Annotated in this window: 41 protein-coding genes; 3 read left to right on the forward strand and 38 right to left on the reverse strand. The window is 50.2% G+C overall.

Annotated elements, in window-relative coordinates:
• Positions 1–634: 634 nt before the first annotated feature.
• The 7 genes from IEY34_RS30900 to IEY34_RS30930 all read right to left on the reverse strand — a co-directional run bounded on the left by IEY34_RS30900 (position 635) and on the right by IEY34_RS30930 (position 7070).
• On the reverse strand, positions 635–949 hold the full coding sequence (locus IEY34_RS30900; RefSeq protein WP_189019315.1) for a MepB family protein: 315 nt from the start codon (positions 947–949) through the stop codon (positions 635–637).
• A gap of 17 nt (positions 950–966) precedes the next feature.
• Entirely contained in the window at positions 967–1254 is a 288-nt protein-coding gene (locus IEY34_RS30905; RefSeq protein WP_189019316.1) for a stage VI sporulation protein F, read from the reverse strand.
• Between the two features lie 320 nt (positions 1255–1574).
• Positions 1575–1841: a DUF1294 domain-containing protein gene (locus tag IEY34_RS30910; RefSeq protein ID WP_229757918.1), complete on the reverse strand. Its 267-nt coding sequence runs from the start codon at positions 1839–1841 to the stop codon at positions 1575–1577.
• Between the two features lie 143 nt (positions 1842–1984).
• The gene (recG, locus tag IEY34_RS30915) at positions 1985–4030 is read right to left on the reverse strand and encodes an ATP-dependent DNA helicase RecG (protein ID WP_189019318.1); all 2046 of its coding nucleotides are present in this window, start codon (positions 4028–4030) and stop codon (positions 1985–1987) included.
• Positions 4031–4034: 4 nt separating this feature from the next.
• Positions 4035–4892 (reverse strand): DegV family protein, encoded by an 858-nt coding sequence (fakB, locus tag IEY34_RS30920; RefSeq protein ID WP_189019320.1) that lies wholly within the window; start codon positions 4890–4892, stop codon positions 4035–4037.
• Positions 4893–4939: 47 nt separating this feature from the next.
• On the reverse strand, positions 4940–6682 hold the full coding sequence (gene fakA, locus IEY34_RS30925) for a DAK2 domain-containing protein (RefSeq protein WP_189019322.1): 1743 nt from the start codon (positions 6680–6682) through the stop codon (positions 4940–4942).
• Positions 6683–6710: 28 nt separating this feature from the next.
• Positions 6711–7070, reverse strand: coding sequence for an Asp23/Gls24 family envelope stress response protein (locus IEY34_RS30930; RefSeq protein WP_189019378.1), 360 nt, complete (start codon positions 7068–7070; stop codon positions 6711–6713).
• Positions 7071–7397: 327 nt separating this feature from the next.
• Between IEY34_RS30930 and rpmB the strand changes: the two genes are divergently transcribed.
• A complete protein-coding gene (rpmB, locus tag IEY34_RS30935; RefSeq protein WP_090816405.1) occupies positions 7398–7586 on the forward strand; it encodes a 50S ribosomal protein L28 in 189 nt (62 codons plus the stop codon).
• Positions 7587–7682: 96 nt separating this feature from the next.
• On the opposite strand, the gene spoVM is transcribed toward rpmB, so the two are convergent.
• The 19 genes from spoVM to IEY34_RS31030 form a co-directional block, all read right to left on the reverse strand.
• On the reverse strand, positions 7683–7763 hold the full coding sequence (spoVM, locus tag IEY34_RS30940) for a stage V sporulation protein SpoVM (protein ID WP_036634233.1): 81 nt from the start codon (positions 7761–7763) through the stop codon (positions 7683–7685).
• A gap of 282 nt (positions 7764–8045) precedes the next feature.
• Positions 8046–8291: a hypothetical protein gene (locus IEY34_RS30945; protein ID WP_189019324.1), complete on the reverse strand. Its 246-nt coding sequence runs from the start codon at positions 8289–8291 to the stop codon at positions 8046–8048.
• A gap of 15 nt (positions 8292–8306) precedes the next feature.
• The gene (rpe, locus tag IEY34_RS30950; protein WP_189019325.1) at positions 8307–8957 is read right to left on the reverse strand and encodes a ribulose-phosphate 3-epimerase; all 651 of its coding nucleotides are present in this window, start codon (positions 8955–8957) and stop codon (positions 8307–8309) included.
• A 5-nt stretch (positions 8958–8962) separates the two neighbouring features.
• Positions 8963–9892: a ribosome small subunit-dependent GTPase A gene (gene rsgA / locus IEY34_RS30955; RefSeq protein ID WP_189019327.1), complete on the reverse strand. Its 930-nt coding sequence runs from the start codon at positions 9890–9892 to the stop codon at positions 8963–8965.
• Complete coding sequence (pknB, locus tag IEY34_RS30960) at positions 9892–12015, reverse strand: Stk1 family PASTA domain-containing Ser/Thr kinase (protein WP_189019329.1); 2124 nt, start codon at positions 12013–12015, stop codon at positions 9892–9894. Before pknB ends, rsgA begins: the two co-directional genes overlap by 1 nt.
• Positions 12012–12776, reverse strand: coding sequence for a Stp1/IreP family PP2C-type Ser/Thr phosphatase (locus tag IEY34_RS30965; protein WP_189019331.1), 765 nt, complete (start codon positions 12774–12776; stop codon positions 12012–12014). Before IEY34_RS30965 ends, pknB begins: the two co-directional genes overlap by 4 nt.
• Before the next feature lie 15 nt (positions 12777–12791).
• Positions 12792–13859, reverse strand: coding sequence for a dual-specificity RNA methyltransferase RlmN (gene rlmN / locus IEY34_RS30970; protein ID WP_189019333.1), 1068 nt, complete (start codon positions 13857–13859; stop codon positions 12792–12794).
• A 162-nt stretch (positions 13860–14021) separates the two neighbouring features.
• Complete coding sequence (gene rsmB / locus IEY34_RS30975; protein WP_189019335.1) at positions 14022–15479, reverse strand: 16S rRNA (cytosine(967)-C(5))-methyltransferase RsmB; 1458 nt, start codon at positions 15477–15479, stop codon at positions 14022–14024.
• A gap of 50 nt (positions 15480–15529) precedes the next feature.
• On the reverse strand, positions 15530–16507 hold the full coding sequence (gene fmt / locus IEY34_RS30980; protein ID WP_229757919.1) for a methionyl-tRNA formyltransferase: 978 nt from the start codon (positions 16505–16507) through the stop codon (positions 15530–15532).
• Positions 16504–16986: a peptide deformylase gene (gene def, locus IEY34_RS30985; protein ID WP_189019337.1), complete on the reverse strand. Its 483-nt coding sequence runs from the start codon at positions 16984–16986 to the stop codon at positions 16504–16506. Before def ends, fmt begins: the two co-directional genes overlap by 4 nt.
• Positions 16987–17028: 42 nt before the next feature.
• Positions 17029–19542 (reverse strand): primosomal protein N', encoded by a 2514-nt coding sequence (gene priA / locus IEY34_RS30990; protein WP_189019339.1) that lies wholly within the window; start codon positions 19540–19542, stop codon positions 17029–17031.
• A complete protein-coding gene (coaBC, locus tag IEY34_RS30995) occupies positions 19532–20761 on the reverse strand; it encodes a bifunctional phosphopantothenoylcysteine decarboxylase/phosphopantothenate--cysteine ligase CoaBC (protein ID WP_189019341.1) in 1230 nt (409 codons plus the stop codon). The genes priA and coaBC overlap by 11 nt, the downstream gene beginning before the upstream one ends.
• A gap of 67 nt (positions 20762–20828) precedes the next feature.
• Positions 20829–21056, reverse strand: coding sequence for a DNA-directed RNA polymerase subunit omega (gene rpoZ, locus IEY34_RS31000; protein WP_189019343.1), 228 nt, complete (start codon positions 21054–21056; stop codon positions 20829–20831).
• Entirely contained in the window at positions 21057–21695 is a 639-nt protein-coding gene (gene gmk / locus IEY34_RS31005; protein ID WP_189019345.1) for a guanylate kinase, read from the reverse strand.
• Entirely contained in the window at positions 21685–21945 is a 261-nt protein-coding gene (remA, locus tag IEY34_RS31010; protein WP_009672664.1) for an extracellular matrix/biofilm regulator RemA, read from the reverse strand. The genes gmk and remA overlap by 11 nt, the downstream gene beginning before the upstream one ends.
• Before the next feature lie 34 nt (positions 21946–21979).
• Complete coding sequence (locus IEY34_RS31015; protein ID WP_189019347.1) at positions 21980–22864, reverse strand: YicC/YloC family endoribonuclease; 885 nt, start codon at positions 22862–22864, stop codon at positions 21980–21982.
• 29 nt (positions 22865–22893) lie between these two features.
• Positions 22894–24768, reverse strand: coding sequence for a bifunctional homocysteine S-methyltransferase/methylenetetrahydrofolate reductase (locus IEY34_RS31020; RefSeq protein WP_189019349.1), 1875 nt, complete (start codon positions 24766–24768; stop codon positions 22894–22896).
• 118 nt (positions 24769–24886) lie between these two features.
• Positions 24887–25723: a diaminopimelate epimerase gene (dapF, locus tag IEY34_RS31025; protein ID WP_189019350.1), complete on the reverse strand. Its 837-nt coding sequence runs from the start codon at positions 25721–25723 to the stop codon at positions 24887–24889.
• Between the two features lie 708 nt (positions 25724–26431).
• Positions 26432–29218, reverse strand: coding sequence for a calcium-translocating P-type ATPase, SERCA-type (locus tag IEY34_RS31030; RefSeq protein ID WP_189019352.1), 2787 nt, complete (start codon positions 29216–29218; stop codon positions 26432–26434).
• A gap of 227 nt (positions 29219–29445) precedes the next feature.
• Between IEY34_RS31030 and IEY34_RS31035 the strand changes: the two genes are divergently transcribed.
• Positions 29446–31212 (forward strand): Rqc2 family fibronectin-binding protein, encoded by a 1767-nt coding sequence (locus IEY34_RS31035; RefSeq protein WP_189019354.1) that lies wholly within the window; start codon positions 29446–29448, stop codon positions 31210–31212.
• A gap of 320 nt (positions 31213–31532) precedes the next feature.
• Here the strand turns inward: IEY34_RS31035 and IEY34_RS31040 are convergent, their stop codons facing one another.
• From IEY34_RS31040 to IEY34_RS31065, 6 genes are all read right to left on the reverse strand, one after another.
• Complete coding sequence (locus IEY34_RS31040) at positions 31533–32864, reverse strand: UDP-glucose dehydrogenase family protein (protein ID WP_189019356.1); 1332 nt, start codon at positions 32862–32864, stop codon at positions 31533–31535.
• Positions 32865–32893: 29 nt separating this feature from the next.
• Complete coding sequence (gene galU, locus IEY34_RS31045) at positions 32894–33775, reverse strand: UTP--glucose-1-phosphate uridylyltransferase GalU (RefSeq protein ID WP_189019358.1); 882 nt, start codon at positions 33773–33775, stop codon at positions 32894–32896.
• Positions 33772–34629 carry a PHP domain-containing protein gene (locus tag IEY34_RS31050; RefSeq protein WP_189019360.1) on the reverse strand — a complete coding sequence of 286 codons (858 nt, stop codon included), beginning with the start codon at positions 34627–34629 and terminating at the stop codon, positions 33772–33774. The genes galU and IEY34_RS31050 overlap by 4 nt, the downstream gene beginning before the upstream one ends.
• A gap of 74 nt (positions 34630–34703) precedes the next feature.
• Positions 34704–35615: a selenium metabolism-associated LysR family transcriptional regulator gene (locus tag IEY34_RS31055; protein WP_189019361.1), complete on the reverse strand. Its 912-nt coding sequence runs from the start codon at positions 35613–35615 to the stop codon at positions 34704–34706.
• Between the two features lie 110 nt (positions 35616–35725).
• Positions 35726–36163: a hypothetical protein gene (locus IEY34_RS31060; RefSeq protein ID WP_189019363.1), complete on the reverse strand. Its 438-nt coding sequence runs from the start codon at positions 36161–36163 to the stop codon at positions 35726–35728.
• Between the two features lie 212 nt (positions 36164–36375).
• Positions 36376–36639: a YlbG family protein gene (locus IEY34_RS31065; protein ID WP_029195610.1), complete on the reverse strand. Its 264-nt coding sequence runs from the start codon at positions 36637–36639 to the stop codon at positions 36376–36378.
• Between the two features lie 47 nt (positions 36640–36686).
• On the opposite strand from IEY34_RS31065, the gene IEY34_RS31070 reads away from it, so the two are divergent.
• Complete coding sequence (locus IEY34_RS31070; protein WP_189019365.1) at positions 36687–37691, forward strand: asparaginase; 1005 nt, start codon at positions 36687–36689, stop codon at positions 37689–37691.
• A gap of 3 nt (positions 37692–37694) precedes the next feature.
• Here the strand turns inward: IEY34_RS31070 and IEY34_RS31075 are convergent, their stop codons facing one another.
• The 6 genes from IEY34_RS31075 to IEY34_RS31100 all read right to left on the reverse strand — a co-directional run bounded on the left by IEY34_RS31075 (position 37695) and on the right by IEY34_RS31100 (position 45013).
• Positions 37695–38153 (reverse strand): YlbF/YmcA family competence regulator, encoded by a 459-nt coding sequence (locus tag IEY34_RS31075; protein ID WP_229757920.1) that lies wholly within the window; start codon positions 38151–38153, stop codon positions 37695–37697.
• A gap of 119 nt (positions 38154–38272) precedes the next feature.
• Positions 38273–40297 (reverse strand): helicase-associated domain-containing protein, encoded by a 2025-nt coding sequence (locus IEY34_RS31080; RefSeq protein ID WP_189019367.1) that lies wholly within the window; start codon positions 40295–40297, stop codon positions 38273–38275.
• Positions 40287–42002: a DNA repair helicase XPB gene (locus tag IEY34_RS31085; protein WP_189019369.1), complete on the reverse strand. Its 1716-nt coding sequence runs from the start codon at positions 42000–42002 to the stop codon at positions 40287–40289. Before IEY34_RS31085 ends, IEY34_RS31080 begins: the two co-directional genes overlap by 11 nt.
• Positions 42003–42224: 222 nt before the next feature.
• Positions 42225–43298 carry a Gfo/Idh/MocA family protein gene (locus tag IEY34_RS31090; RefSeq protein ID WP_189019370.1) on the reverse strand — a complete coding sequence of 358 codons (1074 nt, stop codon included), beginning with the start codon at positions 43296–43298 and terminating at the stop codon, positions 42225–42227.
• Between the two features lie 16 nt (positions 43299–43314).
• On the reverse strand, positions 43315–44463 hold the full coding sequence (locus IEY34_RS31095) for a Gfo/Idh/MocA family protein (protein WP_189019372.1): 1149 nt from the start codon (positions 44461–44463) through the stop codon (positions 43315–43317).
• A 172-nt stretch (positions 44464–44635) separates the two neighbouring features.
• Entirely contained in the window at positions 44636–45013 is a 378-nt protein-coding gene (locus IEY34_RS31100) for an ATP-binding protein (RefSeq protein ID WP_189019374.1), read from the reverse strand.
• Positions 45014–45216: the final 203 nt, after the last annotated feature.

The raw sequence follows: 45216 nt of genomic DNA on the forward strand, positions 1-45216 counted from the left end.
TTTAACCGCATTCACTCACTCGTACCTCCTTAACTTGCTTGAACAAAGTAGGGTATTGCCTTTCGGCGCCCTTCCCTCCATGAGGTTTTGTTGTCCTCACTTCATCGGTACTACGACCCCCGCAGGACTTCCTTCCCGCAGCTTGCCACTTCGCCTTTCGGGCTTATAGGTTTGCTCCTTACGAAAAAAAAAACTCGTGCGAGAGAGGATCTCCCTAGTTCCAGACACAACTTTCCCAGCATGCCGATCCCCTTACGCCGGAGAGTTCTTCTGCGCTGCACTTCCAAGGGCTTCACGCATTCCATGGTCTTCGCCTAAACACACGAGGCTCGACACTCTCTTGTCCTTTTCAGGTCTTTTTTGACGACGCGGCAGGATTCACTTCATGTTACGGCCTGCTATTTTGCTCGCTCCCCTTGCAGGGATACTTTGTCACAGGGCTTCAGCCTTAGGATCTCTCCACCAGTTGCCTGTCAGCTACGAGGCGACTTGGCTCTTACCTCGATTGAACTTTCATCAATTAGTTGTGCCTAGCTTGGCTAGGCGCGCTATATCAAAAAAAACCAGAAACCTCAACGGTTTGCTGGTTTGTTCATAACATTACATTCACGTTGAACCTTTCTAACTGCCACTTCTAAGTTTTTTGAGCCTGGAGGCTTGTAGCCTTGTCCCAAGATGGGTAGACACGCATGCCACGTTTCCCACCTTCACCTTTATTGGATACGATAGTGCGATGTAATAGAACATTTTTGGGAAACACAAATTGACCAAATTTATTGCCATCCCGTGTGCTAATAACGAACAATTCTACTGGTTCTGATACATAATAAAAAACACCATGCACCAGAGCGACTCGGCTCGGATACATGGTGCATAGTACATAGTGCATAGTGCATGGGGCATGTGCATAGTTCATGGTGCATGAGCATGGGGCATAGTTCATGTACATCGTGCCTGCTGCTTCGCTTAACGAAACATCGCCCACAGTCGGATTAAGTGAAAGGTGTTGGAAGGATCAATCTTTTGCGCAATAATAAACTCCAAGACTTGCGTCGTCTGGTTGCCGTTCAGCTTCTCGCCTAAGATATTGGCAGCAAGCCCGATTAAACGTGTAACTTTCGCATGATTTTGCAAATCAGCCTTGGTGACGCCCTGCAGCAGCATTTTGATGCGTTCCTTGATCTCTGGGTTCTTCATTTTGAACTTCACACGCTCCACGAGCGCGGGATCGATGCCATACTGTTGATAGCTCATGTTCCCACCTCCGATCAGCTGTCCTGCTACTAGCATATGAATGCAGCGAGGCGAACTTGACTCGAATCAGAAACCTTCGAAAGAATGAATTTTATCCAATCAAAATCAACTTTAGCGCGGTTAAATGGTGAAATCCATTGGATAAATCCCCATGTAGGAAGCGAACATCTGCAAGATAGCTACAGATAGCCTTCCTAGGCCAGCATTGATACAGGGTAAGCAGCTGATCTTGCTGGATGCAGCAGCAGACAGGGAATCTCTATCCAAAAAAACAAAAGGCTGCTCGCCGGTTTTCACCTTTGGAGACAACCCCTCACATTTTACATATAAATGGAAATAAGAATAACACAGATACAATTGAGCACAACGAGCAGCGGAATACCAATCACAAACGAGGTATGTTTGGTTTTATGACGCCATACGCGCATCCCCAGCCAACCGCCGATTCCGCCACCGAGCGCAGCCAAGGTAAACAGCCGTTTCTCCGGCACGCGGCGACCGCCTTTTTTGGCCTGTCCTTTGTCATGTCCCATTTCTATAAACGTAATGATATTCATCAGCAATAAATAAACAAGAAAATAAGTCAAATGCGGGACACCTTCATTTCAAAAAATAGTAGATTCTACTATCTATCTTAAAAGCGAACGCGCATGCGGTCAATATCTACGGCTAACATGCAAAAATTAGGGCCAGCGTTGCCTGCCGGCCAAGCGCTGCCAAACGCTCGCTGCTAATCCAGCACTTCGCTATCAAAAATATGCGAACGCTCCAAATAGGCTCTCAGCGCCAGGAAAGACGCTCCTGTCCAGAAGGACGAGTCGCCCACCAGCTCCGCCGCATCATCGCGCGCCTCTTCCATAACTTCGAAATCCGCCATCATGTCGGCGATGCGGAACTCCGGCAGCCCGCTTTGCTTCGTGCCGAAGAAGTCCCCCGGCCCGCGCAGCTCCAGATCGCGGCGGGCGATCTCGAAGCCGTCCGTCGTCTCCGTCATCGCCTTCATGCGCTCCTTGCCGACCTCCGTCTTCGGGTCGGCAATGAGCACGCAGAAGGACTGGTGCTCGCCGCGGCCAACCCGCCCGCGCAGCTGATGCAGCTGCGACAGGCCGAAGCGGTCGGCGTCGTAGATGACCATCAGCGTGGCGTTCGGCACGTCCACGCCAACCTCGATGACCGTGGTGGAGACGAGCGCCTCCACGGTCCCTTCCTTGAACGCGCGCATGATCGCTTCCTTCTCCTGCGCGCTCATCCGGCCGTGCAGCAGGCCGATCCGCATCTGCGGGAAGTGCTGCTGCAGCTGAATGTGGACGTCGATCGCATTCTGCACGTCGAGCTTGTCCGACTCTTCGATGAGCGGACAAATCACATACGCCTGCCGGCCTGCGGCCACCTCGCGCTGGATAAAGCCCAGTACGCGTTCCAGCATCGCATGCTGCACCGCGTACGTCTTGATCGGCTTGCGCCCCTTCGGCAGCTCGCGCAGCGTCGACACATCCATGTCGCCGAAGGCGGTAATCGCCAGCGTGCGCGGAATCGGCGTCGCCGTCATCGTCAGCACATCGGGCTGCATCCCCTTGCGCCGCAGAATGCTGCGCTGGTTCACCCCGAAGCGATGCTGTTCATCCGTCACGACCAGACCCAGCTGGCGGAAGAGGACATCCTCTTGGATGAGCGCGTGCGTGCCGATGAGCACGTCGATCAGGCCCATCTGCAAGGAAGCGAGCAGATCCCGCCGCTGGCGATCGGTCGAGCTGCCGGTCAGCAGCGCCACCTGAAGCCCGTAGGGCTCGAACAAGCTGGTCAGCGAGCGCTTGTGCTGCTCAGCCAGGATCTCCGTCGGCACCATCAGCGCGCCTTGGTAGCCGGCCTTCACCGTCGCGTAGAGGCCTATGGCCGCGACGATCGTCTTGCCTGCGCCGACATCGCCCTGCAGCAGTCGGTTCATGCTGTAAGGCTCCTGCATGTCATGCAGGAGCTCAGCGACGACCTTCTTCTGCGACTCCGTTAGCTGGAAGGGCAGCGCGCGCACGAAGGCGCGGACAGCAGGCAAGTCCACCTGCTGCTTAAGCCCGTCCGCCCGGTTGCGCGTCACGGCGCGGTAAGCCTGCAGCTTGAGCTGGAACAGGAACAGCTCCTCATAGACCATGCGCCTGCGCGCCTGCTTGCCTTCCTCCACGCCGCTCGGCGTGTGGATGACCGCCAGCGCCTTGCTGCGCGGCATAAAGCCGTACCTGCCGGTCAGGCTCTCCGGCAGCACTTCACTGATCATGGCGCTGTACTGTGTCAGCGCCTGCGCAATGATCTTGCGCATCCACTTCTGCGTAATCGAGCCCGCAACCGAATAAACCGGCTGGATCGTGCCGGTATTCGAATCCCCTTGTCCGGGAAACTCTGAATCGGACACGCTCATTTGCCTGCGCCTCGCGTCCCACTTGCCAGTGAGGATAATCTCCTGCTGCGGCCGCAAGCGGTCCTTCAAGAAGTGGCGGTTGAACCACACCGCCGTCAGCAGGAACTCATCGACCATCACCTTGCAGGATAATCGGGACTTGCCGCTGTAACGCTGCAGCACCGGCTCGCCGATGATATACCCCTTCACGGTGACGCGATCGCCGTCCTTCACGCTCGCCAAATCACGGACCGTGTAATCCTCATACCGGAACGGCACATATTCCAGTAAATCCATAACCGTAAAAACGCCCATGGCGTTTAGCTCAAGTGCCTTCTGAGCGCCAACACCATGGACTTCGCGTACTGCAATTTGATTTAAATCCATATGCTTACACCGTACTGACGAAGGCTGCAATAGTGCCAGGACCTGCATGTGCGCCAATCACCGGACCTAAAGTAATGTAGTCCACATGCTCCACAGCGAATTGCTGCATGATCGCTTCTCGCAGCAGCTCCGCGCCTTCCCTATTGTTGGCATGAGCAATGTGCATGCTGCGAATGCTGCGGCTCGGAATATCCGCAGCCAGCAGCTCCAGAATGCGTGCAATTGCTTTTTTGTGACCGCGCACCTTATCAATGGCCGCTACTTCACCCTCGCGATCCAAGGAAAGGATCGGCTTAATATTTAATAATGAACCGAACAGTGCGGAGGCTTTGCCGATTCGGCCGCCTTTTTGCAGAAATTCCAGCGTATCCACAAGAAAATAAATGTAAAAGTTCTCTCTCATCGTTTGGACAAGCGCCAAAATTTCCGCTGCACTTTTCCCTTCTCTAGCCGCCCTTGCAGCAGCTACGACCAGCGCGCCGATTCCATAGGAAGCAGAGCGGGAATCCACCACATGCACCTTGCCAGGTGTATCCTCCAGCATCGTGGAGGCCAGCAAAGCGGATTGGTACGTTCCGCTCAGCACAGAAGCCAGATGGATCGAGATAATCTCCGTATCCGGCTCCTCCAGCAAGCTTTGATAAACAGTCAGAAACTCGGCCGGGGAGGGCTGTGACGTTCGAGGAAAATGAGGCGACGAAACCAGCTTAGGATAAAATTCCTCGGACTGCAGCGTCACCGTATCCAAATATTGCTCATCGCCAAAATGAATCTTCAGAGGCACCATCGCAATCTGAAGCTCCTGCCTCAGTGCCAAAGGAATGTCTGCTGTACTGTCCGTTACGATACGAATGTTAGTCAACCGGGCTCACTCCATTTCTCGCATTTGGTCCACTGCCTATGCAATCGTTACTCAACGGAGAACAGGTACGCGTACAAAGGCTGTCCACCTGGATGAAGCTCAACTTCCATATCCGGGTACATCGTCTGAATGAAGGCCTCCAGCTCCTCCGTCTCTTCCTCCTGGGCATCTTCTCCCGTGAGAATCGTGACGATTTCGCTGCCTTCCTCAATCATTTCTTCCAGCAGCTTCTTGCAAGCGTCCATAAGACTCGGCTGGGACGACACAATCCGGCCGTCTTGAATGCCGATAAAATGCCCCTCTTTGATCTCTATGCCATCCATGTTCGTATCCCGCACGGCATACGTAACTTGACCCGATTTGACACGTTTCAGTGAATCATTCATCGCTTCCGTATTCGTATGGGCGTCCGCCTTCTCTTGGAAAGCCAAGATCGCGGCCAAGCCTTGCGGAATCGATTTGGACGGGATCACAACCAATGTCTTGTTGTCCACCAACTCCACAGCCTGCTGCGCCGCCAATATAATATTGGAATTGTTCGGCAGCACATAGATGGTTTCTGCATCAATGCTGTTCACGGCATTCACAATATCCTCTGTACTCGGATTCATGGTTTGTCCGCCGGACAACACAACATCAACACCAACGCTGGACAGAATATCCGTAATCCCGTCCCCCAGAGCTACCGCAACGAAGCCATACGTTTTGCTTGGCGCAGCTGGTCCTCTGGTTTCAGCAGTCACCGAAGGCGGCGCCTCGTACCCGTCTGCTAAATCTTCTAATATATGTGAATGCTGATCGCGCATATTTTCAATTTTGATACGGCTCAGGGCGCCGTAATTCATCGCTTGGTTCATGACTTCACCTGGATATTCCGCGTGAATATGCACCTTCACCAACTCATCATCGGCAACAACGAGCAGCGAATCTCCCAACTTGCTCAGTTGATCGCGGAAAGTTCCTTCATGGAAGGTCATCCCTTTGACCTTGCCTGGCGTAATCGTCAGCATGAATTCCGTACAATAGCCGAATTCGATATCTTCCGTAGCCAAATGAGCTTGCGCAGGAAGATGCGCATGCACTTCCTTGGCCAAATTCATGCCTGGAACGAGGGAACCGGCACCCAATCTCGTATCCATCGTCGCATAGTCATCCTCTACCTGAATCAGACCGCCGCTCAGCGACGTCACGAAGCCTTCGTAGACGCATACAAGTCCCTGACCGCCTGCATCTACCACACCCACTTGTTTGAGCACAGCAAGCTGCTCAGGCGTTCTGGCGAGCGCTTCCTTCGCTTTGCTCAGAACCTCTTGCATGAGATCCAGAATATCGCCTCCACGGCGATACAGCACAGCGTGCTTGGCTGCTTCTTTGGATACGGTCAAAATCGTGCCTTCTACAGGCTTCACAACCGCTTTGTAGGCTGTTTCTACACCTTGCTGCAGCGCGGCTGCAAATTGCTGTACATTTACATGCTCAAGATCATGCACGTGCTTCGCGAATCCGCGAAACAACTGTGACAGAATAACCCCCGAGTTGCCTCTGGCGCCCATCAGTAACCCTTTGGACAATGCATCAGCTGCTTTCCCAATATGAGAGGATGGCTTCTTCTTCAGTTCCTCACAACCTGCCGTGAGGGTTAAATTCATGTTGGTGCCGGTATCTCCATCGGGTACAGGGAAAACGTTCAGTCCATTAACCTTGTCTACATTTCTGCGCAGGTTATCTGCACCCGCCAAGACCATGGCAGTGAAGTCATTTCCATTTATTGAAATAAAGCGCTTACTCAAAGTGATTCCCCTTCCTGGTTACGGGCTTTTATTTAGCTACTCGAACGCCTTGAACAAAAATATTCACATCGTCCACATGAAGCCCTACGACTTCATTCAAAATATATTTAACTTTTGTTTGGACGTTACCTGCAACTACGGATATTTTGGTTCCATAGCTGACAATAATATAAAGATCAATCTCGAGTCGCCCGTTCTCACGACGAACTTCGACACCGCGGCTTAAATTGTCCCGGCCCAGCAGCTCGGCTATCCCGTCTTTCAATTGCTTTCTAGTTGCCATGCCAACAAGTCCATAACAGTCTAGCGCAGCGGAACCCGCCAGGGTTGAAATCACTTCATTGGTAATGTACACTTTTCCATACTCGGTTGTGAGTTCAATTGGCATCATCTAAACAACTCCTTCAAATTTCCCATTAAGCAAGATTAACTTTTGTAATTCCCATTCCCGCCTTGCATGTACAAATCTGCCCAACTATGTATAAGGAATGTGGACTAATCTTCATTGTACTATAACATACTTAATAAATAAACGGCAAAAAAGCAGGTAATTCGTTGACTAGCCTCCTTTTGCTATGCTATTATATCTAAGTGTGTTTTTGCTGGTTATAACATGAATTACAAGAAGCAAAGTCTAAATTTGAGGAAAGCTGTCATGTCAAGCTTAGGCTTGCCACCCAGGCTGCTTTGTATACTGCCGAAGGAGGTGTCAAACATGTCCCGCAAATGTTTCATTACAGGTAAAAGTCCAGGTTCAGGTAATCACGTGTCCCACGCTAACAATAAAAACAAGCGTACTTGGGGAGTTAACGTTCAAAAGGTTCGCATCCTCGTTGATGGTAAACCAAAACGAGTTTACGTAAGTACTCGTGCGTTGAAATCCGGTAAAGTCGCTCGCGTTTAATTGCAAGCTTCTGATACTTACACTTTCGACAAAAACAAAAAGCACCTTATCGGTGCTTTTTTTGCTTTTCTGGGGGAATAGCCTAAGTATGGGCTGCTAATTTTTGCTGAACGTATTAAGTACGGCCTTCACGAATCCACCCAAAAATCTTGGTAGCTTGATTGTGTAGAACTTCATTCTCTACCCCTCCTTAGAGTTTTCGTCAGAAAACTGACATGGTGAGCATTGGCTAAGCGTTTTCGTCAGAAAACTGACTTCGTGAGCATGGATCTAGCGCTTTTCTGAAAAATCTTGCCTTGTAAGCTACACTGTTTGCATGACTGCTCCTTAGCATCGTTACAACAGTATATGCCAGGGTCGTAAAAAAGTACCCTCTAATTTACTTTCTCCCGTAAATTCGCTGCCAGAAAGCAAAAAAAGCTACAAGAGTGCTTCACTCTTGTAACTATATGTATGCATCTAAGATGGCGTTATGCCCAGCTGTGTGTAAAGCGCAACACAAATACTGAAAATAAAATATAAAAGTATCGTCAGAACGATAAACCAGATCCGAAATCCAATTTGTTCAAACTGGCGAAAAAAGCGTATCCCGACATACAAGGTACCGAGCGAGAAGATATACTTCGTGACCGAGTGGATATTCGAAAAACAAGTCAACAGAATAGCGCAAAGTACGCTGTACATGACTAACCAGAGAAATCTCATCGTCCCCGCTCCCCTCTACCCGCGAATTCGCCGGATAGCATCGGCACGATCAGTTTGCCCGAACACCGCATTGCCAGCGACCAGCACATCCGCTCCAGCCTCCGTCACCTGACGGGCTGTTGCTTCATTAATCCCGCCGTCCACTTCGATATGAAGCTTGTGCAGCCCCTTAGCATTCGCTTGCTCTCGCAACGCACGAATTTTATTCAGCATCCCCGGGATGAACGCTTGTCCCCCGAAACCTGGATTCACCGTCATAATCAGAACCAGATCCAACTCTTCATCAAGCACGTGTTCAATCAGCGAAATCGGCGTAGCCGGATTCAATACAACTCCAGCCTTCACGCCGCTTTGCTTGATGAGATGAAGGGTCCGATGCAGATGCGTGCAAGCTTCCACATGAACCGAGATCAAATCGGCACCCGCTTTAACGAAATCCGGAATATAGCGATCCGGCTGCTCGATCATCAAATGCACGTCAAGCGGCAGCTTCGTAATCGGACGTATCGCATCGACAACCAATGGACCAATCGTAATATTCGGCACAAAATGGCCATCCATGACATCGACATGAATCCAATCAGCTCCGCCCCGCTCCGCATCTTGAATCTCGTCCCCGAGCTTAGCGAAATTAGCTGACAAAATAGAAGGTGCTACATAAACCATTCGTCCTAATACCTCCTCTTCCGATCCTTGATTTCTGTTAAAAATAATAAGTAATGATCATAACGAGAAGCAGCAATCGTTCCTTCAGCCACGGCATCACGAACCTTGCAATCCGGCTCATGCAGATGCATGCAGCCTCTAAATCTGCAGCCTTCGGCGATTGCGGCGAATTCTCTGAAGCAATCGCCCAGGCCATCCGCTTCCACTTCCATGAAATCCAGTTGGCTGAATCCCGGCGTATCCGCGACAAGGCCTCCATTGTTTAAAGGGAGCAGTTCCACATGCCTGGTTGTATGCTTGCCTCGGCCCAATCGCTGAGAAATCGCATTCGTCTCCAAATTCAGACCGCTGATCATCTCATTTAACAACGAAGACTTGCCAACACCCGACTGACCGGCAAACACGCTGACCGCGCCATCGAGATGCTGCAGAATCGATTCCACGCCCTCTTGCAGCTTCGAACTCGTCTTTTGTACCGTGTAGCCAATTCCCTCATACAGCTTGGTAATCCGGTCTAATTCCGCAACCGTCATTTCCTTGGCGCCGGAAGCGTCGGGATCTGCTGTCAATAGATCGCTTTTGGTAAAACACAACAACACGTCAATCCCCGTATTCTCAATGTGAACGAGAAACTTGTCCAGCAATTGCAAATTCAGAACGGGCTCTGTCACCGAAAAAACGAGCACAACCAGATTCACATTGGCGATCGGAGGACGAATCAATTCCGAAGTACGGGGATGGATCTCCGTAACGGTGCCTTCCCCATTCTCTGTCTCTTCATACGACACGCGATCTCCTACAAGCGGAGTGATGTTTCTGTTCTTGAAAACGCCTCGGCCCCGGCAAGTAATCGTATTGGCTGCTACCAGTTCCGCCCCTTCGGGCAGAACATAGTAGTAACCGCTCAAAGCTTTGATAATCGTTCCTTGCGGCATTAATTTGTGCCTCCAGTAGGTGGTTTAGAGGCAGTACCGCCTGCTTGACCTTGCCCATTTCCATTGTTGCCAACCGGGATTGCCGGCCCGCTATTATTTTGTTTGGGCGAGGCGGAAGGCGATACCGTAGGGCTCGGCGATGCCGTTTTCCCACTCTTTTGATCCAAATAATCTTGATATGTGCGCGTGATAGAGTTCACCAGACTATCGCCTTCTTTGATCAAAATAACGGCTTTCTTATCTGGAGAAACAATGACTTTCACGTCCAGATTTTGCGCTTTGGACACTTTTTCTGTTTTGTATTCGAAATTCTCATACTGAGCGTCACTGACGACAATTTTGAACTCGGAATCCTTGCCTTCTGTCGTCGGCTTCACAGGAATGCTAACTGTTAATTGACCGGCATCTTCCGGCAAACCATCGCTGATCACCAGAGAAATTTCGGCACCGACAGAGACATCCTGATTTTTGGTAAAAGGAAACTGTTGAATGACCTTGCCTTTGGCGACTTTATAGCTTTTCTCGCGCGTAATGCCATTCACAGGGAGCTTCAGATTCAGCTTCGCAATCTGCGCCTTCGCTTCCGCTTCCGTCATGCCGATAAGATCAGGCATCTTGAACGTTTCCTTGGCTTTGCTGACGACAAATGCAATGGCTGCTTTCTCCAGTTCAAATTCTTCCCCAACAAGCGGCGTTTGTTTCAAAATTGTACCTGGAGCATCCTCGGTCGTCTCTTGGGTGATCGTAATCTGATCATCATTGATCCCCAGAGCCTTCAGCTTCAACTTAGCATCCTTGAGCGGCTGCCCAGCGTAGTTCTCCATCTTGATTTTGGGAACGCCTTTGCTGACGTACAGGGTTACCTTGGTGCCTACGTTCATTTTCATGCCGCTAGGCTCTTGACGAATAACAATATCTTTGGCAAGTTTGCTGTCAGTGTCATACTCAACAGTGGAACCAAGCCTGACCGCCGTTAGTTCCGCCTGCGCCTGAATCAGCGGTTTGTTAATCACATTCGGCACTTCGACGGTTTCCACCGCGAACATTCCTTTGACATACCCCACCATGTACCACATCGCGCCAAGCACCATGAGCAGGACGACGATCCAGATTAACGGCTTAACCCAGCCTTTGCCTTTGGCAGGAACTGGCTCTTCACGCCAGGATGACTTCTCCGGCTTCTCCGGTTCATCATCATCGAACGACTGGACCAACTGATCGGCGCGAATAGCCGGCATCACCAGCGTGCGCTCTTCGTCCATCCCATAGGCATCCCAGAAAGCGATCTTCGCCTCATTGCGGCGATCCGGATTCAAACAGGTATCCAGGTCCTCCATCATGAGTTTCGCGGATCGGTAGCGTTCTTCGGGCTTTTTGCGCATCGCCTTGAGAATAATGTTCTCGACGCTTTGCGGGATGAGCGGGTTCACCTTGCGCGGCTCTTCCACATCTTCTTGCAAATGCTTGAGCGCTACGGAAATCGGACTTTCCCCGAGAAAAGGCAGCTTGGCCGTCAACATTTGATACATCACAATCCCGAGCGAATACAAGTCGGATTTCTCCCCCGTATTCGTCCCTTTAGCATGTTCCGGTGAGAAATAATGCACAGAACCGACAACCGATCCGGTTTGTGTAATGGTGGAAGATGTAGCAGCGCGGGCGATACCGAAGTCAGTCACCTTAATGCGGCCGTTTTTGCCGATCAGAATATTGTGCGGCTTAATATCTCGGTGAATGATTTCATTATGGTGGGCGTGGTCAAGCGCGTCTGCGATTTGACTCGCGAAATGAACAGCGTCTTCCACCTGAAGCGGAGCTTTTTCCTTAATTAAATCATTTAAAGTCTTGCCTTCTATGTATTCCATCACAATGTAATGCACGTCTTCTTCTTGTCCCACATCATAAATACTGACGACATTAGGATGAGAAAGGGAAGCGGCTGCTTGAGCTTCTCTGCGAAAACGACGAATAAACTCTTCGTCATGCACATACTGCTGGCGCAGCACCTTCACAGCCACTTTGCGATTTAATAGCAAATCATGCCCTTTGTAGACCAAAGCCATGCCGCCTCCGCCGATGCGCTCCAAGATCTCATAGCGGCCTCCAAGCTTTCTACCGATCAATTCTCATCACCCCTTTTTTCGTCCGAATCTTGATCATGCGCAAGTAAAACAACCGTTACATTGTCGTCTCCGCCTTCATCCAGTGCACTTTGAATCAAATGTTCTGCCGCCTCTTCTAAGTTGGCATGCGATTTGACGATTCGCTGAATCTCATTGGCATCGACCAAACCGCTCAGACCATCGCTGCAAATCAGAATGGTTTCTCCTGGCCGCCAGGCGTATTCATAGAGATCTACCTCCACACCGGGTTCTGTACCCAGTGCTCGGGTAATCCAATTCCGCCTAGGATGATGGTCCGCCTCTTCCATCGTAATCTGCCCGTTCTTCACAAGCTCATACACCAAAGAATGATCTTCCGTCAGCTGCGTGATCGCGTCATCCGTTATTTTGTAAGCGCGGCTATCGCCGATGTGCCCGATAATAATAAGCTCCTGCGAAGCAATAACAGCAACGACTGTCGTTCCCATCCCGTGATAATTTTCTTGCCCCGAGGCAAATTCGTAAATCTTCTCATTTGCATGCTCGATGGCTTCCTTAAGCACCTGCTTGCAAGCTTCAACGGGCATTCCCCAATGGATCGACTGCAGCTGCGCTTGAATCATATCGATGGCCATTTGGCTAGCGATATCGCCAGCTTGATGTCCCCCCATACCATCGGCAACAATAGCCAAAGAAAGGCCACCGAGCTCATGTTGTATCGTAGCGCGATCCTCATTCACTAAACGGACTTTACCGATATCCGTACGGCTTACCATCTTCATCCGGATTTCACCTCATTACTTGCTCTCCATATGCTTCGCGCGCAATTGTCCGCAAGCAGCTGCAATATCACTGCCTTGTTCGCGGCGTATGGTGGCATTAATTTTGCCCTTCTCAAGAATACGCTGAAAGGTGAAAATATCATCCCTAGGCGTACGTTTGAAATCCCGTTCAGCTACGAAATTCACCGGAATCAGGTTTACGTGGCTAAGCGGCATATCCTTCAATACCAGCGCAAGCTCCTCAGCATGTTCAGGTTGGTCATTCACTTCCCCCATGAGGGCATATTCAAACGTAATCCGTCTGCCGGTTTTGGCAATGTAATACTTACAAGCCTCGATCAAATCGACGAACGGGAATCTACGGTTGACTGGCATCAGCTTGGAACGAAGCTTATCGTTCGGCGCATGAATCGAAATCGCCAAATTCACTTGCAAGTTTTCATCAGCGAATTTGTAAATATTCGGCACAATCCCGCTTGTCGATACCGTAATATGACGTTGTCCAATGTTCAATCCCTTAGGGTGAATCATGACGCGCAAGAAATTCATCGTAGCTTCATAATTCTCAAAAGGCTCGCCAATCCCCATAATAACGATGGAAGAAATCCGCTCCTGCGTCTCGTCCAGCAGCTTCTGCGCTTTGACAACTTGAGCCACGATCTCACCAGGCCTCAAATCCCTTTTGAGACCGCCCAGCGTGGAGGCGCAAAATGTACAACCTACACGACAACCCACCTGCGTAGTGACGCAGATACTGTTGCCGTAGTTGTGCTTCATGACAACCGTTTCAATCGCATTCTTGTCTTCCAACTCAAATAAAAACTTGACCGTACCATCCTGGGATTCATATTTGGCAATCTCGGTCAGCGTAACGAATTCAAACTGATCCTTAAGCTTGTCGCGCAGCGTTTTCGGCAAATTGGACATCTCATCAAAGCTGAATACCCGTTTGATATACAGCCAATCAAAAATTTGACCCGCCCGAAACGCGGATTCCCCATTCTCCTTCACCCAAACCTGCCACTCATCCCAATTCAAATCATACACAAACGGTTTCGCATTCTCACTTGCTTTACTAATCATATTTATCACAACCTGTTGTTATTTGGTCTATTTTTTTACTAATCTCATGTATTTTATCACAAAGCGGGCACGAACACACATCCTCATCTGCCGGAGATGCCTTTGGCAGCCTAATTCGTCTGGCCCGCCAGTCTGTGGTTCCGCTGGAAATGAACTCCCCGGCTAAGCCCGCTTACGCAGCCGCGCGATGAAAAAACCATCCGAGTGGAACTGCTGGGGCAAAATTTGCACCATGCCGGTTGCGGCAGCCACCGGATCTATGCTCGCGAAACGATCCGCAGGAAGCGGATCGAGTTCGAATTCGCTGTGCTCGGCGAGGAATCGCTCGACCATGCCCGCGTTTTCGGCGTGCTCGATGGTACACGTGCTGTAGACCAGCACGCCGCCCGGCTTCAGCAGCCGGTGCACGCGACTTAAGATACCGTGCTGTAGCTCGCTAATCGCATCGATCTCCGCTTCCTGCTTCGCCCACTTGAGATCCGGCTTGCGGCGAATGACCCCGAGTCCTGAACAGGGTGCATCCAGCAGGATGCGGTCGAACGACTCCGCCGCAAAGTGCTCGTCCAGCTTCGCCGCATCCATCACCAGCGTCTGAATGGACGACAGTCCCAGACGCTCTGCTTGATCGGCGATCAGCTTCTGCTTGTGCTCATGCAGATCACAAGCCCAAATCTTGCCCACATCGTCCATCTTCTCGGCGATGTGCGCGGTCTTGCCGCCAGGGGCGGCGCAGCAGTCCAGCACCATCATGCCTGGACGCGGATCCAGAGCCTCGGCGACGAGCATCGAGCTCTCGTCTTGAATCGAGAAGTCCCCCTGCTGGAAGCCAGGGGACAGAGCCATGTTCCCGGCCCCCTGCACAAGGATGCCGGCCGGGGCCAGCTCTGACGCTTCCGCGCTGAGGCCGCTGCCCTGGAGCAGCTCCAGCAGCTCCAGGCGGCTGCGGCGCCTCGCGTTCGCGCGGATACTCACGTGCGGCGGCTCATTGTTCGCCGCACAAATCTGTTCCGTCAGCTCAGCCCCGAGCTGACGAATCCAGCGGCGCACGAGCCACTCCGGATGGGAGTGGCCCAGCGCGATGCGCTTCACATCGCCGAGCGCAGCCGGCAATGTGAGTTCAGCTTTGCTGCGAATGATCGCGCGCAGCACGCCATTGACCATGCCCGAGATGCCTTGATGGCCTCGGCGCTTCGCGATATTGACCGCTTCGCTCACGACCGCATGGTCGGGAATGCGGTCCAAATAATGCAGCTGATAGAAGCTCAGCCGCAGCAAGCATCTAACCCAGGGCTCCAGCTTCGCCAGCCCTTTGCTGACAAAACGCTCCATGAAGAAATCAATCGTATTTCTCCGTCCGATCGTCCCATAAACCAGCTCTGTGGCCAAGCCTGCATCGGCTCGTTCGAGCGCATGCTTCTGCAAAACTTGATTCAGCAGTAAATTGCTGTACGATTGATTCTCTTCAACCCGAATCAGCACATCCAGCGCCGCCTCTCGGGCGGAATGCTTAACAGCGCTGCTCTTCGCAGCGCCTGAGGATGATTTTGGTGCAGAGGGCTTGCCAGCCCCCGGCGATTTCTGAAGTCCTTGTTTCGGACGTGTTGGTTTTTCCGTTGACAAATCAACTACCTCATTTTTTGTTAAGTAATAATGAATTTAAGTCCTGACAGCTATTCGCTGCTGCCGCCCAATACGGTACCCGCAGCGATTTGAACGCCCCGAATGAATTCGGAAACAGGCATCGCCTTCTTGCCGGCAGGTTGAATTTCCGTCAGCCAGAGCGTGCCTTCGCCTGTCATAACTTCAATACCAAGCGGGCTGCTGCCCAGGACAGTCCCTGGTGCCAGGTTATCGGCGCCTGCCGCAAAATTCCGGCTTCTCGGTTCCGAAGCACTCTTAGGATTCGCGCTGGCCCATACCTTCATCACTTCACCATTCCACAGTGTATACGCGCCGGGAGCAGGATGTAAGCCGCGAACTTGATTCCATAACTCCACGGCAGAACGAGACCAATCGATCAGCTCGTCCTCCCTGCGGATATTCGGCGAATAGATCGCGTCTGCTTCATTCTGTGCAACAGCCTGTATACGCCCTGCCAATAAATCAGGCAATGTCCGCTTAAGCAAATCAGCGCCAGCGATGCTTAGCTTCTCGAACAGCGACCCCGTCGTATCCGTATCTTCAATTGGAAGCTCAACTTTGGAAATCATATCGCCTGTATCCAAACCGACCGCCATGTACATAATCGTGACGCCAGTAACAGACTCGCCCCGCAAAACGGCATGATGAATCGGCGCCCCGCCACGATATTTGGGCAGCAAAGAGGCGTGGATGTTAATACAGCCATATTGCGGCAAATCGAGCACCGCTTTGGGCAGGATCTGTCCATAAGCCGCTGTTACAATTAAATCCGGCTTTAATTCCCGCAGAAGTTCAACGGAATCCGCTTGACGCAACTTCACGGGCTGAAGCACGGGAATGCCATGCTTAGCCGCTTCAACCTTCACCGGTGTCGGCGTTAGGACGCGTTTGCGTCCCTTCGGCCGATCCGGCTGCGTAACAACCGTCGTGACGTTATAACCTTCCTCAAGGAGCGCTTGCAGGGAAGGAACAGCGAAATCCGGGGTACCCATAAAAATAATGTTCACTCCGAATCTTCCTCTTCATCGCTGGTATAGGTTTTCGTAGCAAGATCCGTAAACAGAATACCGTTCAAATGGTCGATTTCATGAAAAATACAGCGCGCCAGCAGCTCTGTACCCGTTACTTCAATCGGATTCCCATTGCGATCCTGCCCTTTAGCCGTCACATTCAGCGCTCTGGTAACGTCACCACGAAGTCCAGGTATGCTTAAACAGCCTTCTGCACCCATTTGCTCGCCACTGGAAGTCACAACTTCCGGATTGACCATTTCAATAAGCCCGCCATGTTCTTCACCGCAGTCCATCACAATAACGCGTTTGAGGATACCGATTTGGGGAGCAGCCAGACCTACGCCTTCCGCTTCATACATCGTATCTGCCATGTCATCGAGCAATTTGTGCAAGTTGGAATTAAATTTCGTAACTGTGATCGCTTTCTCGCGCAGCACAGGATCTGGATCTTTGACAATAATACGAATAGCCATAATGTGCACCTACCTTTAAAAGTCTTCGCTATTTGGGGTTCATTACATCAAATATTGTGGATCAACATCCACGCTAATCTGCAGCTTTTCCTTGGCTGAGCGCTCTTCAAACCACGCTACCGTTCGTCCAACGATGTCGGCAGCCTGATCTTCCCCCCGATATTTTACCACGCATTGGAATCGATATCTATCCTTGATTCGGGAAATAGGCGACGCCACGGGTCCCAGCACGTCCATGTGGAACGATTGATCCGTCATATCGGTGCTTGTAAATAAATCCACCTGTTTCGTTGAATACTCCAGGGCAATCTCTTTCAACCGCGTTACGAAGGCTTCCGCCGAACGTACCAGCAGAGGGACCTGCTCATGCGAAAAAGTGACCAAAATCAACCGCTGATAAGGCGGGTAGCCCAAATTCGCCCGAATATCCAACTCATGATTCGCAAAAGCAATATAATCATGCTCACTGGCATATTGCACGCTGTAATGTTCGGGTGTGTACGTCTGAACGAACACTTCCCCCTGCTTCTCATGACGGCCGGCTCGACCAGCTACTTGCGTCAACAGTTGAAAAGTCCGCTCAGCGGAGCGGAAATCCGGTATATTCAGCACCGTATCCGCCGCGATGACGCCAACCAAGGTGACATCCGGGAAATCGAGCCCTTTGGCCACCATCTGCGTGCCTAGCAGAACGTCAGCCTGCTTCTCTCGAAACATCGTCAGCCATTTCTCATGGGATCCCTTTTCAGTTGTCGTGTCCACATCCATTCGAATAACACGAATACCGGGAAATATTTTACTTAACTCCTCTTCCACACGCTGAGTTCCCGTTCCAAAATGGCGAATATGCTCCGATTGGCAGCTAGGACACTGCGTAACCTCGCGCTCTGCGTAGCCGCAATAATGACAGCGCAGCATCCGCGAGCTTTGATGATACGTCAGCGAAATATCACAGTGCGGGCATGTCGAGACGAAGCCGCACGTACGGCACATCACGAATGTCGCATAGCCGCGGCGATTCAGGAGCAAAACTGTCTGTTCCTTCTTTTGTAACCGATCTTCGATCGCTTTATACAAGGACCTGCTAAACATCGAGCGATTGCCGCTCTTTAGTTCCTCGCGCATATCGACAATTGCGACCGGCGGCATCGGCCTGCTGGCTACGCGCTCCCGCATCGTTAACAGCCGGAATGGCGGTTTCTCCCGATCTCGACGGCGCCTTGTCAGCTCAATACTCTCCAAAGAAGGTGTAGCCGAACCCAGCACGACAACCGCATTTTGCAGCTTCGCTCTTTGCACCGCAACGTCACGGGTATGATATTTAGGGCTTTCCTCCTGCTTATAGGAGGACTCATGTTCTTCATCAATGATAATAAGTCCAATTTGGGTAAAAGGAGCGAATATCGCGGAACGAGCGCCGATGACCACTTTCACTTGTTTCCGCGTTATTTTACGCCATTCGTCGTAGCGTTCGCCACCCGACAGACGGCTGTGCAGCACAGCGACCAAATCCCCGAATCGCCCTTTGAAGCGCTCAACCATTTGGGGAGTCAGCGAAATTTCGGGCACGAGCACGATGGCTTCTTTGCCCATATCCAAACATTGCTGAATCGATTGCAGATAGACTTCCGTTTTACCGCTTCCCGTAACACCATGAAGCAGGAATACTTCGTTTCTTTCGGCCGCGACAGCATCGCGAATTTCGGTAAAGACACTGCTCTGCTCTTCCGTTAACGGAAGCGGCTTCGTCCGCGCAAAAGCACGACCCGCATAAGGATCGCGCATAACCTCAACTTCGCGCAGTTCAATCCAGCCGCGGTCTGCCAAACTTTTGACCGTGCTGGCCCCGACCTCGATCGTTTCCATCAACGCTGTGAGCCGAATCGCATGCGGGTGCTCAATCAAATAGCGCAGCACATCCTGCTGTTTATTCGCCCTGGCTGGAAGCTCCGCCAATGCCTCTTCCAAGCCGGTTCCCCCTGCCGGGGGAAATACGGTTAACGCCTTCTTGGTGTTCATGCGATCCTTGACTTTCTGTTCTTCGGTAAGGATGCCTGTACTCAGCAATTGTTTAATCAGCGGGCCGTCGCTGGCGAAACGCTCCATCAAAACGTCCATCGAAACGGATCCTTTGGCTTTCACAAAATCAACAATTTCTTGAAGATCAGACATATCCAGCAGCGAATGCTCGGCAGATTCCTCGCCAACCGCAATGGATCGCTCATACTTCGCTTTCAGAGCAGCAGGCAGCATGGCTTGAAGCGCCGTCACTTCATGACACAAATACATGCGGCTGATCCATCTGCCCAGCAGGACCAGCTCACCTGTCAGAGGAGGCACCAAATCAAGGACATTCATGATCGGTTTGATGCGTTTAACATCCACCTGCGTCTCCTCATGCAATTCAACAACAAAGCCCTGCAGCACCCGGGGACCGAAAGGCACGCCAACCCGACTGCCGACTTCCACCCATTTGGTCAAAGATGCTGGCACTTCATAATCAAAAGCACGATTCGTTTGCTTGGCAGGAACATCAACTATGACCTTAGCGTACATCCGAATTCCCCGCTATGGTCGGCATACGGTCCGCTGCCAATTCAAGCAGCTTTCGCGCCACGTCTTTCTTACTCTGTATAGGCAGGGCTTCGACCAGCCCGTTACGATCATAGATGCTCACCACATTCGTGTCGCCACTAAAACCTGCGCCCGCTTGGGACACGTTATTGCCAACAATCAGATCGCAATTTTTGCGATTCAGCTTGTCCAAGGCATGCTCGTCCAGACGTTCTGTTTCGGCAGCGAATCCGATAACGAACTGATGCTTCTTAAGCGTGCCGATTTCTTGCAAAATGTCGGGGTTTTTAATTAACTCCAAGGTGAGGGAATCGGATTTCTTTTTTATCTTTTGCTCAGCTACAACAGCAGGACGATAATCAGCGACAGCCGCCGCTTTAATAACCAGATCACTGGTATCCAATCGCGACAAAACAGCCTCTCGCATGTCCAATGCGGATTGAACGCGAACCATTTCTACCCCGTTAGGAGCAGGCAGCGCGGAGGGTCCTGACACCAAAGTAACGGCAGCCCCCATGCGGACGGCTTCTTCAGCGATGGCATAGCCCATTTTACCCGATGAATCGTTCGTGATATAACGGACCGGATCAATCCGTTCCAAGGTGCCTCCAGCTGTCACAAGGACACGTTGATCCTTCAATCGACCAGGCTCTCCCTGGAAATGACGCTCCACGGCCGCCATAATTTCCTCAGGCTCCGCAAGCCGCCCTTTCCCCACATACCCGCAGGCAAGCTGTCCTTCGCCAGGTTCAATAAATCGCACGCCGCGGCTTAGCAGCGTCTGCATATTCTGCTGCACAGCCGGATTCGCATACATATGCACATTCATGGCCGGTGCGACCCAAATAGGCGCAGTCGTTGCAAGAAGCGTGGTGCTCAGCATATCATCGCCTAGACCCAAAGCCAGTTTACCGATCGTATTGGCCGTAGCAGGCGCAATCAGCACCAAATCAGCACTATCCGCCAAGTTAATGTGCGAAACGACGGATGGATCCTTTTCATCGAAGGTATCCACAAAGACATGATGACGCGACAACGTTTGGAACGTTAACGGCGCTACGAATTGAACAGCGGATGCGGTCATAATCACACGAACCGTGGCTCCGGCCTGCGTCAATTTACTTGTTAAGGCAGCGGCCTTATAAGCGGCAATGCCTCCGCACACGCCGAGCACAATCGTTTTACCCTGCAGTACACTCATGGATATCCCCTTCCTTAGCGCCATATGAGAAAAAAATAACAACCACGAGGGTTGTTGGGTGAAGCAACTATTTCTTCTGATACTTCTCTGTCTCTGTTGTCTCGATTTTCTCATAGCCAATGTAGTGTCCATAAAGTTCTTCTAACGCAACACCAACATGCTTGTGAGCCTTTTGATTTTTCAAATCTGATTTTGCTCCGTCGCGTAGGGATCTTGCTCTTTTGGAAGCAGCAACCACTAGCGAATACTTGCTATCCACGATATCAAGCAGTTTATCAATTGAAGGATATAACATTCAATTCACCTCATCCATCCATTGTACGATTTTTGGATACATCCGTTCTTTTTTGCAATGTTCTGCCGCCAGAATCGCTTGTATTTTGGCACAAGCTGTTTCTACATGATCATTCACGATGGCATAATCATAGTGTTCCATTAAACGGATCTCGTCAATCGCGACCGACATGCGGCTGCGAATCACTTCATCGGTTTCGGTCCCACGTGTTACGATGCGGTTCTCAAGCTCATCGAGAGAAGGCGGCAATAAGAAGATGAAAACACCTTCATCAAACTTTTGTTTGACTTGCAATGCCCCCTGCACTTCAATCTCCAGAATCACATCTTGGCCAGAGCGAAGTGTATCTTCGACAAACCGTCTCGGCGTGCCGTAGAAATTGTCTACATATTCCGCCCATTCCAGCACTTCATCCGTATCGATGAGCTGTTGGAACTGCTCTTTCGTTTTGAAGAAATAATTGACACCGTCCACTTCTCCTTGCCTAGGCGAACGGGTCGTTGCTGATACCGAGTAAACAATGTCAGGAGAAATTTTGCGCAAAGCTGCACATACCGTACCTTTGCCAACGCCGGAAGGTCCAGACAGTACAATCAGAATGCCTCTCTCACGCTCAAGAGTGTTCGTATTACTCGTCATGATCATCGTCCTTGTTAGAAAGTCTATGTGCTACCGTCTCTGGTTGTACGGCCGACAGAATGACATGATCACTGTCTGTAATAATGACGGCACGGGTTCTTCTACCATATGTAGCGTCAATCAGCATGTGACGATCACGCGCTTCTTGAATGATCCGCTTAATCGGAGCCGATTCCGGACTCACGATCGAGATAATACGGTTCGCCGATACAATGTTGCCGAAACCGATATTAATTAATTTGATAGCCATTAGAGCTTCCTCCTCGTGAAGCAACACTCACGCTTCACTCGATATTCTGTATTTGTTCCCGCATTTTCTCAAGCTCTGCTTTCATCGTAATGACCCTGGCCGTAGGCTCGGAGGAATTCGATTTGGATCCAATTGTATTGACTTCCCGGTTCATCTCCTGAATCAAGAAATCCAATTTGCGTCCAACAGGCTCTTGTTCTGTGAGCAATTGATCACATTGCCCAAAATGACTTTTAAGCCTCGTCAATTCTTCATCCACATTCGAACGATCTGCGAATATCGCGATTTCCATCGCTAAGCGCTGCTCATCTACAGGGGCTTGATCCTGCAGCAGAGACTGGAGTCTGCTAGCCATCTTAACGGCATAGTCCTCAACCACTTGAGGCGCCAAGACTTCCAATTCACCATGGATCCGCTTGAGCTCTGTTAAACGTTCACGAATATCCTGCTCCAGAAATGCTCCCTCGCGAAGCCGCATATCGGATAACCTAGAAACTGCCTCCTGCAAGCAGACGCACAATTCCTGTTCAATCTCCTTGTCAGGTTCCTTCCGCGATTCCTTCATCAGAATGAGATCCGGCAGCCTCAATAACTCTTTGAGTCCGACCTGCTCGACATACCCATAGCGTTCCTTCAACTGAGCTGCAGCTTGCAAATAAGCATCTGCCAATGCAAAGTCAACGGTTACGCTTTTCTGGGACGCCGCCTCACGTTCCGCCGTAACGAAGACGTCGACACGCCCTCTCTTTACAGCTTGCAGCACCGTTTTCTTCAAAGCGTCTTCGAAGACAGCCCATTCTTTGGGTAATCGAATCGACACTTCACTATACCTATGATTGACCGATTTCACATCGATAAACACGTTGTATCCCGCAAAAGAACGATTCGCTTGTCCGAATCCGGTCATACTGCAAATCATTCTAATCACATCCATTACCCTATTTTAATTCATTTTGAAAGTGGGTACAAGTGGAAATCATGACGATTCGACTTTTCCCATACGTATTTCGTCAGATCTACGCACATCTCATAGGCCAGAAATGGCGTCATCAGGTATATCCCGTTGAAGTAAGGCATAGCCGCATCGAGCAGCTCTTTGGCAATCTCAACGCCCATTGCCCGCCCTTCTGGACCCTTCAGTCCATCCATGCGCGCCCTGACCTCGTCCGATAACCGGATACCTGGGACTTCATTATGCAAATATTCAGCGTTCCCTCCGCTGGCAAGCGGGGCAATCCCAATAAAAATGGGAACATTCAAGTGCTGGGTCGCTTCATAAATTTGTTCAATCAGCTTGGCATCGTAAACCGGCTGGGTCATGATGTAGTCGGCACCGGCTTCGATTTTGCGTTCCAAACGCTGAACCGCTTTATCCAGATGCTTCACATTCGGGTTAAACGCAGCGCCAACAACGAAATTAGCTTTCTGTTTGAGCGGCTTCCCGGAGAAAGCGATGCCTTCATTCAGCTGCTTGATCATCCGAATGATCTCGAATGAGGTCAGATCGTACACCGAGCTGGAGCCGGGGAGATCGCCGAATTTGGCGGGATCGCCGGTCACGGCCAGCACGTGGTCGATGCCCAGCGCGTGAAGACCCATCAGATGGGACTGCGTCCCAATCATGTTGCGGTCGCGGCACGCGATGTGAATGAGTGGACGAGCACCCAGCTTATCCTGCACGAGGTAGCCGAGGGCCAGGTTGCTCATGCGCGTCACGGCCAGTGAATTGTCGGCCATCGTGATGGCGTCGACATGCGCATCCTGCAGGGCTTTGGAACCCTGCATGAATTTCTCGATGTCGAGATCCCGCGGGGGATCCAGCTCGACAATGACGGTTTTGCGCTGCTTGACGATCTCCAGCAGCGATGGTTTGCTGGCCGGCGGCGCGGGCATCGCCGGCGCAGGCTCGATCACGCGCACGCCCTGCGCGGGGACGGTCGTGCCAGGCGCTGCCGGCACGTAGCCTTGCAGCGCCTTCGCGACAGCGGCGATGTGCTCCGGCGTGGTGCCGCAGCACCCGCCGATGATGCGCGCGCCCAGATCGGCGAAGCGCATCGCGCTTTCGGCGAAGTACTGCGGCGTCGCTGCATAGGTATAATGCCCGTCGACGTAGTCGGGCAGCCCCGCGTTCGGGAACGCGGAGAATGGCACGCCGGCGAGAGGAGCCAGCTTCTCCAGAGAGCGGAGAATCCCGTTCGGGCCCACGCGGCAGTTAAAGCCGATGACATCGGCGCCATCGTCCTGCAGCCGCAGGAACGCTTCATGCAGCGGCACGCCATCCTGCGTGCTGCCTGTGCCTTCATTCGCGAATTGGCAAATAACAGGCAAGCTGCTCATGTTGCGGATGATGCGCAGCGCGAGCTGAAGCTCCTCTAGGTCATAGAAAGTTTCCAGCAGCAAACCATCGACTGGCGAATCCAGCAGAACGCTGATTTGCTCACGCAGTGAATCTTCGACATCAACGGTGCGCACATTTTTGCGTTTCCCTGCCCGTATAGAACCGATTGCCCCTACGACATAAGCGTCATTCCCGACGGCTTTTCTGGCTAATTCAACACCAGCACGATTGATAGCTTCTACATCGCCTTCAAGTCCGTATTTGGATAATTTCTCGCGGTTCGCCGAGAAGGTATTCGTTTCAATAAGACGAGCACCTGCCTCGAAATAGCGGCGGTGCACGTCAGCAACCGTTTCCGGTCTGAGCAAATTTAATTCTTCATACGAAATGCCGACAGGAAATCCCATCTGATATAAATAAGTCCCCATAGCGCCATCACCAGTCAATATTTCCTGCTGCAGCGCCGTGCGAAGATCCAATTTCATGATAAACTCCCCATTTACTAAAAAATGTAGTTATACTGTATCACAAAATAAGGGAGATATTAAGAAAAACGTTTATCAATAATTCTGATACGTAAGAACCCTTATGATGCTTGCCAACTTATTTCACAATCGTACCCGTGTAGACTTCTTCAGCCGGTCCTGTCATATAGACGTGATTGTCAGCCTCATTCCATTCAATAAACAGATCCCCGCCTTTTAACGATACGGTGGCCTCGCGGTCCGTCAAGCCATTCAACACAGAAGAAACGAGGGTTGCGCAAGCACCTGTTCCACAAGCCAGCGTCGGCCCAGCGCCTCTTTCCCAGACACGCATATCCGTGTAGGCACGATCTCTGACCGTCACGAACTCAACATTGACTTTGCGCGGGAACATCGGATGAACTTCCAGCTTAGGCCCCCAGGCGGCCAAATCGAAATTCACTGCATCTTCGACATAAATGACACAGTGCGGGTTGCCCATCGAAACCGCTGTAAAATGGAACTCTCGACCATCCACTTCAATCGGATGATGAACAACCTGAGCTTCATCAACGGTTGTGGGAACCTGCAGACCGTTCAAAATAGGCTGCCCCATATCGACGCGAACCGTTGACACTTTCCCGTCTTGCAAATTAAGCTGCACCTGCTGCACACCTGCGCCAAGGGTCTCCACGGTGATCTCCGTACGGTCGATCAGCCCGTGATCATATACATATTTAGACACGCACCGAATCGCGTTGCCGCATTGTTCGGCTTCTGTTCCGTCCGAGTTAATAATGCGCATTTTGAAATCAGCTTGTTCAGAAGGAAGTATATACACTAAACCGTCAGCGCCAATGCCGAAAAAGCGATTGCAAAGGCGGATCGCAAGCTGATCCACATCTGTCGGCAATTCGTGATGACCGGCGATTACAATAAAATCATTGCCTAGTCCATGCAATTTAGAGAAATTCATTGTTTTCAGCACTCCAAGCGTGTGTTTTAGCCATTATCATAGCGTAAAAACAAGCAAATGCATAGCCCTTTCCCCTGTTTGACTGTTTGACTGTTTGACTGTTTGACTGTTTGTCACGGTTACCCTTCCTCCTCCTGGGCCTTACGAACTCCATACCCTTTATTTGATCAAAATCGCTCATTCTGAAAATCTAACGATTTGCAGAAGCTCTATTGCAAGCAAATGATCAACATTTCTCCAATAAATTGCCGGGCAGCGCCAACTCCGTTCATTAAATCTCCCAAGCAGCCAATTTACGTTCTATAAGCATCATACAGTTCATTAGATGCCCTTTGAGACCGAAAACCTCCAAAGCAAAGAAGCCTGCGGTCGACGCCAATGGGAAAAACCTAGCCTGCAGCTAGGTCATCCATTCCATGGACCTTGAGGCAAACCCAAGCCCCCTAACGAACTCAATAACCTCTATTCGGCCAAAATCGCTCCTTCTGAAAATCTAATGAATTCCAGATGCTCTATTTCAAGCAAACGATCAACATTTCGCCAATAAAATGCTCGATAACGCCAATTCAGTTCATTAAATCGCCAAAACAGCCATTTTCCGGCCTATAAGCATCATACAATTCATTAGATGCCCTTTGAGACTGAAAACCGCCGCAACGAAGAAGCCTGCGCTGACAAAAAAGCCGCCAATCGGCGGCTTTCAAACGATTATCGAAAACTCGGTTTCGAAGTTTTATAAGGAACAGCCCGCGAGCCTTTGTTGCGTTTGGGCGACAGCACGCTGCCCAGCCCCATTAAGAAAGTTGGAATGCCGGCGGCAATCAGTACGAGAATCCAATCTTTCCAGCCGAGCGGAACGGTTTTGAAAATCGGTTGCAGAGCCTCCACATACATCACGGCCAGCATCAGCACGAGCGACGATAAGACGGCCAGAACCAGATAACGATTTTGCAAGGGGTTACGGTGAAAAATGGAGCGCGAGCTGCGGCAGTCGAACACGTGAATCAACTGCGCCATAACAAGTGTGGCAAAAGCGACGCTTTGCGCCTTCAACAACGTTTCGGCATCCGTCGGATTTACGCGCAGCACGAGCCAGAAAGCGCCTAGCGTACAAACGCCGATGAGCAGCCCCCGGGAAATAATTTTCCAGCCCAAGCGTCTGGCGAAAATGTTTTCCTTCGCGGAACGCGGCTTATGCTGCATCAAATCTTTCTCCGCCTGATCGACGCCCAGAGCCATAGCCGGAAGTCCATCGGTCACCAAATTCACCCACAGAATTTGGATTGGGACAAGCGGCAGCGGGAGTCCCGCCATCATGGCGATAAACATCGTCATAATCTCCCCCACATTGGAAGCGAGCAGGTAACGAATGAATTTGCGGATATTTTCGTAAATACCTCGTCCTTCTTCAATCGCTGCCACAATGGTAGAGAAGTTGTCATCACTCAGAATCAAGGAAGAGGCTTCCTTCGATACATCCGTGCCCGTAATACCCATAGCGATACCGATATCCGCCGCTTTGATCGCAGGCGCATCGTTCACCCCATCGCCCGTCATCGCGACGACATGTCCATTGCGCTGCAAAGCTTTGACGATCCGCAGCTTATGTTCCGGCGATACCCTTGCATACACATAAGTATCATTAACTTTGGCATCCAGCTCATCTTCCGATAGCAGGGCAATCTGCTGCCCGCTCATGCTGACCCCATTTGCCGGAATCATCCCAAGCTGCTTCGCGATAGCTTCTGCCGTGGTCTGATGATCGCCAGTGATCATCACAGTTTTGATACCTGCCTTGCGGCATTTGGAAATGGCTTCACGCACTTCTTTGCGCGGAGGATCGATCATACCGGTGAGCCCGACAAAGATCAGGCTGTTCTCCACGTCCTCATGATCATCGTAACGATCGCTGCTCTTCAACTCTTTGTAGGCAATGCCTAGTACCCGCAGCGCGGATTTGGCCATGCCTTCATTGGCTGCAATCACTTTTTGCTTGAGTGTCGGAGTGAACGGAATGACTTTCCCCTCCCACAGAATGTAGCTGCAGTGCTGCAGCAGAACATCTGGCGCCCCTTTCGTACAAGCCATCCGCCCATGATGAGAGCTTACAAGCACGGACATCCGCTTGCGATCAGAGTCGAATGGGAATTCGGCGATACGCTTGTATGTTTCGCTGAGCGACTGCTGCGTGATACCGCTTTTGGCGCTTAACACGACCAAGGCTCCTTCCGTCGGGTCCCCTTTGATATTCCAAACGGAAGCGGCACCTTCGTCTTTCCCTTTCTTTCGCTTCTGCTCCTGCTTCTCTTCCACCAGCGTCGCATTGTTGCACAGCACGGACACTTGCAGCAATTTGCTCAGTGAAACATGCTTCGCAACGTCTGCATTTTGACCGCCAAATTGAATGCTTCCGACCGGTGTGTAGCCATCCCCCGTCACTTCCATCACATCGCCGCCTACCCATAAGTGGGTAACGGTCATTTTGTTTTGCGTCAAGGTACCCGTCTTATCGGAGCAGATCACCGAAGCGCATCCGAGCGTTTCTACGGAAGGCAGCTTCCTGACAATCGCTTTGCGTTTGATCATCCGTTGAACGCCAAGAGCAAGCGCGATCGTTACAATCGCCGGGAGTCCTTCTGGGATCGCCGCAACAGCTAAGCTGACGCCTGCAAGAAACATCGCATAAGGCGGTTGTCCATGCATAATGCCTGCCACAACAACGAGAATCGTTAGCGCGATCGCTACGATGATCAGAATTTTCCCAAGCTGCTCCAAACGGTGCTGCAGCGGTGTTTCCATCGATTCCGTATTTTGAATCAAATCAGCAATTTTGCCCATTTCCGTACTCATCCCGATTCGAACAACGATTGCTTTCGCCGTTCCTCGCGAGACCATGGTGCCCATGAAACCCAGATTACGTTGATCCCCCAGAGGAACCTCCTCATGAGGAATGGCTGAAGTTACTTTACCGACAGCCACTGATTCCCCGGTAAGCGCTGACTCTTCGATGTACACGCCGTTCGTTTCCAAGAAGCGAACATCCGCCGGCACACGGTCGCCGCTTTCAAGTAGAATGATGTCGCCCGGCACCAGATCACGAGCAGGTATTTGATGAACCGCCCCTTCCCTCCATACATTGGCATTCGGGGCTGACAGTTCTTTGAGTGCGCGTAAAGAGCGTTCTGCACGAAATTCTTGGGTAAATCCCAGAACAGCATTCATAACAATGATGACAACAATAGTAATTGCATCTAGATATTCGCCTAGCAAACCTGAAATCAGGGTTGCCCCCAATAGGACCAGCACCATGAAATCTTTGAATTGATTTAAAAGCAGCGTAATCGGAGAAATGCGCTGTCCTTCCGATAGTTCATTACGACCTACCTCCGCCTGCCGCTTCCAAGCTTCTTCCCAGGGCAATCCTTGCTGCGCATTCACCTGCTGCGACTGCAGGACTTCCTCCGACGTCAACTGGTACCACTTATTCTGACTCATCCGCCCTTCTCCCTCCCACTTCCCACTTGTTCAAGCCAATCACTCATACGTAAATGTATTCAGACAAGCCGGAAAATATCCCTGAAATCATCTTTCCCGCTGGCCAGCACTTAATTTTTTGTGAAAAGTATGGCATCATAGAGGTTAGCAAAAGTTTTTAACAACGGAGCTAATGGGGATGTCATCGTATATCGCCATTAGCTCCCTAGAATGGAGTTGTAAGTATCATGGCTTTAGACGGACTAGTCCTTCATGCAATCGTTCACGAACTGCAGGCGTGCGTAGGAGGCCGCATTAATAAAATTCATCAACCCAGCGAGAATGATATCCTCATGCACATTCGCGCCCAAGGGCAGAATCTCAAGCTGCTGCTTTCAGCCAACCCCACCTACCCAAGGGTACAGCTTACGGAACAAACACAGATCAATCCTATGGATGCTCCCATGTTCTGTATGCTCCTTCGCAAACACTGTGAGAACGGTATCATTGAAACAGTGGAACAAATTGGCATGGAGCGGGTTATTCGCTTCCAAATCCGCCATCGCGATGAATTAGGCGATATGAGCGTCAAACATATCCTTGTGGAAATCATGGGACGCCACAGCAATATTATTCTTTTGGATCCAGCAACTGGAGCGATTCTGGACGGCATTCATCATGTAACCCCGGCAATCAGTTCCTATCGGATTGTTATGCCCGGCAGCACCTATGTCAACCCTCCAGCGCAGGATAAACAAAACCCGCTCGACACAGACGCTTCCGAGTTCCGTGAAGTGATGGAGCAGGAACTGGCCGAGGACGCTACGCCAGATCAAAATAAGCCTGAACAGCGGCTTGTCGCAGCCTTCAGCGGGTTAAGCCCTTTAATCGCCAAGGAGATCGTCTTCCGCAGCAAACAAAGAGCGATCAATCAGGAAGAAGCAGATACGACCTCCCTATGGCAGGCGTTCAACGAAATCATGACGGCTGTACGCAATCATCACTATGAGCCTGTTATTACGGAACAAGAAATTTCAGGCAAATTATTCTTTGCGATGACGCCGCTTACCCATATTGCAGGTCTTTCTACAACCTATCCGACGCCTAGTGCGTGTTTAGAACATTTTTATGGCGATAAAGCGGAGCGGGATACCGTCAAACAGCGTGTCGCGGATCTGCTGCGTTTTTTACACAATGAATCCAATAAAAATGTGAAGAAACTGGAAAAACTTCAGGAAACCGTGGAAGATTCCAAAGATGCCGATAAATACCGGATTCTCGGTGAATTGCTTACTGCATCCCTGCACATGATCAAACGAGGCGATAAAGAGGTTGAAACGGTCAACTATTACGATGAAGATCAAGCCTTGATCAAAATAACGCTGGACCCGCTCCTTCATCCGTCCGAGAACGCCCAACGTTATTTCAAAAAATATACCAAAATGAAAAACAGCACAGCGATTGTCGAGGAACAAATCGAACATACCCATCAGGAGATCGCCTACCTTGGCTCTCTGTTGCAGCAGCTAAGCGTCGCCTCCCTAAGCGATATCGAGGAAATCCGCGATGAACTTATGGAGCAAGGCTACGTAAGAGACCGCAACAAAAAGCAGCGTAAAAAGAAGAAAAAAGATAAGCCTGCTTTGGCCAGCTATTTGTCCAGTGAAGGCATTCCGATTTATGTAGGTAAAAATAATACCCAGAATGAGTATTTAACGAATCGACTGGCTTCTTCCATGGATACCTGGCTGCATACCAAAGATATTCCCGGCTCTCACGTTGTCATACGAGGCGACAGTTTCTCCGAAGCCACACTGACAGAAGCCGCGCAATTGGCCGCTTATTTCAGTCAAGCCAAACATTCCAGCCAAGTCCCTGTTGACTATACGGTCATCAAACATGTTCATAAACCAAACGGCTCCAAGCCCGGATTCGTCATCTACGTCAATCAAAAAACGCTGTTCGTGACACCAGATGAAAATCAAATTAAACAAATGAAAGTCACCATCAAATAACGAACGCACGAGGGCTGCCACACATAAGAGTCTCCAAAGGCTCTTATTCCACACCAAAACTCCCTTTTATCGTAAATAGCAGCTCACAAAGGCTCTAATTCCTTTGAGTAGCTGCTTTTTCTCACCTATATGCCACATATAAGAGTCTCCGAAGGCTCTTATCCCACACCAAAACTCCCTTTTATCGCAAATAGCAGCTCACAAAGGCTCTTATTCCTCTTGAGCTAACAGCACGCAGTTGCAAGCAAGCACACTGATAACCTAAAAAGAACCTAGCCCGCGGCCTGCGGCTAGGTTCTCTGTATTTGTGCCCACTGCGTTTAAACAACCAGCTCCGCCAACATAGCCGTCTCGCGGCCGACGGACACATAGGTAAAGCCGAGTTGACTCATCTCCACTGGTTCGAACATGTTGCGTCCATCCACAATGAGCGGCGCCTTCACCAAGCTGCGAACGAGTCGCCAATTCAAGCTGCGAATGGCTTCCCATTCCGTCGTGATCACGATCGCATCCACCTCATCAAGAGCCTCATAAGGATCGGTGAAGACAGGCACATCTGGCATCCTCTCCATGACTAGTTCCGCTGCCGCAGGGTCATAGGCCTGAATGAGTGCCCCCTGCTGCTGCAAGGCGGAGATAATATCGAGCGCGGGCGCATCCCGCAAATCGTCTGTATTCGGCTTAAAGGCAAGGCCCAGGACGGCAATGCGTTTGCCGCTTAAACAACCGACTTCCCGCTCGATTTTGGTTACAAAACGTTCCCGCTGCAAGCGATTCACATCAATAACAGCGCGCAGAATTTGGAAGTCATAATCCACATTCTGCGCAAGCTTGAGCTGCGCCTTCGTGTCTTTGGGGAAGCAGGAACCGCCGTACCCGACGCCCGCCTGCAAGAAATGCGGACCGATTCGGCGGTCTAATCCCATGCCTTTGGCAACAAGACTAATGTTGGCGCCCACTTTTTCACAGACATTGGCCATTTCATTAATGAATGAAATCTTCGTCGCCAGGAAGGCATTGGACGCATATTTAATAAGTTCAGCACTTTCGCGGTCCGTATGGAGTACTTCAGCACGCAAAGAAGCATGCAGTCGCGCAATGCGAATTCCCGCTTCTGGATCCTTGGCCCCTATCACTATACGATCCGGATGAAAGGTATCCCATATTGCCGAACCTTCTCGCAGAAATTCAGGGTTGGAAACAACAGGCAAGTGAATGTGGGAGGCTGCCAGCAATCGGAGATGTTGTTCAGCCAAGCTGCCGGACCCCACAGGGACAGTGCTTTTCATGACGATGGTCTTGGAGGTTACAGCATTGGCGGCAATACAGGTAAGCACGTTGTTCACTTGGGACATATCCACGTCGCCATTGTCCTGTGTGGGGGTTCCAACAGCAATGATAATAATATCAGAGCTGCGGATAGCCCCACCGATATGTGAGGTAAACGATAGTCGATTCGCAGAAACATTGGTTGCAACCAGTTCCTTGAGTCCAGGCTCATAGATCGGTATTTCACCTTGCTGCAAACGAGCAACTTTCCATTCCGCTTGATCGGCGCAAATCACTTGATGCCCCATTTCCGCCAAACAAGCTCCTGATACCAAACCGACATAACCCGTTCCGATTACCGTAATCCGCGCTGCCTCTCCCATCTATTCAACCTCCCAAGTTTAATTCAACTCTATTCGGAATCCCAGCGTTTCATCAGGGATAATAAATAAGATTTCACTTGGTCCTGTAAATCCGGACGCTGCAAGGCGAGCTCGATCGTGGCTTCGATGTATCCCATCTTGTCCCCGACATCAAAACGCTCCGCCTGCATGAGATAAGCGGCCATCTGCTGTTCTCTGTTCAGCACGCGCAACGCGTCCGTCAATTGAATTTCGCCGCCGCGGCCAGGCTCTTGGCGCTCCAGGATGCCGAAAATTTCTGGCATGATGATATAACGACCAATGACGGCTAAGTTCGAAGGCGCCTGATCTCGTTCCGGCTTCTCCACCAGATCTGCGATCAGCTGATAGTTCACCCGCGCTGCCGCCGGTGAGACGATGCCGTATTTACTCACATCAGCCCAAGGGACTTCCTGCACCGCAATGACGGACGATCCCGTTTGCTCATAAATATTCATCATTTGTTTCAGGCCAGGGGGCGAGGATTGCAGAATATCATCCCCGAGGAGTACGGCAAACGGTTCGTCACCGATGAATTTACGCGCGCAAAGGATCGCATGGCCGAGCCCAAGGGGCTGCTTTTGGCGAATATAATGCACATCTGCCAGATTGGAGACGGACTGTACAATTTCCAGCAGCTTGGTATTGCCCTTTTCTGCAAGCATCATCTCGAGTTCAACGGATTTGTCAAAATGATCCTCAATCGCCCGCTTGTTGCGTCCTGTCACAATGATGATATCTTCAATGCCTGATTCAATGGCTTCTTCCACGATGTATTGAATCGCCGGTTTATCGACGATAGGCAGCATTTCTTTGGGCTGTGCTTTGGTCGCTGGCAAGAACCGTGTCCCTAAACCAGCTGCCGGAATAATGGCTTTGCGAATCTTTTTCATGAATGCTGCTCCTTCTCGGGTTGTAGGCTGGAGAGGATATCGATGCCTATTCGTTTCGAGCCAATTGGCGCATGAAACACGACACCGCCCCGTTCCCCATGAAAATCTGAACCCGCCGTAATGAGAAGGCCGCAGCGCTCAGCAAGAAGAAGATATTTCGCCTCATCTTCCGCAGTATGATCGGAGTGGTAGACTTCAATACCATCCAGACCCTGCTGGGTTATAGCCTCAACAAGGTCATCATTGTGATAAATACCTGGATGCGCAAGAACCGCCTTCCCTCCGGCCTCATGAATCCAGGCAATGGCCGTCGCAGGCTCAATCCTTGGCGGATTGGCGTATGCCGCAGCTCCTGAACCCAGATATTTGTCAAAGGCTTCACTGATGGAGGACACATAGCCTTTGTTCAGCAGAACTGCCGCAATATGAGGTCTGCCGACCGTATCACCCTTGCTTTTAATATGTTCAACTTCCTTCAACACTTCGGCCATGGTAATCGTAAAACCGAGCTGCTGTAAACGATCGATGATCATCTGATTGCGGGTATCACGGGTGTCTCGCAGCGACGATAGCCTTTGCAGAAACGGAGCATCCTCAATTTGAATATAGTAGCCAAGCACATGAATGTCCTGCCCGCCCGCCACGGTTGAAATCTCAACACCGGGAACGACTTCAATACCCAATCTCCGACCTTCCTCCATCGCTTCGGCCACGCCCGATACGGTATCATGATCCGTGATAGCTATTGCGCCTAATCCTGCGTCAAAAGCCATCTGAACGTTCACCGCGGGACGCTGCGTCCCATCTGATGCAGTTGTATGTGTATGTAAATCTGCTTCTAGTCTCGTTGACATTGTTTACCCCTCTCTACATCCTAATTCCCATCTATAAACAGAGCATTAAGCGAGCTGCCTATTTGTGTAAAACATTAAAGAAAACGGCTTAAATCTTCTTGCCGCAGGAAGGTCATGAAGCTGACTGCCGATATCGGCAGCAGGGTAGAGTTCAAATAAATCGCATAAAAACTGCGCTCAAAAGTAATATTTTCAATCGATTTCACTTTAAAAAGTCCCAAAGTCACTTCATGCTTCACCGATGATTGCGAAAGGATCGAGATGCCGAGGCCCGCTTCCACCGCTGATTTGATAGCTCCGGTGCTGCCAAGCTCCATGACGATCTTCATCGAGGAGCAGTCCATCTGGCAGCGTGCGAACTCCTCTTCCATCACCCTTCTCGTCCCCGATCCCTGCTCGCGCAGCACGAACGGATACTTCAACAACTCTTCAAGCGTAACGACTTCCATGTCGGCTAACGGATGATCCGCTGGCACAATCAGCTTGAGCTCATCGCTGAGAATAGCTTCCGTATGGACATCCGGATGATGAATCGGCGCTTCTACAAGTCCGAAATTAAGTTGATGACCGAGCACCTCATCCAAAATCTGCGTCGTGTTCATCACTTTCATCGAAACCGAGATGTTCGGATAATCTTTGCTGAATGGTCCCAGCAGTCTTGGCAGGATATATTCCCCCATGGTTAAGCTGGCGCCAAGCTGCAGCCGCCCTTCAATCATCTTCGTAAATTTGGACATCGCAACATCGGTTTCGCGAATAAGCTCGATACTGTTCTTGGCAAAAGGAATCAGAGCTCGTCCCGCTTCGGACAGTTCAATTTTCTTCGTGCTGCGGTGGAAGAGCTTCACGCCAAAATAGTCCTCTAGCGATTGCACCTGCATGGTCACAGCAGGCTGTGTCATATGTAAAGCTCCGGCGGCATGCGAAAAACTGCCTTTCTCCGCCACCGTATAAAAAATATGTAATTGATGAAAATTAAGTGCCATAACTACCCGCCTCTCTTTGTATTCATTATATGAAATAGAAGGTCCAACGTCCATCAAGGCACAAAAGAGCATGTCGGCATCGACATACTCTTGGGCATTCAGCTATGCAATTATCGACGTTTGCGGCTGTTCTTGATCAACGTCATCCGACGGGAATGCCGCAGCCAAGAGTAGTAAGACTTCAAATCACGAAGCTCCATCGTTTCTGACATCCTTCCCAGGAATGTCACAATGATCATTTTGTGAAGCGGGTTCCCCACCAGATCCGTTTCATGCTCCAAATGAGAGAACTCCGCAACGACAACAAGATCATCATCAATGAGATAGACATCTTCTTCATTTCGATAATAAGGGACAATGCTATCGTTTTTAAGCTTTTCCCAGAGAAAAGCACAAATTTCCTCAAGTGAATTGTTGCTACTAGAAACACGATCTGTCCATCTCAGCTTCGCATGATTCGTGATCACGACATCCGCCACTTTCTTATCCCCCAGCTGCACGAAAAATGGTTCATAAGTACTCCATCTTCCCATCACCTTGTCTTTCATGATCACAACCCCTTTCCTACTAAAATGAGACCGTGTACCTATTCCATAGCGGTGTGTAAGTTATACTTTACTTGATTATAACTAATTTTTCCATGTAAGAATATATAAAATTATTAATAACTATTTGTGAAATCATGAAAAAATGCTTATTTTCTAAAAATTCAAAAAATAAAAAAAGCTTCTTTCGAAGCTTTTCGTTTTGCACTGCAGCCTCAAAGGGTGTAAAATCTAGTTTTGTCTGGCACATCACTACTGTATTCGGTTTTAATTTCATTGCGGTAAGACTTCTCTACCTTTTTGACGTAAGGAAGCTTCAAAAGGTTCCGTGTCGTCTCATCTACTTTACTCGCATGTATATAAAGAACTGCATAATTCATTTTCTTTGAAATGTAGTGAAGCGAACCGAACCGTTCCAAATTTCTGGCGGCTTTAATATCGTTCACCCAAATGATAAGTCCGCTGCGCTCAATCATCATGATTGCTACCTCTTTTCAATAATCCTAATATGGAGTGATCCCTCAGCATGAAGCCTTCTAACACCATCATCCGCGTATATCGCGGAAGTATAACAGAAAGTATTCACCGCGTCCATCTCGCGGTCGTGAACGCCCAAGGAACGCTGCTGCATGAAGCTGGCGATCCCCAGTTCCTCACCTTCGCCCGTTCCACGGCGAAGCTCATTCAAGCGCTGCCGGTCATTGAATCCGGCGCGGCTGATCATTTCGGCTTGGATGAAGCCGAAATTGCCTTGTGCTGCGCTTCCCACAACGGGGAAGCTGAGCATGTGAGCACGGCCCAAGGCATACTGGGCAAGCTCGGGTTCCTGCATACGCACCTGCAGTGCGGTGCGCATGAGCCTTTCCACGCGCCTACCGCGCAAGCGATGCGCGAGCGGGGCGAAGCCCCTACCACCTTGCACAACAATTGCTCAGGCAAACATTCGGGCATGCTGACGCTCTGCGCCCATCTGGAAGCTTCGCCGGATACGTACATGAGCTTGGAGCATCCCGTTCAACAGCTCATGCTGGAAGCCGTGTGTGCGATGTCCGAGATGCCCAAAGCGCAAATGCAGCTAGGCGTTGATGGCTGCGGAGTGCCGGTATTCGGCATGCCGATTCAGCATCTGGCTCTGGCTTTCGCAAGACTAGGGAGCCCTGATGCGCTAGCTGAAGCACGTGCAAACGCTTGCCAAAGAATTGTCGCCGCGGTGCGAAAATATCCTCAATTCCTCGCGGGAAGCGACCGCTTCGATACGCGATTAATCGAGGTTACCAAAGGCCGAATCATCGGTAAAATGGGAGCCGAAGGCATATTCGCGCTCACGATCCCGGAGAAGGGCTTGGGCTTCGTCCTGAAAATCGAGGACGGCAATCAACGCGCCTTATATCCGGCTGTCGTTGAAGCCTTGAAGCAGCTAAGCCTGCTCTCGGAATCGGAAGTCAGCGAACTTCGTTCCTTTCATACCCCAACCGTTCATAACTGGCAAGGTACCGAGGTCGGTATCATCCGCCCTGATTTCCAGCTTTAAAACTTAACCGCAATTGCCGCTGCAGCTCCCACCGGAACTGCAGCCTTTGCCGGTTGGCAGCGGATTATTGCTGGGCACTTTAATCGTATCCGAGACAGCGTGAGCAATCGTCGTGGATACCGTAAACAATAAATCGTCCAGGCGATCCTCGGCTTCCTTGAATTTGCGAACAGCTTCAACTTCTTGAAGCTTGTCCTGAATCTCGTTCACAGCAGCCAAAGCTTGGTGATAGCTTGGGTGGTAATGCCCAAACCGCTCACACTCTTCGAAGGCATCTTTCTTTCTGGCAAAAACAGCTTTAAGTCCCTTTACTTCTTCACTATTATCAACTGCGTTCTTCCAATATAAATAATCTGCTACTTCTGCAGAGGAATTAATCATGTCACCCATGTCGTAAGCCTGCATAAGCACGGCCGACATATCTATCGTATCTGCTTCCATTGTTTGTAACATACTTGCCATCAAATCCTTCCTCTCAAAGAGTAACTAACCACTCTACTATATCACAGTTCCCCAAGAGTTTCTTCCTTTTCTCTCTGCATCAAATTCCCTTGTCCTTCCCAAACGTTCCTGAACGATATTTATCTGTATACGCCTTCATCGTTGATGCCTGGTAAAATTAATTTCATTTCTTCCCAATCTTCCCCTGTAAGCGCGATCTCCTGATATTCCTCAAGACCTTCCATGATCCAGCCTGTGCGTTCTTCCCGTAGATGACGCGGGATAATAACGCGGCTCTGCCCTTCTTTGCGAAGCTGAATAACACTCTTCCATTCGATCGCTTTGCGAATTATGTCCTTGCGTGTAGAACTGTGATAAGCCCCGAAATCTTGCAACCAGCTTGCAGGGATCCCCTGCATGTCCGGATACACATCACCTTGCTGAGGAATGTGAGCATCCATGTCATACAGCAGAATCACATCTTTGGAATAACACAAACCGTTCGTTCGCAAATCGGAAATTGATTCAGACAAAGAAACATCAGACGAGGCATCTTTTCGGCTGCTCTTAGGATTAAAGCCCATTTGCTCCAGGCATTTAGTTAGCAGCGGCAAATGCTTAGCGTCTGCAATAAAATCAGATTCGCCAATTCGCTGCCCAAGGAAAGAAGCGCATTTCTCGTTGCGCATAAGAGCATCAGCTACATCGCTCGAACGACAACGAAGCAGCGTAACTTCTTCCAGATACAGTTTCCCGACTTGATCTGCCCATTGCCGCAAAGTTACTGAGATAGGAGCAGGCACCTCATGATAAGCGTATGTTTCCAAAATACGCACGATCTCTTCGCCATCAATCCCTAATTCCCAGGCCCTGAACACACTTTCCTTCGTTAAATGATACGTGCGAACCAACTCTGTCGTGCGAAGCTCGGCCAAAGCCGCAATCGTCCATTCGGTGCGCAGCGGCACATCCGGCGGAAGCAGCAGCTCAAAATCAGGCTGCACATACATCGATGGCACCTTATCAGTCGCACCACTATTAAGCGGAACCTCTTCGCCGCTGCCTTCCCGGGCAGCTTCTGCGCTCGGCGGCAGCAGCCATCGAAACCACAGTTCATCATCCTGATCGGAGCCAATCTCAACAAAACCAAACAAGCGAAGCGGATTTAGCCACAAGGAGAAGATCGCTTCGCGAAGTGAACTCGAATCCTTGATCTGCGCGCTTTGCGTGCAAATCGATCTAACGCCTTGAATAAGCGCATCAATCTCGCACCACTGCTTTATTTCTGCTCTTTCCATCAAGGCCAGCGTATGCTGCAGCCAAACCGGAGCAGGCGTCATTAACTGACGCCAAATCAGATAGAGCCGCTTCTGCTGATGCTTGTAGCGACCTTGCAGCCAGGAGAGAGTCGCATCCTTCTGAAATAGATAGTGATTTCCATCGGAAGCTAGGCAGCCTAGCTGGATAGCCAACTCCAGCATGAGCGCCGCCCGATCATCATAAATCTCCCTGAACGCATAAGACAGTCCAGCCGAGCGCAGGATGTCCGGTGGCAGTTTCACATGCTGCGTGAGCTTTAGCAACTGTTTTTTGTGTAAAGTTCCCTTATTCGTCAATGGGAGAGCAGCCTGCTGGCTGCAAGCCGCCAAGAAATGAAACAGCTGCTGCGATAAACCTCTCGGGTGAGCCTGGAGATCCGCTTGCTCCAGTTCTGCATCAGGCCCAAGGAGCTCCATCTGAGGCTCTGTCTCGCTGTTTGCACGCAGCTGGACTGCTGGAAACAACAGCTGCTGCCAAGCTGCAAAGGCATCTTCTGGCAGCACAAGAAGCTGCTCCCCCCACGCTTTGCGAAAAGCGGCGACTACACCAAGCCTGCGCAGACCAATCAGGCCCACTGCCACTTGGGCGCCAGCCATCCGAACAACAGCTTGCTTGTCAAGCGCTTCGCGGGTAAACGGCTCACAACCGAATGCAGAGATAATCAGCCTAAGCGTTCGCCTTTCATCCGAAGATAAGTGCTCAGCCAGCGTGTTCAAATAAGTTGCGCCCGTTAGCAGCTCGGGCAGTGCAATGCCTTGGCTGTTGAACGAAGCGCACCATGGCTGAGACATAATAAGTTCCTTTAGCGCTGGGGGCATTTTCAACTCTATTTGTTCATACCTCATGATATGTATGTATCCCTTCTTGACCTTTCGTTCCTTGACCCCAATAGGTAATCGCATATTCGTATCCTTGCTCGACCAGAAAAAGCTGCCGCTTCAAGGCAAAATCCTGTTCCTTCGTGTCCTCGCTGATTAACGAGTAGAAGACAGCCGTATTCGCCGCGCCTTCCTTTTTGGGGCGGAGGATCCTACCAAGCCGCTGCGCCTCCTCTTGACGCGAACCATAGCTGCCCGATACTTGAATAGCTACCGCGGCATCAGGCAGGTCCACGGCAAAATTGGCGACCTTGGATACAATAAGCAGCGGCAATTGCCCCTTTTTAAACTGCTCATACAGTTCTTCCCTGCTATCATAAGGCATGCTGCCGCTGATCATAGGCGCTCCCGTGTGAGCAGCAATATGCGCTAACTGGTCGAGATATTGACCGATAATGAGCGTTGGTTCATTGGCATGCCGAACAAGCAAATGAGAGATGACATCCAGCTTGGCCGTATTTTCCCCGGCAATCCTGAACTGCTGTCTAGCTCCGGAAGCGCCATAATGATCACGATCCATGCCTGAAAGCGGTACGCGCACTTCCTGACAAGTCACCTTCGCGATCCAGCCCATCGACTCTAGTTCTTTCCAAGCCATGTCATATTTCTTAGGGCCTACGAGTGAGAAAACATCCTCCTCCCGGCCATCTTCCCTAATTAAAGTAGCCGTTAATCCGAGTCTGCGCGTTGCCTGAATCTCAGCAGTAGCGCGGAATACCGGAGCTGGCAGCAGATGAACCTCATCATAAATAATGAGCCCCCATTCTCGCTGACTGAACAGTCCCATATGCGAAAATTCATCTTCCTTCTTGCCTCGATGAGTCAAAATCTGATACGTAGCGATCGTAATCGGCTTTACTTCTTTGGACGAACCGGAGTATTCCCCAACTTGATCTTGGTCCAGTCCCGTTTTGCTCAGAATCTCTCGTTTCCACTGCTTCACAGATGTAACATTGGATGTAAGAATCAATGTGGCGCACTTACACCTCGCCATGGCCGCTATCCCCACAACGGTTTTCCCGGCACCGCAAGGCAATACCAACACACCGCTTCCTTCGACATCTATGCGATGAAACGCATCGACCGCCTGCTTCTGATAATCCCGCAGCTGAAACGGAGTTTCAGCCTCATCATCATCTCTAAGCGCAATCGGCAGAAACTCGCCTTGACGATAGGCGGCCAGATCCTCAACAGGGTACCCGAGTCTCGTTAGCTCCTGTTTCAGAATCCCTCTGGAAACAGGAGAAATAGCAATAGCCCGCTCACCGCGGGTATCTTCTACATATTTTTTCAAAGAGTCATACGCACATATTTCTTTAAGAACTACCGTGTCATCACTGACCAGATAGAGCTCATTTCCGACATCCTCCATGCGCAGCAGGCCATATCTTTGGGCATATTTGCGGATACTGCTAAGTACAGATGTCGGAACGCCAAACTTCGCATACTTCTGCAAGCAGGCCGATATTTGATCGACTGGCATACCCGCGGCAGCTGCATTCCATAGAGATAAGGGCGTGATCCGATACGTGTGGAGATGCTCTGGGCTTTTGATCAAATCCGCGAAACGAGACAGCTCGCCTCTAACGGCTTCGAAATCAGCATGATGCGTTTCCAATAAAATCGACAAATCACTCTGTACGATCAGAGGAAGGTTAGGATCCCAAGACAATCGCGTGCCACCTCCTTTTTACCCTTAGTATGAAAGGAAAGCACTTGATTTAAACATAGATGAATGAATTAACTGAGCGCCGAAAAAGGGATCGTTGGTGAAGGCTGCCGAAACGCAAAAATGGGCAGCTAGCGATCTTACCGCTAAACTACCCAAATGCAAACTGCAAATGCAATTAGACTATCACACCAATGAAGGCCTTTATGGATTCAATATGCAAATCTACTCCACACGAACCGCTTTCTCTTGAGCAAGCAAACAAAGCTCTGCTGCTTTAAAGGTATGCGCCTGTGTCATGGCATGCTCTGTCCCATGCAGACAATCCAAGATCAACTGGCCAAAGAATGGAAAGCCAACTTGCCCATGCAGGCTGTAGTGCTTTTCCCCTTGTTGGTTGACAAGGTACAACTGATCCCCTTGCGGATCGCGAGCGATGTCGATATATTTGCGAAGCTCGATGTACCCTTCGGTTCCAAGAATCACCGTACGACCGTCGCCCCAAGTTCCCAAACCGCTCGGTGTCAACCAATCCACACGGAAGTAGTTCGTTGCCCCATTGTCCCCAATCAAAGTCGCGTCGCCGAAATCCTCCAGCTCCGGGTAATCCTTTGCATGGTAATTCGCCACCTTGCTGCTGGCAATCGTAGCATCCTTACACCCTGCATAGTACAGGAACTGTTCAATTTGATGACTGCCGATGTCACAAAGAATACCGCCGTAATTTTCCTTTTTGAAAAACCAATCCGGACGACCTGCTGCGCCCAATCGATGAGGTCCTAGACCAATCACTTGCACAACGCGGCCGATGGCACCCTCTTCAATCAGCTGACCCGCAAAAACGGCACTCTCCACATGTAGACGCTCACTGAAATACACAGCGAATTTACGGCCTGTTTCTGCGACCTTCGCTTTGGCGGCAGCAAGCTGATCCAGCGTAGTGAACGGCGCTTTATCTGTAAAATAATCCTTGCCATGATCCATAGCTCGAATGCCAAGCGCTCCCCGTTCTGAAGGGACAGCAGCTGAAGCGACCAGCTTGACTTCTGTATCATCGAAGATTTCCTGTTCCGATGCTGCTACTTTGACGTGTGGATATTTCTCAACGAAAGCTTGTACTTTAGCTGGATCTCGGTCATACACCCATTTCAGTTCTGCGCCTGCTTCTTGCAAACCATTGCACATCCCATAGATATGCCCATGATCCAAGGCTATTGCCGCGAAGACGAACTCGCCTTTTTGTACGACAATATTCGGCTTACCTTTTGGTGCGTAATTCATTCCATCGCTTTTTTGCATGTCCGAACTCCTCCACTTATACGTCTAACGTTTTGAATCCAGCTTCTTTATTGACTTTGGAATTTTTGATTTTATCTTGCAAATGCTGCTCGAACAGTTCTTCGTCGATAGGCAGATCAACCCAGTTGTCCGTCCATGTCGATAGCAGCATCGCATTGGAAAGCATCAAACCTTTAATGCCTTCTTCCCCTGGAGCTACGAGCGGTGTGCCGTGAAGAATCGCATCTACCCAGTTTTGTGTAATGCCTTTGTGGCCTGTTTCTTGGCCTTCAACCGGAATCTCACATTTCCAGACTTCGGGTTGACCAAATCCGCCCTTGAACGTCTCATTGAACTCTCTCTCAGATACACGCAATCGCCAGAACGTCAATTTCCCGTCTTCAATGACAATTTTACCGCGATCGCCGGATAATTCGAAACGATTGGTTCCTGGAGCTTCACCCGTTGTAGTCACGAATAGGCCAGTCGCGCCATTTTCGTATTCAACGAATGCGGTTACATCGTCTTCCACTTCGATATTGCGATGCTTCCCGAAATAGCAGAACGCACGAACACGCTTAGGCATCATATCGATCGTCCATTGCCACAAGTCAAGTTGGTGTGGATCCTGATTGATCAGAACACCGCCGCCTTCACCTGCCCAAGTTGCACGCCAGCCGCCTGAATCGTAATAGCTCTGGGATCTGTACCAGTTGGTAATGATCCAGTTGGTTCTGCGAATTTCTCCGAGTTCCCCCGAGGAAACCAGGTCTTTCAACTTTTTATATAAGGGATTGGTCCGTTGATTGTACATCATGCTGAAAACTTTACCGGAAGCTTGCGCAGCTTCATTCATTTGGCGAACCTGTTTCGTGTATACGCCTGCCGGTTTTTCACACAACACATGAAGGCCAGCTTGAAATGCTTTGGCAGCCACTTCAGGGTGATCATAATGCGGAGTTGCGATAAGGACACCATCGATCGTTCCCGAAGCAAGAAAAGTATCCAGATTGTCAAATAATTGGACGTCTTCGCCTAGATTTTCTTTCGCCCATTCCAAACGGTCCGCTCTAAACTCACAAATGGCTGTTAACTTAGCGCCTTTTACTTCATTGTTTACTAAGTATTTGGCATGTCCAGTTCCCATGTTGCCCAGACCAATAATACCAATTCTTACTTTGTCCATCTTGTACTTCACCTTTTTCTTGTCAGATTCGCAATCATTGAACACGTTACCAATGTAGCATATTTACAGGACTGCATCTTGTCGCAGATTGACTACCTTATTGCGAACTTTGACAGTTGCATAGGGCTTATGGCAGAAATGGACTCTTTATCTGTTCAAAAATGCTATACCCTTACATGGCTGCCGGCAATTGAATAACAACCGTTGTCCCAACGCCCAGCTTGCTTTGATATTCAATATGTCCCTGGTGCTCCTCAATGATAGCAAAACTGACCATCATGCCGAGTCCAGTCCCTTTTTCTTTTGTTGTATAAAAGGGTTCTCCGATACGCGGCAGCCGCTCCTCGGAAATCCCTTGACCTTGATCTACGAAATACATGCACACGCCGCTCGTCATCTTGCGGACCGAAACCTGCAAATTCCCGCCTGTCGGCATTGCTTCTATCGCATTCTTAATGACATTGACAAAAACTTGCTTCAATTGATTTCGTTCGCTTTTGACCCAAGGAAGATCAGGATCGCAGGACATCTCAATCACCACATCATTCATGATTGCTTCTGTATTCAGCAGCTCGATCACTTCACTTAAAATGGAAAGCAGATCATGCAGCCGATAAGCTAATACTTGAGACCGTCGATTAACTCCTTAAATTTAGCAAACATCGGGAGGAGTAGGTTTCGTCTATTCCTCTCCCCCCCCAATGAAAACCCCGAATTTACTTTAAAATGACTATTTATCTCCCGTTTTCTCTC

Source organism: Paenibacillus marchantiophytorum, assembly GCF_014640555.1.
Taxonomy (GTDB): Bacteria; Bacillota; Bacilli; order Paenibacillales; family NBRC-103111; genus Paenibacillus_E; species Paenibacillus_E marchantiophytorum.

What these genes read in the sequence shown, in the direction of transcription:
- IEY34_RS30900 (WP_189019315.1), bottom strand. Translation starts at nt 949, where the DNA reads ATGTACATGAACTATGCCCCATGCTCATGCACCATGAACTATGCACAT.
- IEY34_RS30905 (WP_189019316.1), bottom strand. Translation starts at nt 1,254, where the DNA reads ATGAGCTATCAACAGTATGGCATCGATCCCGCGCTCGTGGAGCGTGTG.
- recG (WP_189019318.1), bottom strand. Translation starts at nt 4,030, where the DNA reads ATGGATTTAAATCAAATTGCAGTACGCGAAGTCCATGGTGTTGGCGCT.
- IEY34_RS30930 (WP_189019378.1), bottom strand. Translation starts at nt 7,070, where the DNA reads ATGCCAATTGAACTCACAACCGAGTATGGAAAAGTGTACATTACCAAT.
- rpmB (WP_090816405.1), top strand. Translation starts at nt 7,398, where the DNA reads ATGTCCCGCAAATGTTTCATTACAGGTAAAAGTCCAGGTTCAGGTAAT.
- spoVM (WP_036634233.1), bottom strand. Translation starts at nt 7,763, where the DNA reads ATGAAGTTCTACACAATCAAGCTACCAAGATTTTTGGGTGGATTCGTG.
- IEY34_RS30945 (WP_189019324.1), bottom strand. Translation starts at nt 8,291, where the DNA reads ATGAGATTTCTCTGGTTAGTCATGTACAGCGTACTTTGCGCTATTCTG.
- rpe (WP_189019325.1), bottom strand. Translation starts at nt 8,957, where the DNA reads ATGGTTTATGTAGCACCTTCTATTTTGTCAGCTAATTTCGCTAAGCTC.
- rsgA (WP_189019327.1), bottom strand. Translation starts at nt 9,892, where the DNA reads ATGCCGCAAGGAACGATTATCAAAGCTTTGAGCGGTTACTACTATGTT.
- IEY34_RS30965 (WP_189019331.1), bottom strand. Translation starts at nt 12,776, where the DNA reads ATGAAGATGGTAAGCCGTACGGATATCGGTAAAGTCCGTTTAGTGAAT.
- rlmN (WP_189019333.1), bottom strand. Translation starts at nt 13,859, where the DNA reads ATGATTAGTAAAGCAAGTGAGAATGCGAAACCGTTTGTGTATGATTTG.
- def (WP_189019337.1), bottom strand. Translation starts at nt 16,986, where the DNA reads ATGGCTATTCGTATTATTGTCAAAGATCCAGATCCTGTGCTGCGCGAG.
- priA (WP_189019339.1), bottom strand. Translation starts at nt 19,542, where the DNA reads ATGTACGCTAAGGTCATAGTTGATGTTCCTGCCAAGCAAACGAATCGT.
- coaBC (WP_189019341.1), bottom strand. Translation starts at nt 20,761, where the DNA reads ATGAGTGTACTGCAGGGTAAAACGATTGTGCTCGGCGTGTGCGGAGGC.
- rpoZ (WP_189019343.1), bottom strand. Translation starts at nt 21,056, where the DNA reads ATGTTATATCCTTCAATTGATAAACTGCTTGATATCGTGGATAGCAAG.
- gmk (WP_189019345.1), bottom strand. Translation starts at nt 21,695, where the DNA reads ATGACGAGTAATACGAACACTCTTGAGCGTGAGAGAGGCATTCTGATT.
- remA (WP_009672664.1), bottom strand. Translation starts at nt 21,945, where the DNA reads ATGGCTATCAAATTAATTAATATCGGTTTCGGCAACATTGTATCGGCG.
- IEY34_RS31015 (WP_189019347.1), bottom strand. Translation starts at nt 22,864, where the DNA reads ATGATTTGCAGTATGACCGGATTCGGACAAGCGAATCGTTCTTTTGCG.
- IEY34_RS31020 (WP_189019349.1), bottom strand. Translation starts at nt 24,768, where the DNA reads ATGAAATTGGATCTTCGCACGGCGCTGCAGCAGGAAATATTGACTGGT.
- dapF (WP_189019350.1), bottom strand. Translation starts at nt 25,723, where the DNA reads ATGAATTTCTCTAAATTGCATGGACTAGGCAATGATTTTATTGTAATC.
- IEY34_RS31030 (WP_189019352.1), bottom strand. Translation starts at nt 29,218, where the DNA reads ATGAGTCAGAATAAGTGGTACCAGTTGACGTCGGAGGAAGTCCTGCAG.
- IEY34_RS31035 (WP_189019354.1), top strand. Translation starts at nt 29,446, where the DNA reads ATGGCTTTAGACGGACTAGTCCTTCATGCAATCGTTCACGAACTGCAG.
- IEY34_RS31040 (WP_189019356.1), bottom strand. Translation starts at nt 32,864, where the DNA reads ATGGGAGAGGCAGCGCGGATTACGGTAATCGGAACGGGTTATGTCGGT.
- galU (WP_189019358.1), bottom strand. Translation starts at nt 33,775, where the DNA reads ATGAAAAAGATTCGCAAAGCCATTATTCCGGCAGCTGGTTTAGGGACA.
- IEY34_RS31050 (WP_189019360.1), bottom strand. Translation starts at nt 34,629, where the DNA reads ATGTCAACGAGACTAGAAGCAGATTTACATACACATACAACTGCATCA.
- IEY34_RS31055 (WP_189019361.1), bottom strand. Translation starts at nt 35,615, where the DNA reads ATGGCACTTAATTTTCATCAATTACATATTTTTTATACGGTGGCGGAG.
- IEY34_RS31060 (WP_189019363.1), bottom strand. Translation starts at nt 36,163, where the DNA reads ATGAAAGACAAGGTGATGGGAAGATGGAGTACTTATGAACCATTTTTC.
- IEY34_RS31065 (WP_029195610.1), bottom strand. Translation starts at nt 36,639, where the DNA reads ATGATGATTGAGCGCAGCGGACTTATCATTTGGGTGAACGATATTAAA.
- IEY34_RS31070 (WP_189019365.1), top strand. Translation starts at nt 36,687, where the DNA reads ATGAAGCCTTCTAACACCATCATCCGCGTATATCGCGGAAGTATAACA.
- IEY34_RS31075 (WP_229757920.1), bottom strand. Translation starts at nt 38,153, where the DNA reads ATGGCAAGTATGTTACAAACAATGGAAGCAGATACGATAGATATGTCG.
- IEY34_RS31080 (WP_189019367.1), bottom strand. Translation starts at nt 40,297, where the DNA reads ATGAGGTATGAACAAATAGAGTTGAAAATGCCCCCAGCGCTAAAGGAA.
- IEY34_RS31090 (WP_189019370.1), bottom strand. Translation starts at nt 43,298, where the DNA reads ATGCAAAAAAGCGATGGAATGAATTACGCACCAAAAGGTAAGCCGAAT.
- IEY34_RS31095 (WP_189019372.1), bottom strand. Translation starts at nt 44,463, where the DNA reads ATGGACAAAGTAAGAATTGGTATTATTGGTCTGGGCAACATGGGAACT.
- IEY34_RS31100 (WP_189019374.1), bottom strand. Translation starts at nt 45,013, where the DNA reads ATGAATGATGTGGTGATTGAGATGTCCTGCGATCCTGATCTTCCTTGG.